We start from the raw sequence: 56,305 nt of genomic DNA on the forward strand, positions 1-56,305 counted from the left end.
CGCAGCCAGGGGCATCGACGTCGACGACATCACCCACGTGATCAACCACACCATCCCGGATGACGACAAGACCTACCTGCACCGCGCCGGCCGCACAGGCCGAGCGGGCAAGACCGGCATCGCGGTGACCTTCGTGGACTGGGACGACCTGCACAAGTGGGCCCTCATCAACCGCGCGCTCGAGTTCGGGCAGCCGGAGCCGACCGAGACGTACTCCTCGTCTCCGCACCTCTTCACCGACCTCGACATCCCCGAGGGCACCCGCGGGCGCCTGCGGGCGAGCACCCGTTCGGCCGAGGCCGGCACGGGCTCGGGATCCGGATCAGGTTCGGGCGACCGCGGTGGCGACCGCGGCGGCCGTGGCGGTTCGCGCGGCCCCCGCTCGGGCGAGCGCAGCGGATCGGGCGACCGCACCGGCGGCGGCGAGCGCAGCGAGCGCACCGGCGGCGGCGAGCGCAGCGAACGCTCCGGCGGCGAGCGCGGCGGCCGTGGGGGTTCGCGCTCCGGCGGGCGCTCCGGCGCCCCCTCCACCTCGGGCGACTCGGGTTCCGCGTCGACCGCAGGCTCGAGCGCACCCACCACCGCGGGCGACGGCGGCGCCTCGCGCAGCCGCAACCGCAACCGCATCACGAGCGGCTCCCTCGCCGGCGGCACCTCCGACGCCCCCGCGTCGACGAGTGCCTCCACCGAGTCGACCTCCACGGGCGCAGGCTCCGAGCACCACGACGGCAACAGCGCCCCGCGCCGCCGCAGCCGCTCGCGCAACCGCGCTCCGCGCCCCGAGTAGCGAGCGCTGCGCCCGGTAAGTACAGAAATGAAGAGGACCGACCCCGTATAGGGCGTCGGTCCTCTTCATTTCAGTACTTACTCGTCACACCTGACCCCAGACCGGCTCAGCCCCGGTCGCCCGAGCGATCAGCGCGTCGAGCACGGCCGGCGCCGTCGTGTTCTCCCCCAGGCGGTTGGGCTTGCCCTCGCCGTGGTAGTCGCTCGACCCGGTGAGCGCGAGGCCGTAGTGGGCGGCGAGCGTCAGCAGGTGCTCGCGGCCCTCGGGGGTGTTCTCGCGGTGGTCGACCTCGAGGCCGAACAGCCCGGCGTCGACGTAGTCGCCGAGGCGATCCTCGAGGGCGAGGTCGGCACGGCTCACGGTGGCGGGGTGAGCGATCACGGGCACGCCCCCCGCTGCGGTGACGAGCTGGATGCCGAGCAGCGGATCGGGTGCGTAGTGCGGCTGGTAGTACCCCGCGCGCCAGTGCAGGATGCCCGCGAAGGCGGCGCTGCGATTGGGGGCGAAGCCCCGCGCCACGAGGGCGTCGGCGATGTGCGGGCGCCCCACGGTGGCACCGGGGGTGGTTTGCGCCACCACGTCCTCCCAGGCCAGGTCGTAGTCGTGGCCGATGCGCTGCACCATCTCCTCGGCGCGCAGCAGCCGAGCCTCGCGGATGCGCGACGTCTCGGCCACGAGGCGCGCATTCGTCGGGTCGAAGAGGTACGCGAGCAGGTGAACGCTCGACCAGCCCACCCGGGTGCTGAGCTCCATGCCGGGGATGAGCGTGATGCCGTTCTCCCGCGCGGCGTGCGAGGCCTCGCTCCAGCCGGCTGTGGAGTCGTGGTCGGTGATTGCGACGGTGCCGAGGCCCGCCTCGCGGGCGGCGCGCACGAGCTGGGCGGGCGACTCGGTGCCATCCGACACCCGGCTGTGCGTGTGCAGGTCGACCGGCCCCCTGAACTGGCGATCGGAAGACATCCCTCCATTTTAGCCAGTCCCGAGGTGGACAATGGATGCATGGACGATGCCACCACCGCGGCCGAGACCGCCACGAGCGAGACCACGACCGAGACCGAAACCGCAGCCCCCACCACCGCACCGGCCGCCGCCACGGCCGCCCCCGAGCCGCGCGCCACCGCCAACCGCTCCACGACCCCCTCCTCCGACCGCTTCCGCGACTACATCGCGAGTGGCTGGGCCGAGCGCGACGAGCCGTTCCCCCCTGCCCGCGAGCAGGCCCCCTTCGCCGCGAAGCGCCGGGCGAAGCTCTCCGCCACCTTCCCCGGCAAGCGCCTCGTGGTGCCCGCCGGCGCCCCGAAGCAGCGCTCCAACGACACCGACTACCCGTTCCGCGCACACTCCGCCTTCTCCTACCTCACCGGCTGGGGCTCCGATTCCGAGCCGGGCGCCTTCCTCGTCTTCGAGCCGAACCAAGGCGACACCCCCGCCCACACCGTCACCCTCTACTTCCGCGAGCGCGCAGGCCGCGACAGCGACGAGTTCTACGCCAACTCCGAGATCGGCGAGTTCTGGATCGGTCCCCGCCCCTCCCTCGCCCAGGTCGCGAGCGACCTCGAGCTCCCCACGCGCGGCATCGCCGACTTCGACTCGGTGGTCTTCGACCGGACCACCCTCGTGGTGCGCGAGGCCGGAGGCGACCTGCCCGCGGGCGCAGGCGAGGAGGCCGACGCCGACTTCCAACGTGTGCTCTCCGAACTGCGCCTCGTGAAGGACGACTACGAGATCGAGCAGATGCGCCTGGCCGTCGCCGCCACCGCACGCGGCTTCGACGATGTGATCGCCGACCTCCCCCGGAGCTCAGGCCACGAGCGCGGCGAGCGCCTCGTCGAGGGCGTGTTCACCACGCGTGCCCGCCTCGACGGCAACACGGTCGGCTACGACACCATCGCCGCCTCGGGCCCGCACGCGTGCATCCTGCACTGGACCCGCAACGACGGCCCCGTCGTGCCAGGCGACCTCATCCTCATCGACGCCGGGGTGGAGCTCGACAGCTACTACACCGCCGACATCACGCGCACCCTCCCCGTCAACGGCACCTTCACGCCCGTGCAGCGGCAGGTGTACGAGGCCGTGCGCGAGGCGGCGGACGCGGCGTTCGCCATCGTGCGGCCCGGCATCCGGTTCCGCGAGATCCACCAGACCGCCATGGCCGTCATCGCGCGCCGCACGGCCGAGTGGGGCCTGCTGCCGGTGACCGCCGAGGAGGCCATCGAGCCCGACAACCAGCAGCACCGCCGCTACATGGTGCACGGCACAAGCCACCACCTCGGCATCGACGTGCACGACTGCGCGAAGGCACGGCGCGAGCTGTACCTCGACGGCGTGCTCGAGGCCGGCATGGTGTTCACGATCGAGCCGGGCCTCTACTTCCAGCCCGACGACCTCACGGTGCCCGCCGAGTTCCGCGGCATCGGCGTGCGCATCGAGGACGACATCCTCGTGACGGCCGACGGAGCCGAGAACCTCTCCCTCGGTATCCCCCGGACTGCCGACGACGTCGAGCAGTGGATGAGGGATCAGGCCACGAACGCCTAGGGCGCGGGCGGTGCGTCGAGCGCGGCACGGGCGCGGGAGGCGTGCTCCGGGCTCACGATCACCGAGTACGACGACGCCACCACCTGCATCACCGAGGTGAAGTCGCGTCGGCGACGGCTGAGGCTGTAGACCACGATGTTGAAGAACATCCCGAAGCCCGCACCGATGAGGGCGGCGGCCCCCACGAACGGCAGGGTCGCGCTCTCGGGATCGAGCAGCACGAACAGCAGGCCGAGGAAGATACCCACCCAGAGGCCGGAGAGCGCTCCGCTGAGGGCGGCCCGCGGGTAGCTGCGCGCCCCCGTGACGTTCTCCACGCTCTTGAGGTCGCTGCCCACGATCGAGACCTCGCGCACCGGGAACTCCGCCCGCGCGAGCCGGTCCACGGCGGCCTGGGCGTCGCTGTACGCCTCGAACGTGGCCACCACCTCACCGCGGGGGATGGCGGGGAACAGGGCTCGGCCCCGGCGCGGCTGCGGAGGCGTCTCGGTCACCCGTCCATCCTCCCACGCGGCCCCTGCCGCACCCTGGCATCCTCCCGGGCGCAATCAGCGGGACGGTCTAGGTTAGTAGTCGTGAGTGCCACCAGAGTCTTCGTCGCCCGGCTCGCGGGGTGCACCGTCTTCGACCCCGCCGGCGACCGGCTGGGCAAGGTGCGCGACGTGCTCGTGGTCTACCGCAAGAGCGACCCGCCGCGCGTGGTCGGCCTCATCGTCGAGATCCCCGGCCGTCGTCGTGTGTTCGTCTCGATCGGCCGGGTCACGAGCATCTCGAGCGGCCAGATCATCACGACCGGCCTCATCAACGTGCGCCGCTTCGAGCAGCGCGGCGGCGAGGTGCGTGTGATCGCCGAGATGCTCGGCCGCACCGTGCTGTTCCGCGACGCCTCCGGCCAGGCCATCGTGGAGGACGTCTCGATCGAGGAGCACGGCCCCGGCGAGTGGGCGGTCGCCCAGCTCTTCGTGCGCCGCCCGAAGACGAGCCCCTCCCCCTTCGCCAAGGGCGCGACGGTGTTCGCCACCTGGGACGACGTGGTGGAGAAGACCTCGGTGGGCCAGGCCCAGTCGGCCGAGCAGCTCATCGCCACCTACAGCGACCTCAAGCCCGCCGACCTCGCCAACACCCTCCTCGACCTCCCGCAGGCGCGCATGCTCGAGGTGGCCGAGGAGCTGCCCGACGACCGTCTCGCCGACGTGCTCGAGGAGATGCCCGAGAGCGAGCAGGTCGAGATCCTCTCCCAGCTCGACGACGACCGGGCCGCCGACGTGCTCGACCAGATGCAGCCCGACGACGCGGCCGACCTCATCGCCCAGCTCTCCGACGAGCGCGGTGAGCACCTGCTCGAGCTCATGCAGCCCGAAGAGGCCGACGACGTGCGCATGCTCCTCGCGTACGCCCCCGACACGGCGGGTGGACTCATGACCACCGAGCCCATCATCGTCTCCGCCGACGCCACGGTGGCCGAGGGTCTCGCCCTCATCCGCCGCCACGAGCTGGCCCCGGCGCTCGGTGCCGCCATCTGCGTCACCCTTCCTCCCTACGAGCCGCCCACCGGCCGCTTCCTCGGCATGGTGCACTTCCAGCGCATGCTGCGGTATCCCCCGCACGAGCGCCTCGGCACCCTCCTCGACCAGGGTCTCGAGCCCGTGACGGCCGACACGAGCGCGGCGGTGGTCTCGCGCATCCTCGCGAGCTACAACCTCGTCTCGGTGCCCGTCGTCGACGGCAACCACCGACTCGTCGGGGTGGTGACCATCGACGACGTCCTCGACTTCCTGCTGCCGGATGACTGGCGGAGCATAGACAACGACGACGAGCCTCCCCCGGCGGAGGGCCAGAAACCCCCCACCGCTGTGTCCACCGACACGGCATCCATAGCCATCGCACGCCCGAGCATCCGCGAGAGGAGGTCACGTCGTGGCACGACTCGGTAACCGGCCGGATTCAGGCCTCGCCGCGCCCAAGGGGCGCCGCACCCCCATCATCTCCCGCAGGCCCGTGCAAGGCCGCGACCGCTTCGGTCGCTTCACGGAGTCGATCGCGCGCGCCATGGGCACGCCGTGGTTCCTGTTCGGGCTGACGCTCTTCTGCGTCATCTGGATCCTCTTCAACACATACGGCCCCACCGGGCTGCGGTTCGACTCGGCGGCCATCGGCTTCACGGCGCTCACGCTCATCCTGTCGCTCCAGGCCTCCTACGCCGCCCCGCTCATCCTGCTCGCGCAGAACCGTCAGGACGACCGCGACCGGGTGCAGTTCGAGCAGGACAGGCAGCGCGCCGAGCGCAACCTCGCCGACACCGAGTACCTCGCTCGCGAGGTCGTGGCGCTGCGGCTCTCGCTGCAGGACATGGCGAGCAAGGAGTTCATCCGCTCCGAGCTGCGGTCGCTGCTCGAGGAGCTCGACCGCGACGCGAAGACCCCCGAGACGAAGGAATGACCGACCCGGTGCCGTCGAGCCCGATGCGGCCGGATGCGGGACTCGCGGATGCGGGGCTCGCGGAGGCGGTGCGGCTCGCACTCGCCCGCGTGATCGACCCCGAGATCCGCAAGCCCATCACCGAGCTCGACATGGTGGGCGACGTCTCCGTCTCCGAGAGCGGATCGGCCTCCGTGGGCCTGAAGCTCACGATCGTGGGCTGCCCCGCGGCCGCCACCATCGAGCGCGACGTGCGCGAGGCGGCGGCCACCGTGCCCGGCGTCTCGGGGGTCTCGGTCGACGTCTCGGTGATGACCAAGGAGGAGCGCTCGGCCCTCACCGAGCGGCTGCGCGGCCCAGGAGGTCGGCGCGTCATGCCGTTCGGGCCCGGTTCGCTCACACGCGTCTACGCGGTCACGAGCGGCAAGGGCGGCGTGGGCAAGTCCACGCTCACCGCCAACCTCGCCGTCTCGCTCGCTGCCCGCGGGCTCGCGGTGGGGCTCGTCGACGCCGACGTCTACGGCTTCTCGATCCCGGGCATCCTGGGTCTCGTCGACGCCGAGGGTGTCGCCGCACGGCCCACGAGGGTCGACGACATGATCCTGCCGCCCGTCGCCTACGGGGTGAAGGTCATCTCCATCGGCATGTTCATCGATCCCGAGCAGGCCTCGGCCACCGGTGGCGCCGTGGCGTGGCGCGGGCCCATGCTGCACCGCACCATCACGCAGTTCCTCACCGACGTGTACTTCGGCGACCTCGACGTGCTGCTGCTCGACCTGCCGCCCGGCACCGGCGACATCGCGATCTCGATCGGGCAGCTGCTGCCCAACGCCGACGTCATCGTGCTCACCACGCCCCAGGCCGCCGCCGCCGACGTGGCCGAGCGCTCGGGGCTCGTGGCCATGCAGACCGGGCAGAAGGTCTACGGCGTGATCGAGAACATGGCGGGCTTCGTGGCTCCGGATGGCTCGGTGCTCGACATCTTCGGTGCGGGAGGCGGTGGCGAGGTCGCCGCGCGGCTCTCCGCCCGGCAGGGAACCGATGTGCCGCTGCTGGCCTCGGTGCCCATCAGCATGGCCCTCAGGAGCGGTGGAGACACGGGGGCGCCCGTGGTGCTCGCCGATCCGAGCGACCCCGCGAGCCTCGCCATCGCCGCCGTGGCAGAGCGCATGGCGCGTCGCGGGCGCGACCTGGCCGGCCGCAAGCTGGGGCTCGCACCGGCATGAGCGCCCGCCTGCCCCGGGCTGCCGCCGCAGCGTTCGGGGTCGGGCTGTGCCTCGCCCTCGCCGTCGCGGGGTTGAGCGGATGTGCGGCCGCCCCGCCGTCCGCTTCCCCGTCTCCCTCCTCGCCGCCTCGTCCCACCGCCGACGCCGCCGTGGTGATCGACGGGATCGGGCTCGCCGTGCTGCAGAACCGCCCCGACTACGCCACACGCACGCTGCAGCTCGCCGTCACCAACGAGGGTGCCGCTCCCGTCACGGTGGTCTCGGCGCGCTTCGAGTCGACGCAGTTCGCCTCGACCTCCGACTGGTCGAAGCACACCGAGGTGCCCGCCGGTCTCATCCGTCAGCTGCCCGTGCCCCTCGGGGAGGCCGTGTGCCCGGCACCGGACGGGGCGCTCGCCCGGCTCACGGTCACGGTGGCCGAGGCCGACGGCACCGAGCGCACCGTCACGGCAGCGCCGGCCGATCCCTTCGGGGTGCTCGAGCGCATCGCGGGCGAGGACTGCTTCGAGGAGTCCGTCGCCGACACCACGACCCTGCGGCTCGACGACCGGCTCGAGATCACGGGCACCGGGCGGGAGGCGGTGGCGCGGCTGACGCTGCACGTCGAGCCGGTCGACGACGGTGCAGGCGGCGCCGGCGGTGCGGGGGAACCGTCTCGTTCCTCGGTCACCCTCGTGGCGGCACGGCCCACCATCCTCCTCGATCCCGCCGAGGGCGACGACTGGCCGCTCGATGTCACAGTCGCCGCGGGAGACCAGCCCGTCGCCGTCGAGATCGACGTCGTGCCCGCCCGCTGCGATCCGCACGCCATCGCCGAGGACAAGCGCGGCACGGTGCTGCCGATCGAGGTCACGCGTTCAGAAGGTGACACGGGCACCGGCACCGGGACCGGCACAGTGCACGTCGTGCCGAGCGACACCCTGCGGGTCGCGCTCTACGACTTCATCGCGTCGAGCTGCGGTTTCGCCGTGGAGGATGCGGGCTAGGTGGCCTCGGAGTCGTACGCGGTCGCTGCGTCTGCGTCCGTGTCCGCGCCCGTCTCCGCATCCCCATCCGTCACCGCATCCGTCACCGAGCCCTTGTCGAGACTCACGGCTCCAGCACCCGCCCCGGCAACGGCACCAGCACTGGCCGCAGCCGCCGGCCCACCGGCCGAGGTCGGCTTCGGCTTGGTCACGGGCCTGCTCACGGGCCGCACCGAGGGCGACGTCGAACCCCCCGCACCGCCGGGTTCATCGTCGAGCAGGGCCTCGCGGATGATCCGCCGCGGGTCGTACTGCCGGGGGTCGAGCTTCTTCCAGTCGACGTCGTCGAACTCGGGCCCCATCTCGTCCCGCATCCGCTCCTTGGCGCCGTTGGCCATGTCGCGGAGGGTGCGCACGAGCTGCGCGAGCTTGGCGGCGTAGCCGGGGAGGCGCTCGGGGCCGAGCACGAACACCGCGATCACTCCGATCAGCAGGAGCTTCTCGAAGGTCAACCCGAACATCCCTGAATCATACCGCCGCCGACCCCGCCCCAGCCCGCCGTACCTGTGAGCCCGCGAGCCTCCGCAGTGCGGCCCCACCCGGTGCCTAAGCTGGGCGAGGAGGCCCCCTTGTCACGCAAAGAATCCAGCTGGAAGTACGCCGACGACATCGTCGTCGAGTCGCCCGTCATCACCGCCGCACGCGCCCACGCCATCGAGCTGGGTGTGGAGTCGGTGGCCCCCGCGATCGGCAGTCAGCTCGCCGTCATCGCGGCGGCGACGGATGCGCGCTCGATCGTCGAGATCGGCACCGGCCTCGGCGTGTCGGCTCTCTGGATGCTCACGGGCGCCCCCGAGGCCACCATCACCTCGATCGACACGGAGGTGGAGCACCAGCAGGTCGCGCGCGCCGCTCTCATCGAGGCGAAGGTGCCGGCCAACCGCATCCGTCTCATCACCGGCAAGGCCGCCGACGTGCTGCCTCGACTCAACGACAGCTCCTACGACCTCGTGCTCGTCGACGCCGATCCCGCCTCCGTGATCGAGTACGTCGAGCACGCCCTGCGCATGGTTCGCCGCGGCGGCACCGTGCTCGTGCCGCACGCGCTGTGGAAGGACAAGGTCGCCGACCCGGCGCAGCGCGGCGAGATCGTGGGCGACTTCCGCACCCTCGCGGCCGCCTTCTCGGCCTCCGAGGCCGTGCTCGTGGCGCTCTCCCCCGCGGGCGACGGCCTGCTGCAGGTCACGAAGATCGCGGAGTAGCCGCAACACGAACGACCCCGGTGCCGAAGCACCGGGGTCGTCACGAGCAGCTCGCTCAGGCGGGTTTCACCACACCGGCGAGAGCATCGTGAAGCTCCTTCGCCTCCGCGTCGTTGACGGAGACGACCAGGCGTCCTCCGCCTTCCAGCGGTACACGCACGATGATGAGGCGTCCTTCTTTCACTGCCTCCATCGGTCCGTCGCCGGTCCTCGGTTTCATGGCGGCCATTCGGCTCCCCTTTCGTGGTAGTCACTCCTATTATCCCCGATCGCGGCGGAGGGATGGAACCACCGCCACGTCACGGGGGCGTCCAGTCGGCTCCGTCGACACCCCAGCCGATCGCCATCCACCCCACCTGGCCGGCCACGCACACGAGCACGATGGCCACGCGGTAGACGATGGACTTCGGTAGGGCGAGTGCTCCGAGCGCGGGAAACATCGGCATCAGCAGCCGGAACACGCTCGACTGCGGGAAGAACACCGCGAGCAGGTAGAGCGCGTAGCTCGCGAGCCAGAGCCGCAGATCGACTCCGAGGCGCTTGACCGGCCTGATGAAGAGGAACGCGGCGAACCCCACGATGAGGCCGACGACCACGATCGCGCCGAGCGGCTCCCCGAGCCACCAGTTGCCGCTCTGGAACCAGGGGGTGAACGGCACGAGCTCGACGTACCCGATGTAGGGGGCGCGCCAGGCCAGCTCGGTGTCGGTGTATGCGGTCAGCGATCCTGTGACCGCCCAGGCGATCAGGAGCCAGGCGAGCCCCATGACCCCGCTGAACACCGCGAGCACACTCGTGGTCACGCGCTCCGCCACGGGGAACGGATCGCGGTCGCGGGTCACGAAGCGGTGCACCACGTGCAGCGCCAGGAAGAGTGCGAACGCGAGTCCTGTGGGGCGGGTGAGCGCCATGACGGCCACGATGGGGAACACCCACGCGTAGCGCCTCGTGACCACCAGGTACAGGGCGGTCACGAGCAGCAGCAGCTGCATCGACTCGGCGTAGGCGAACTGCAGCAGCGGTGAGAGCGGTGCCACGGTGAAGAGCACCACGGAGAAGAGCGCGGCGCTCCTGTCCTTCAGCACGTGCTGCATGAGCTTGTAGAACATCAGGGCGGCGCCGGCCGAGCAGGCCACCGAGACCACCACGGCCGCGAGCTCCCAGCTGGCGCCCGTGACCACGCGGATGCCCTGCACCACGAAGGGGTACACGGGCATGAAGGCCCACGCGCTCTCGCCGATGTGGCCGTCGGCGGTCACCGGGAGGGTCGACGGGTAGCCGCTGAACGAGATGATCTTGTACCAGTTGCCGTCCCAGATTGCGGCGTAGGCGAGGTAGGGCGGGTTGGCGCCCGTCCACGGGTTCTGGCCCTGCGCCTGGGCGAAGAGCAGCACGATGGTGGTCGTCACGGCGCGCGAGAGCACGAAGACGGCGAGCACGGTGGCCCACCACGGGGCCCGTGCCACGCGCGACAGGATGCCTCGGCTCTGCTGCGTCGAGGCATCCCCCGTCCGCGTCACCGTGGAGGCATCCGCCGCCGCGCGCGCCGGGTTGCCTGACCTCCCCGCCACCGGCTCAGACCGCGCCGGTGAGCCAGGCGCGCAGGCCGGCCTCGCAGTCGACGATCTGGCTCACCCGCACGCGCTCGTCGTCGGCGTGGGCCTTGAGCGGATCGCCGGGGCCGTAGTTGACCGCGGGAACGCCCATGGCCGAGAAGCGGGCCACATCCGTCCAACCGTACTTGGGCTTCGCCTCGCCGCCCACGGCCGCGAGGAAGCGCTGCGCGAGGGGGGCGTCGAGGCCGGGGCGGGCGCCCTCGGCGAGGTCGACGATACGGATGTCGTAGCCGGGGAAGGTCTCGTGGATGTGCGCGATCGCCTCGTCGCCCGAGCGGCTGGGGGCGAAGCGGTAGTTCACGTGCACCATCGCCTCGTCGGGGATGATGTTGCCGGCGATCCCGCCGCTGATGCCCACGGCGTTCAGCCCCTCGCGGTAGACGAGCCCCTCGACCTCCACCTGGCGCGGCTCGTAGGCGGCCAGTGTGGCGAGGATGGGGGCCGTCTTGTGGATGGCGTTGTCGCCCACCCAGCTGCGGGCGGAGTGCGAGCGCAGCCCGAAGGTGCGGATCTCGGCGCGCAGGTTGCCGTTGCAGCCGCCCTCGACCTGCGAGTTCGACGGCTCGCCCAGAATGGCGAAGTCGCCCGCGAAGAGGTCGGGGCGGTTGGCTGCCAGGCGGGTGAGGCCGTTGAGCTCGTTGGAGACCTCCTCGTGGTCGTACCACATCCACGTGATGTCGACCACGGGATCGGTGAGCTCGGCGGCGAGCTTGAGCTGCACGGCAACCCCGGCCTTCATGTCCACCGTGCCGCGGCCCCAGAGGTACTCCTCGCCATCGATGGTCTCGTAGCGGGTGGGCAGGTTGGCGTTCAGCGGCACCGTGTCGATGTGGCCGGCGATCACCACGCGCTCGGCGCGACAGAGGTTCGTGCGGGCCACGATCGTGTCTCCGTCGCGGATGATCTCGAGGTGCCCGGCATCCGCCAGCGAGGCCACGATCGCGTCGGCGAGCAGGCCCTCGTCGCCCGAGACGGACTCGACATCGCAGATCTGCTGGGTGAGCACCGTCGACGATTCGGTGAGATCGAGGACGGGGTGGGCGGGATCGAATCGGGCCATTGCACAAGTCTAGGGTTCCCGGCCCAATACGCTGGATGCATGCTTGAAGACGCCACCGCTGCTCCCGCCCCCTCGCCGAGCCCCACCCACGCCTGGGGCCACGGGCTCGCCACGCTCGCCGCCGACGGCACGGTGCTCGACACCTGGTTCCCCTCCCCCTCGCTAGGAGAGGCGCCTGCGGGGGCCGATCGCTCCGTGCCGGCGTCGCTCACGGCGCACGCGCTCCCGGATGCGCGCCGCGAGGTCTCGGTGTCGGTCACCACGGTCGCCATCGAGCTGGCGGCCCCGCCCGCCTCGACTCCGGATGCCTACCTCCGGCTGCACCTGCTCTCGCACCTCCTCGTGGCCCCCAACACCATCAACCTCGACGGCATCTTCGGCCACCTGCCGATCGTGGCCTGGACGAACGCCGGACCCGTGCATCCCGAGACCTTCGACCGGCTGCGGCCGTCGCTGCAGCGCGCCGGCATCCAGGCGTACTCGATCGACAAGTTCCCCCGGCTGCTCGACTACGTGACGCCCGTGGGGGTGCGGATCGGCGACGCGTCGCGCGTGCGGCTCGGAGCTCACCTGGCGCCGGGCACCACGGTGATGCACGAGGGCTTCGTCAACTTCAACGCGGGCACGCTCGGCGCCTCGATGGTTGAGGGGCGCGTCTCGCAGGGCGTCGTGGTGGGCGATGGGTCGGACGTGGGAGGTGGCGCGTCGATCATGGGCACGCTCTCGGGTGGCGGCACGCAGCGCGTCTCGATCGGCCAGCGCGCGCTGCTCGGAGCCAACGCGGGCATCGGCATCTCGATCGGGGACGACTCGGTCGTGGAGGCCGGTCTCTACGTCACGGCCGGCACGAAGGTCGTGCTCATCGACGACTCGGGGGCGGATGCGGAGAACCGCGTGGTGAAGGCCGTCGCGCTCTCCGGCGTGCCGAGCCTCCTCTTCCGCCGCAACTCCCTCACGGGTGCCGTGGAAGCGGTCTCCCGCACCGGCGCCGGAGTCACCCTCAACCCCACCCTCCACACCTGACCCGCGGGGTGCCCCGCCCGCGCTGAGCAGCAAGTACTCATAACACCCGGCCCGGCGCGGGCCCCAGGATCGAACCTCTACCCCCGATCCGAAAGCACCCCGTGACTCACACCCCTCCCCTCCCCTCCCGCCGCGGCGGTCGCCTCGCGGTCACCGCCCTGGTCTCCTCCCTCGCGCTGGGCGCCGCCCTCCTCCCGGCAGCAGCCGCCTCCGCCGACACCGTGGCCCCCACGCCGCCGAAGCCCGCGTGCGCACAGTCGATCGCGGTCGTCGGCTTCCCTGTGACGCCGACTCCCCTGGTCCCCAAGTCGACTCCGGCCCCTGTGCTCGATGTCGAGGTCACCGGAACGCTGCCCGCGGGACTCTCCCTCGTGGCGACTCCGGCGTACGCCTACATCGTGGGCTCTCCCACCCGCACCGAGACCGTCTCCTACACGGTCACCGCCGAGATCACCCTCGGCGGCGTCACGACCACGTCGAGCATCGACTGCACCATGGCGGTCGAGAAAGCACCCACCACCACCCGCATCGGCGGAACGGATCGCTACGACCAGAGCGTACTGGTCTCCAAGGCCACGTACACCTCGGCCAAGACCGTCTACCTCGCCAGCGGCGAGAAGTTCACCGACGCGCTGAGCGCCTCCTCCGTCGCCGCCCACCACGAAGCGCCCCTCCTGCTGTCCCCGCAGGCCGGCGTCACCCCCGGCGTGCTCGCCGAGATCGAACGACTCGCGGCCACCAACGTCGTCATCGTCGGCGGCCCCGCCACACTCGCCCCCGCCGTGGCCGACCAGGTCGCTGCGCTGAAGTCCGCCCCCAAGGTGTCCCGCATCGGCGGCGCCGACAGGTTCGAGGTCTCCCGCAACCTCATTGCCAGCCCCGACTTCGGCATCCCCAAGGCGGACGACCTCTACATCGCCACCGGAGCCACCTTCCCCGACGCCCTCGGCGCTTCCCCTGCCGCGGCCCTCGTCGACGCCCCCGTGCTCCTCGTCAACGGCTCGGCGACCGCGCTCACCGCCACGGAGAAGGCCACTCTCGCGACCCTCGGCACGAAGCACGCCGTCGTCGTCGGAGGCCCCGCGTCCATCAGCCCCTCCCTCTTCGCCAGCATCGCCAAGAACGCCGACACCAGCGAGCGCATCGACGGCATCGACCGCTACCAGGTCAACAGTGCCCTCAACGCCGACTCCTTCACCTCCGCCGACAGCCTCTACCTCGCCAGCGCGACCGTCTTCCCCGACGCGTTGAGCGGTGGCGCGGCCGCCGGACAGGGCGACAGTCCGCTCTACATCACCCAGGCGAACTGCGTGTCACCCGAGGCCGGACAGGCCATCGGTCGACTCGCGCCGGAGACCGTCTTCGTCCTGGGAGGCACGGCCACTCTCGGCACCGCCCTCGACACGCTGACCCCCTGTTCAGCTGACGTCGCGGGTCCCGTGGTCAACGGCTACACCGCGCGAGAGGTCTACCAGGCCTGCGCCATCGCGACCCCCGCCTCCACCTTCGAAGGAATCGATCCGACCCCCCTCGCCGCACCCTTCTCGGCCGACAAGGTGATCGCCGGTGTCGACGTCTACACGAAAGACAGCGTCCCGGCAGCCGACCACGCCTCGGTCGCGACGGTCCACGTGACCTGGCCCCTGAACACGACCCCACCCACCACGGTCACGTCGATCTGCGTAGCCTCCGGCTACACAGCCGACCCGACCGTCACCTTCCTCCGCACGGTCTCGTAGCTGAGCCCGGGTCGACCTGACTCAACGACGGAACGCCACCCTCCTGCCGCCGCGGCGGTGAGGGTGGCGTTCCCTCGTTCCGCGTCGCCATGATTCTTGTTCCCGGGCGGGCCACTCTGAGCTCTGGTCGGTTGCTGAGCAGCAAGTACTCATAACACCCGGCCCGGCGCGGGCCCCATGATCCAACCTCTACTCCCGATCCGAAAGCACCCCGTGACTCACACCCCTTCCCTCCCCTTCCGCCGCGGCCGCCGCCTCACGGTGACCGCGCTCGTTTCCTCCCTCACCCTCGGCGCCGCCCTCCTTCCAGCAGCAGCTGCCTCCGCCGAGGCCCCCACCCCGCCGACACCCGCCTGCCCTCAGGCCACCGCCGTCGTCGGCTTCCCCATTCCGGGCGACCCGATCCTTCCGGAGCCGACACCCAACCTCGGCGTGACCATCACGGGCGCGCTGCCCGCGGGCCTCTCTTTGCACGCCGATGCGACTCGCGCCTACCTCTACGGCACGCCTACCCGAGCCGAGACCGCGACATTCACCATCTCGGCCGTTCTCGGTGTCGACGGATCGCCCGTGACGGTCAGCACCGACTGCACCATGAAGGTCAAGCCGAAGCCGAAGGTCACGAGGATCGCCGGCGCCGACAGGTATGACCAGAGCGCCAAGGTGTCGCGCGCCACTTATGACTCCGCCGGCACCGTCTATATCGCGAGCGGTGAGAAGTTCGCCGACGCGCTGAGTGGGTCGTCCGTTGCCGCCCACCACGACGCGCCCCTGCTCCTCACCCCGGCGGCGGCCGTCACCACCGGTGTCCTCGACGAGATCGCCCGCCTGGCACCCAAGAACGTCGTGGTCGTCGGCGGGCCCGCCTCCGTCTCCGACGCGGTGCTGGGTCAGCTGGCGGCCCTTACGGGCAAGCCCACAGTCACCCGCATCACGGGAGCGGATCGCTTCGAGGTCTCGCGCAACCTCATCGGCGACACCGACTTCGGAATCGCGAAGTCGGATGCCGTCTACATCGCCGCGGGCGCCACGTTCCCCGACGCCTTGGGGGCGTCGCCCGTCGCTGCCAAGATCGACGCGCCCGTCCTGCTCGTCAACGGCGGCGCATCCACCCTCTCGACCGCTGAGACGGCCACCCTCACCGCCCTGGGAGCCACGAAGGCCACCGTGGTGGGCGGCCCCGCATCGGTGAGCCCGGCGCTCGTCACGGCACTGGCCACGAAGTACACGACCACCCGCGTCGACGGTGAGGACCGCTTCAAAGTGAACGGCGAACTCAACCGCACGGCGTTCACGTCGGCCGATCGCCTCTACGTCGCCAGCGGCACCGTCTTCTCCGATGCTCTCAGCGGAGGCGCAGCTGCCGGGATGCAGGAGAGCCCGCTCTACATCAGCCCGAAGGAGTGCTTCGCCTACGAGGCCTACTACGCGGTCGGCCGCCTCGCTCCCGACGAGATCATCATCCTCGGCGGCACAGCCACGCTCGACCCGGCAGTGGAGAACATGACCCGCTGCCCGGGCGACCGCTAGAGCCCCCCTTCACGACGGAACGCCACCTCTCGCCGCTGGGCGGTGGGGTGGCGTTCCGGCGTGCGGGGTACCGCGGGTCGCGGCTTCAGGTGCGGGTCGCGGCAAGCGCGGCGCGGCTTCGGGCGCGGGTCGCGGCTAGCGCGGCGCGGCTTCAGCCGCCGGGCGCGGCTAGCGCGGGGGGAGGTCTCGGGCCGGGGAGCCTAGGTAGAGCTGCTGGGGGCGGCCGATCTTGGTCTGGGGGTCGGAGGACATCTCGCGCCAGTGCGCGATCCAGCCGGGGAGGCGGCCGATGGCGAAGAGCACCGTGAACATGCGGGTGGGGAAGCCCATCGCCTTGTAGATGACCCCCGTGTAGAAGTCGACGTTCGGGTAGAGGCGGCGCGAGATGAAGTACTCGTCCGAGAGGGCGACCTCCTCGAGCTCCTTCGCGATGTCGAGCAGCGGATCCTGCACCCCGAGAGCGGCGAGCACCTCGTCGGCGCTCTCCTTCACGAGCTTGGCGCGCGGGTCGTAGTTCTTGTAGACGCGGTGGCCGAAGCCCATGAGACGGATGCCCGCCTCCTTGTTCTTCACGCGCTCCACGAACTTCGCCACACCCTCGCCCGAGTCGCGGATCTGCGCGAGCATCGTGAGCACGGCCTCGTTCGCCCCGCCGTGCAGCGGCCCGAACAGAGCGTTGATGCCGGCCGAGACCGACGCGAACATGTTGGCCTCTGTCGAGCCGACGAGCCGCACCGTGGAGGTCGACGCGTTCTGCTCGTGGTCCTCGTGCAGGATCAGCAGTCGCTCGAGCGCCTTCGACAGCACGGGGTTGATCTCGTACGGCTCGGCGAGGTTGCCGAAGTTGAGCCGCAGGAAGTTGTCGACGAACGACAGCGAGTTGTCGGGGTACAGGAACGCCTGCCCGAGGCTCTTCTTGTGCGCGTACGCGGCCATGACGGGCAGCTTCGCGAGCAGCCGGATGGTCGAGATCTCGACGTCCTCCGGCGAGTGCGGGTTGAGCGAGTCCTGATAGTACGTGGAGAGCGCCGAGACGCCGGAGGAGAGCACCGACATGGGGTGCGCGTTGTGCGGCAACGCGTCGAAGAAGCGCTTGAGGTCTTCGTGCAGCAGGGTGTGACGGCGGATGCGCTCGTCGAAGTCGCTCAGCTCGGAGGCCGTGGGCAGCTCGCCATAGATGAGCAGCCACGCGGTCTCGAGGTACGACAGCGAGGTGGCGACCTGCTCGATCGGATACCCGCGGTAGCGCAGGATCCCCTGGTCGCCATCGATGTAGGTGATGGCCGACTTGGTGGCCGCCGTGTTGACGAATCCGTAGTCGAGCGTGGTGAAGCCGGTCTGCTTGGTGAGCGACGAGAGGTCGATCGACGACGCTCCATCGACCGAGGCCAGGATCGGGAACTCCGCCGTTCCGCCGGGGTAGCTGAGAGTAGCTTTCGGGCTTTCGGGCTGAACCGTTCCGTCTGTCACAACGCCTCCTCGAGTGGTCTTGTAAGACAGCCTAATGTCCGGTGGGAGACGTTGACGCCAGCCGGGAGGCGGCGGAGGCGATGCGCTCGTCGCTCGCCGTGAGCGAGAAGCGCACGTGCGAAGGGAACTCCGAACCATAGAAAGACCCTGGTCCGGCGAGGATCCCGAGGGCGGCGAGCGAGGCGATGGACGACCACGCGTCGCGCCCCTCGGTGGCCCACAGGTAGAGCCCCGCCTCACTGTGGTCGATGCGATATCCGGCACCGGTCAACGCCGGCAGCAGCACCGAGCGCCGAGCGCGGTACAGCTCCTTCTGCGCCTCCACATGGGAGGAGTCGCCGAGAGCGGCCAGCATGGCCGCCTGCACGGGCGCCGGTGGGATCATGCCCGCGTGCTTGCGCACCGTGACGAGCCGCGCGATGAGCGCAGCATCCCCCGCCGCGAACGCCGCCCGATAGCCGGCGAGGTTCGACTGCTTGCTGAGCGAGTACGCGGCGAGCACCCCGGTGAGGTCACCCCCGGTGACCCGCGGATCGAGCAGCGAGGGCACGGGCGTGGTGGCCCATTCGCCGTCCCAGCCGAGTTCGGCGTAGCACTCGTCGCCCACGATCACGGCCCCGAGCGAGCGAGCACGCGCGACGGCCTCCTGCAGCTCGGCCACGGAGAGCACCCGCCCATCCGGGTTGCCGGGGCTGTTGAGCCACACCAACCGCGTCGCCGAGGGCCACGAGGCGGGCGTGTCGGAGGCGAACGACGTGGCACCGGCGAGCTGAGCACCCATCGCATAGGTCGGATACGCGGCCCGCGGATGCACCACCACATCGCCAAAACCGAGCCCGAGCATGAACGGCAACCACGCTACGAATTCCTTCGAGCCGATGGTCGGCAGCACATTCGCCTCGGTGAGCCCGGTCACCCCTCGCCGCCTCGCGTACCACTCCACGATGGCCTCCCGGAGCGGCACAGACCCTGCCGTCAGCGGGTACGCGTGCGCATCCGTGGCCGCGGCGAGCGCGGCCCGCACGAGTGGCGGGGTCGGATCGACGGGCGACCCGATCGACAGGTCGACGATGCCGTCAGGATGCGCGCGGGCCGTCTCGGCGAACGGCACCATCTGATCCCACGGGTAGTCGGGCAGTGCGCCGAGGGCCACGGTTCAGGCCGGTCGCTCAGTGCTCGCCCTGCGGGGGCAGGACGGCGATCACGGGGTGGTCGTGCTTGATGACGCCGATCTTGGCCGCTCCACCGGGAGAGCCGACCTCGTCGAAGAACTCGACGTTGGCCTTGTAGTAGTCGGCCCACTCTTCGGGCAGGTCGTCTTCGTAGTAGATGGCCTCGACGGGGCAGACGGGCTCGCAGGCTCCGCAGTCCACGCACTCGTCGGGGTGGATGTAGAGCGAACGTTCGCCTTCGTAGATGCAGTCGACAGGACACTCGTCGATGCACGCGCGGTCTTTGACGTCCACGCACGGGAGGGCGATGACATAGGTCACAGTGGTTCGGTTCCCTTCGATAACCCAGAGGGCAAGTCTACTTCTTCTGCGGGGCCGGCTTCGGCCACGCGAGCACCACGACGGCCACGAGCGTGACCCCCAGCACCCACACCATTCCGACGGGTGTGGCGGCGATGAGGGTGGAGCCTCCCGTGCTCGGCAGGCTGAAGAGCGAGACGATCCCCACCAGCGCCACGGAGGCGAACACGGCGGCCAGCCGCGAGGGCACCACGAGGCGGAGCCCCACGAGCAGCATGGCCGTGGCTGCGAGCGCCAGCACGAGGCCGATCGGCACGTCGAAGAGCCCGAACAGGCTGAACGAGATCTGGTGCACGACGGTGCCGAGGATGCCGAACAGCAGACCGAGCAGGACCGCGACGATGTACCCGAGGATCCGCGTGCTGCGGGTCGAACCGACCTCGGCGGGCTGCGGATACGGGGAGGTCTCGGCGAGCATCCGTTCAGGATACGGCGCTCCGATGGACAAAAGCCTGTGCGAGTCGTACTCTCGAGAATTGGTAAGGCAACCCTTACTGACTTCGTGTGAATGGACCAGGGTGCTCGCCAACTATCTGATCGGTCTGCGTGAAGGCCTCGAGGCCGCGCTCGTGGTGGGCATTTTCATCGCCTACGTGCAGAAGCTCGAGCGCCGAGATGTGCTGCGCCGCATCTGGCTCGGGGTCGGTCTCGCGGTGCTCGTGGCGCTCACGCTCGGCGCCGTGCTCACCTTCGGCGCCTACGGGCTCTCGTTCGAGGCGCAGGAGGCCATCGGCGGCGGCCTCTCCATCATCGCCACCGTCTTCGTGACCTGGATGGTGTTCTGGATGCTGCGCACGAGCCAGAACCTCAAGGGCTCGCTGCAAGGCGAGGTCGACAGGGCGCTCGTGGGCGCCGGCTGGGGGCTCGTGCTCGTGGCCTTCCTCGCCGTGGGCCGCGAGGGCATCGAGACCGCGCTCTTCATCTGGGCGGCCGTGCAGGCCACCGGTGAGACGACCCTCCCCATCCTCGGTGCGGCCCTCGGCATCGCCACCGCGGTGGTGCTCGGCTACCTCATCAGCAAGGGTCTGCTGCGCATCGACCTCGCCAAGTTCTTCGCCTGGTCGGGCGGCTTCCTCATCGTGGTGGCCGCCGGCGTGCTCTCGTACGGGGTGCACGACCTGCAGGAGGCCGGCATCCTCCCGGGGCTGGGCAGCCTCGCGTTCGACGTGAGCGCCGCGGTGCCGCCCGACAGCTGGTACGGCACGCTCCTCAAGGGCACCGTCAACTTCTCCCCCGCCACCACGTGGCTCGAGCTGGCCGTCTGGCTCGCCTACGTCATCCCCACCATGATCCTCTTCCTCCGGGCGGTGCGTCGAGGCTCGAAGCCCCGCGCGACACCCGGCACCCCCGCACCTCTCACCCGCAGCACCCCTGCACACCACTAGGAGCACCATGAACACCAGACCCCTTCTCGTCTCGGCGGGAGCAGCCATCACGCTGCTCGCTCTCGCCGGCTGCGTGCCGAACAGCCCGGCGGGCTCCGACACCGGCGCCATCACCGTCGACTCCACGAGCGACGACTGCGTGGTGAGCTCCACCACCGCCACGAGCGGCACCCTCACCTTCAGCGTCACGAACTCCGGCGACCAGGTGACCGAGTTCTACCTGCTCGCGGATGACGGACTCCGCATCGTGGGCGAGGTCGAGAACGTGGGCCCCGGCATCTCGCGCGACCTCGTGGTGCAGGCCCAGCCCGGCGACTACTACACCGTGTGCAAGCCCGGCATGGTGGGCGACGGCGTGGGCAAGGCTGGCTTCTCGGTCACGGGCGACAAGGTGCAGCTCGCGGGCGACCTGCAGAGCCAGGTGGATGCGGCGGCCGTCAACTACGTGGCCTACGTCAAGGACCAGGTGGGCCAGCTCGTCGTGGGCACGCAGACCTTCGTCGACGCCTACGAATCCGACACGCCTTCCCCCGACGGCAAGACGGCGGCCGAGCTCTACGCCATCACGCGCGCCAACTACGAGCGGATCGAGCCGGTCGCTGAGTCGTTCGGCGACCTTGACCCCGCCATCGACTTCCGCGAGGCCGACGTGGCCCCCGAAGACGAGTGGACCGGCTGGCACCGCATCGAGAAGGACCTCTTCCCGCCGACCGCCGAGGAGAACGGCGGCACCGAGTACGTGCCTCTCACCGCCGAGGAGCGCACCTACTACGCCGACAAGCTCGTAGCCGACACCCAGCTGCTGTACGACGCCGTCAACGACCCCGACTACACGGTCACGATCGACGCGATCTCGAACGGCGCCATCGGCCTGCTCGAAGAGGTGGCCTCCGGCAAGATCACGGGCGAGGAGGAGATCTGGTCGCACACCGACCTGTGGGACTTCCAGGCCAACCTCGAGGGCGCCCGCGTGGCCTACGAGGGAGTGCGCGACATCGTGGAGACGAAGGATCCCGAGCTCGTGGCCACCCTCGACGAGCGCTTCGCCTCGCTCGAGGCGACGCTCTCGGAGTACGGCAGCCTCGAGGAGGGCTTCGTCTACTACGACGAGCTCTCGACCGACCAGGTCAAGCAGCTCGCCGATGGCGTGAGCGCCCTCAGCGAGCCTCTCAGCCGTCTCACGGCCACCCTGGTCGGCTAGCCACCCCTCGAGATCTACGCTGGGAACCATGTCTGAACACGATCCGGCCGAGGCGAAGCCGGGCATCTCCCGCAGGGGGCTGCTCGGCCTCGCCGGAGCCGGCGTGCTCGGCGCCGGAGCAGGGATCGCCGGGGGCGTGGCCGTCGACCGCTTCGTGCTCCCGGCCTCCACCTCCGCCCAGGAGAACGCGGCCGTCTACCCGTTCTTCGGGGAGCACCAGTCGGGCATCATCACGCCGGCGCAGGACAGGCTGCACTTCGCGAGCTTCGACGTGGCCGACATCACGCGCGACGAGCTCGTGGGCCTGCTGCAGGATTGGAGCGCCGCCGCCGCTCTCATGACGGCGGGCGACCCCGTGGGGGTCTACGGCGCCGTCAGCGGCCCGTACGACGCGCCTCCCGACGACACGGGCGAGGCGCTCGGTCTGCCGGCCTCCGGTCTCACCATCACGTTCGGCTTCGGCCCCACCCTCTTCACCTCGGCCGACGGCGCCGACCGCTTCGGCATCGCCTCCCGTCGGCCCGCGGCCCTCGCCGATCTGCCGCACTTCCCGGCCGATGCGCTCCAGGATGCCCTCACGGGGGGCGATCTCTGCATCCAGGCGTGCAGCGACGACCCGCAGGTGGCGGTGCACGCCATCCGCAACCTCTCCCGCATCGCCTTCGGGCGCGCGGCGCTCCGCTGGTCGCAGCTGGGCTTCGGCCGCACGAGCTCGACCACGACCGCGCAGCAGACCCCGCGCAACCTCTTCGGCTTCAAAGACGGCACGGCCAACATCAAGGCCGAGGAGACCGCGGTCGTGGACGACCAGGTCTGGGCCTCGGCGGCCGACGGCAGCGGAGGCGCCGAGTGGATGGCCGGCGGCTCGTACCTCGTGGCGCGCAAGATCCGCATGACTATCGAGACCTGGGATCGCGCCTCCCTGCGCGAGCAGGAGGCCATCGTCGGCCGCACCAAGGGCGAGGGGGCCCCGTACTCCGGCGGCACCGAGTTCACCGAGCCCGACTTCGCCGCCACCGGCCGGGGGGACGAACCCCTCATCGCCGCGGATTCGCACGTGCGGCTCGCGCATCCCGATCAGAACTCGGGCGCCAAGCTGCTGCGCCGCGGCTACAACTTCGTCGACGGCAACGACGAGCTCGGGCGCCTCAACGCCGGTCTGTTCTTCCTGTGCTACCAGCGCGATCCGCGCACCCAGTTCGTGCCGATCCAGATGAACCTCGCCAAGAACGACGCCATGAACGAGTACCTCCGTCACGTGGGATCGGGTGTCTTCGCGGTGCCGCCCGGAGCCTCCCAGGGTGGCTTCGTGGGCGAGACGCTCTTCGCGTGAGCGAAGGACCCTTCTCCGCGCGCTTCCGGCTGATCACGATCGGTGCGGTCGTGCTCGTCTTCGTGGCGGCCTTCGAGAACCTCGCGGTCACCACCGTGATGCCCACCATCAGCGCCGAGCTCGACGGCGCGGAGCTCTACGCCGTGGCGTTCGCCGCTCCCCTCGCGGCCTCGGTGCTCGGCATGGTGGGGGCCGGCCTGTGGAGCGACCGCACCGGGCCGAGTGTGCCGCTCGTGCTCTCGGTCGTGCTCTTCGCCACCGGGCTGCTCATCGCGGGCACCGCCGTCTCGATGGAGCTCGTGGTGGTCGGCAGACTCGTGCAGGGGCTGGGCAGCGGGGCCACCACGGTGGCGCTCTACGTGATCGTGGCGAGAGTGTTCCCGCCCGGGCTGCAGCCGCGCATCTTCGGGCTGTTCGCCGCGGCCTGGGTGGTGCCGTCGCTCGTGGGCCCGTTCCTGGCCGGCGTGGTGGGCGAGACGATCGGCTGGCGCTGGGTGTTCCTCGGTGTGGTCGCTATCATCCTGCCCGCGGCCGCACTGCTCCGCCCTGCACTGAAGCTGCTGCGGTCGAGCTCGGCGCCTGCCGACGCCACGACGGACCGCGCGCCGATCGCCTGGTGGCGGATCGTCTGGGCTCTCGTGCTCTCCGCCTCGGTGCTCGCGCTCAGCGTCTCCACCGAGCTCAAGGGCGGCTTCGTCTACCTGCTCGCGGCGGCGGCGCTCGTGGTGGCGCTCATCGCGCTGCGCACCCTGCTGCCCACAGGAGCCCTCCGAGCCGCCAAGGGCCTCTCGAGCGTGGTCTCGACCCGGCTGCTCCTGGCCGCCGGGTTCTTCGCCGCCGAGGTCTACCTGCCCTACCTCTTCACCGACGGCTACGGTCTGGGTGCGGCGGCGGCCGGGCTCGCCCTCTCGGCGAGCGGCATCACCTGGGGCGCGGTGTCGCTCACCCAGGGTCGCTTCGCCGATCGCATCCGGCCGGGCACGAGCCTGCGCATCGGCAGCACCCTCGTGGTGCTCGCCATCGCCGTGGTGCTGCTCACGGCGGCACTGCACCTCCCGGTGGGCATCGCCGTGGCGGGGTGGGCGATCTCCGGGGCCGGGATGGGGCTCTGCTACCCGCGCCTCTCGGTGCTCACGCTCGCGAACTCGACTCCGGCGAACCAGGGCTTCAACAGCTCGGCCCTCAACATCGCCGACGCCTCGGGGCCCGCCATGGCGCTCGCCATCTCGGGCATCCTGTTCCAGGGCGTCTCCGCGAGCGCGGGGGCTGCAGGAGCCGACGGATCCGCGCCGCTCGGCTTCGTGGCGGTGTTCGCCCTCGCACTCGCCCTCGCGGTCGGTGCGTTCCTCGTGGCGCCGCGCGCTACTGCGACGCGGCCGTGACGATGTAGGTCGCGGTCTTCTGGCCCGATCCGTCGTCGGCCACGGCGAGCAGCACGCTGTAGGTGCCGTTGCTGTACATGCCGCTGCCTGCGCCTTCGGTGAAGCCCGAGAAGCTCGACTCGAAGCCGGCGGCCACGAGCTCGTCGTTGATGGAGGTGAAGGAGGCCTCGAGATCGGGGACCTCGATCACCACGGTCCACCCGCCGCCCTCGGCCAGGGAGCCCGCGCCGAGGCCACCGACGACCTCGCCGTCGTAGAGCGGGATCTCGCTGGGGAACCCGTCGGGCACCCCGCCGTCGCTGTTGAGGTCGACCTCACCCCCTCCCGCCTGCTCGACGGCACCCTCCACGATGGATTCGACGGGGTTGCCGATGCAGCCGGTGAGGGCCGGGGCAGCGAGAACGCCCAGGGCGATGGCGATGATCACGGAAGCTGTCTTGCTCTTCATACGTCGATCATTCCAGAACCCCGGGCGTCCGGGCTACTGCGAGCAGGTGGAACCTACTGGTTGGCGCGCTTGAGGTTGGCCGTGCGGCGGGCACGCGCGTTGGCGTCGAGCTCCACCTTGCGGATGCGCACGATCTCGGGGGTGACCTCCACGCACTCGTCCTCACGGGCGAACTCGAGGCACTCCTCGAGCGAGAGCTGGCGCGAGGGGGTCATCGACTCGAACGTGTCGGAGGTGGACTGACGCATGTTGGTCAGCTTCTTCTCCTTGGTGATGTTCACGTCCATGTCGTCGGCGCGCGAGTTCTCGCCGATGACCATGCCCTCGTAGACCTCCTCGGTGGGGTTCACGAAGAAGGTCATGCGCTCCTGCAGAGCGATGATGGCGAACGGGGTGACGACACCGGAGCGGTCGGCCACGATCGATCCGTTGTTGCGCGTGACGATGGCGCCGGCCCACTCGCCGTAACCGTGCGAGATCGCGTTGGCGATGCCGGTGCCGCGGGTGATGGTGAGGAACTCGGTGCGGAAGCCGATGAGGCCGCGCGACGGCACGATGAACTCCATGCGCACCCAGCCGGTGCCGTGGTTCGACATGCCCTCCATGCGGCCCTTGCGGGCGGCGAGCAGCTGCGTGATGGCGCCGAGGTACTCCTCGGGGGCGTCGATCGTGAGGTGCTCGTAGGGCTCGTGCGTCTTGCCGTCGACCTGCTTGGTGACCACCTGGGGCTTGCCCACGGTGAGCTCGAAGCCCTCGCGGCGCATGTTCTCGACGAGGATGGCGAGCGCGAGCTCTCCACGGCCCTGCACCTCCCAGGCATCGGGCTTGCCGACGTCGAGCACGCGGAGCGAGACGTTGCCGATGAGCTCGCGGTCGAGGCGGTCCTTCACCATGCGCGCGGTGAGCTTGTGGCCCTTGACCTTGCCCACGAGGGGCGAGGTGTTGGTTCCGATCGTCATCGAGATGGCGGGGTCGTCGACCGTGATGGCGGGCAGCGGCCGCACGTCGTCGGCGTCGGCGATGGTCTCGCCGATGGTGATCTCGTCGATGCCGGCGATGGCCACGATGTCGCCGGGGCCGGCGCTCTCGGTGGGCACGCGGGTGAGGGCGACGGTCTTGAGCAGCTCGCTGATGCGCTGCTGGTGAACGGTGCCGTCGTGCTTGACCCAGGCGACCTGCTGGCCCTTCTTGATGGTGCCGTTGAAGACACGCAGCAGGGCGAGACGGCCGAGGAACGGCGACGAGTCGAGGTTGGTGACGTGGGCCTGGAGGGGCGCCTCGTCGTCGTAGACCGGAGCGGGGACGTGCTCGAGGATGGCGCCGAAGAGCGGCTCGAGGTCGTCGTTGTCGGGCAGCGTGCCGTTCTCGGGCTTGTTGAGCGACGCGGCGCCGTTGCGGCCGGAGGCGTAGACGACGGGCACATCGAGGATGGCGTCGAGGTCGAGGTCGGGCACGTCTTCGGCCAGGTCGGAGGCGAGGCCGAGCAGCAGGTCCTGCGACTCCGTGACGACCTCGTCGATGCGCGCATCGGGGCGGTCGGTCTTGTTGACCAGGAGGATCACGGGGAGCTTGGCCTCGAGGGCCTTACGGAGCACGAAGCGGGTCTGGGGCAGGGGGCCCTCCGACGCGTCGACGAGCAGCACGACGCCGTCGACCATGGAGAGGCCGCGCTCGACCTCGCCGCCGAAGTCGGCGTGGCCGGGGGTGTCGATCACGTTGATGGTGATCGGCTTGTCGCCGGCGTGCTTGCCGGTGTACGAGATCGCCGTGTTCTTGGCGAGGATCGTGATGCCCTTCTCACGTTCCAGGTCGTTGGAGTCCATCATGCGGTCGTCGGCGTCGAAGTGCGCGTCGAACGAGTTGGTCTGCGTGAGCATGGCATCGACCAGAGTGGTCTTGCCGTGGTCGACGTGGGCGACGATCGCGACATTGCGCAGGTCGTCGCGGGTGGCTTGTGCCATGGGAAGTCCTTCTTGTCTCTTCGCGTCGGAGCGCGAACATCACCGGGGTCGGCGGAGGTGGGGGGTGGGCCGAGAAACCGGCCGGAGCCTTCATTCTACCTGGTCGACCCCTCCCCGTGCTCCCGCCGCCGCCGCGTCGGACCGCCCGGGCCGCCGTCAGTCGGGATCGGTGGCCCGGAGGATGCCTCGCCGCAGCTCCCGCCTGGCCTTCTGCTCCGCGGGATCGGGCACCGGGATGGCGGCGATGAGACGCTGCGTGTACGGATCCTTCGGATCGCGCAGGATCTCGTCGCGACTGCCCGTCTCCACGATGTGGCCGTGGTTCATGACGGCGATCCTGTCGGCCATCTGGTCGACCACGGCGAGGTCGTGGCTGATGAAGAGGCACGCGAAGTCGAGGTCGCGCTGCAGGCCGGAGAGCAGTTCGAGCACCGTGGCCTGCACCGAGACATCGAGCGCCGAGGTGGGCTCGTCGGCCACGAGCAGCTTCGGGCTCAGCGAGAGGGCGCGGGCGATGCCCACGCGCTGCTTCTGCCCGCCGGAGAGCTCGTGCGGAAAGCGGTTGCGGTAGGCGCGCGGCAGCCGAACGCTGTCGAGCAGCTCCTCGACCCGGCGGTCGAGCTCCTTGCCCGAGGCCTCCTTGGCGAGCAGCAGCGGCTCGCCGATGCTCTCGCCGATCGGCAGCCGGGGATTGAGCGACGACGACGGATCCTGGAACACGATGCCGACCTTGTTGCGGAGCTGCCGCACCACCGAACGCGAGTGCTGCGAGAGGTCGACACCGCACACCACGAGCCGACCGCCCGCGATGGGCTGCAGGCCGATGGCCGCGCGCCCGATCGTGGACTTGCCCGATCCGGACTCCCCCACGAGGCCGAGCACCTCGCCCGCACCGATCGAGAGGCTCACCTCGTCGACCGCGCGGAACTTGCCCACCTTGCCGCGGGCGCCGTACTCCACCACCACACGGTCGAGCTCGAGGATGGTGGCGGTCGAGGGGGTCGCCCCCTCGTGAGCGGAAGCGGCGGTCACGGGCGCCTCAGGGCGATCCGTCACGATCACCTCGGCGAGGGTCTCGTCGAGGTCGATCGTCTCGTCGCCGGCGCCGCCCTTGCCGAGGTGCGGCACGGCGTCGAGCAGCGCCTGCGTGTACGGATCCTGCGGGGAGGCGAAGATCTCGGCCACGGGCCCCTGCTCCACCACGCGGCCGCTCTGCATCACCACGACCCAGTCGGCGAGGTCGGCCACCACTCCCATGTCGTGCGTGATGAGCAGCACGGCGCTCTTGAGCCGGTCTTTCAGGTCGCGCAGGAGCTCGAGGATCTCCGCCTGCACGGTCACGTCGAGGGCCGTCGTGGGCTCGTCGGCCACGAGGAGCACCGGATCGAGCACGAGTGCCTGGGCGATCATGGCGCGCTGGCGCTGGCCGCCGGAGAGCTGGTGCGGGTAGGAGTCGAAGGCCTTCTCGGGGTCGGGCATCTCGACGAGCTTGAGCATCTCGAGCGCGCGCACCTTCGCCTCGGTGGGAGTGACCTGGCGGTGGATGCGGATGGCCTCGATGATCTGGAAGCCCACCGTGTAGACGGGGTTGAGCGCCGTCATCGGCTCCTGGAAGATGGCGGCGACCTCCTGGCCGCGCAGAGCCCGGAGCTCCTGCGGCTTGAGGCCCACGACAGAGCGGCCCGCCACCTTGATCTCGCCGCGCACACGCGCGCTCTTCGGCAGCAGGTCGAGGATGGCCATCGACGAGACGCTCTTGCCGCTGCCGGACTCGCCGACCACCGCCACGATCTCGCCGGGGCCGATCGTGTACGAGACCTTGCTGGCCGCGGGCACCCAGACGCCGTCGACGCCGAAGTCGACCGAGAGACCGTCGATCTGCAGCACCGGGGTGGTGTTCGCGGGGTAGGTGTGGAGTGCGCCGCTCACGGGAGGAGGGTCCTTTCGTCGCGGAGGCTTCGGAGCCGGGTCTCGTGCGGGACTGCGAGAATCGTCTCGTGCCCCACGTTCCCGAACCGACCGTCGTCTTCCGTTCCCGGTTCAACGGAGTGCTCTCCGTCGTGTTCTGGGTGGTCTGCGCGGGTGCGCTGACCGCCTCGGTGGCGGCGGGCGCGTACGGCCCGACCGCTGCCATCTCGATCGCCGTCGTGTATCTCGCGGCGGTCGTCTACTTCGTGCTGTGGCGCCCGCGACTGAGTCTCGACGACAGCGCCATCACCGTGCACAACGTGCTGCAGACCGTGACCGTGCCGTGGGAGGCGCTCATCCTGGTCGACACCAAGTTCGCGCTCACCCTCGTGACCCCTGACCGGCGCGTCTCCGTGTGGTGCGCACCGGCTCCCGGCGCCACGGGAGCCCTGAGGGCCTCGCGCGAGCAGGGCACCAGGGCGCGCAGCTGGACGCAGGCGAGCGAGGTGCGCCCCGGCGACCTCGACGGCACCGACTCCGGCCGAGCGGCGGCCATCGTGCGCGAGCGCTGGGACGCGCTCCGCGAGAGCGGTTCGATCCCGCTCGGCACCGCGCACGAAGCCCGCGTGGGCGTGCGCTGGTCGATCGCGGCGATCGCCGTGCTCGTGCTGGGCGCCGCCGCCACGGTGGCGGGCTTCGTGCTGCTCTGACCCGAGCGTGACTGAGCCGGTCATCACGGCGTCGACGACTTCGGGGCTTCGAGGTTCGCGTTCGGCTGCGAGGCCTCGACGAACTCCCGCATCTTGCGGCGCTTGAAGCGCTTCTGACGCGGGTCGAACGCATCCCGCAGCCCGTCGCCCACGAAGTTCACGAGCAGGGCGAGCGACACGATGAAGAGGGCAGGCCACCAGTAGAGCCACGGGCGGGTGGAGAACGCAGACTGGTTGTCGCTGATGAGCAGGCCGAGCGACGACTCCGGGCTCCGGATGCCGTAGCCGAGGTAGCTCAGGCCCGTCTCGAGCAGGATGGCGCTGGCCGCGAGCAGGGTGGCGCTCACGATCACGACGCCCACGGCGTTCGGCAGGATGTGCTTGAAGATGATCCGCAGGTCGCTCGCCCCTGCCACCCGGGCGGCCTCCACGAACTCGCGCTCGCGCAGCGAGAGGAACTCGGCGCGCACGAGCCGTGCGATCGCCATCCACGACACGAGCGCGAGCAGGATCGAGAGGAACCACACGCCGAGCCCTCCGCTGCCGGCCGTCTGGCCCACGACGGCGCCGATCACGATGGCGGGGATCACGATGAAGACATCGGTGATGCGCATGAGCACCGCATCCACCCAGCCGCGGTAGTAGCCCGCGATGGCACCCACCACGGTGCCGACGACCGTGCCGAGACCGCCGATGACGACCATCACCACGAGCGAGTTCTGGATGCCGCGCATGGTGAGCGCGAAGTAGTCCACGCCGATGCGGTTCTGGCCGAACGGGTGGTCGCCGAGCGACGGCGGCCAGAGCGAGAGCGTGGGGCCACCCGCCTGCGGGTTGAGGTCGCGGAAGTTGTACTTCCACCACCCCGGGATGGGGCCGATGCCGGTGGCGGAGAAGGCGAACACCACGATGATGAGCAGCAGCACGAGCGAGACCACCGAGATCCGGTTCTGCAGGAACCGCTCGAAGATGAGGCGCCCCTGCGACTTGCCCGCCACGGCGTCGACCCGCTCGCGGCCCGATCCGCTCGCGCCCGGCTCGACTTCCAGCATTCCCTGGCTCATGCGATGTCCCTGTTCTGATCGAACGGCTCGTGTGCCCGCATCATCGCACTCTCACTCGGGGATCGAGCGCGGCGTAGGCGAGGTCGGCGAGGAAGTTGAACGCGATCGCGACGATGGCGATCACGATGAAGTAGCCCATGATCGGGTTGAGGTCGGTGCGACCGAGGGCCGTGGCGAAGAGGTTGCCCATGCCGCTGATGGCGAAGACGCGCTCGGTGATGACCGCGCCGCCGAGCAGCGCACCCACGTCGGTGGCCACGATGGTGGCGATCGGGATGAGCATGTTGCGGAACGCGTGACGCATCACGACCGTGCGCTCCGGCAGGCCCTTGGCCCTGGCGGTGCGGATGTAGTCCTGATTGAGCACCTCGAGCAGACCGGCGCGGGAGTACCGCGTGTACTGGGCGAACGAGATGAGCAGCAGCGCGATCGTGGGCAGCAGCAGGTGCGTGAACGAGTCGATGCCCATCACCCACACGTCGCCCTTGAGACCGGGGGTGCCCGACCCGACCGTGGCGATGGGGCGGCCGTTGATCCTGGAGCTGTCGATGTAGCTCGGCCACGACTGCATGAAGCGGTCGAGGAACACGAAGAGCATGCCGACGCCGCCCGTGATGGCCCCCGCCCGGATGGCCTGGCCGCGATCGGCACCGCCGAGCACCGCACCGATCACGAGGCCGATGACCACGGCGCCCACGGCGATGAACACGAGGGTGAAGACCGACGAGATGTCGAAGAGGCCCTGGAGGGCGAAGTAGCCCACGTAGACGAGGGCCGCCGTGATGCCCGCGGTGAGCAGGGCCCGCCGGTTCGACAGCCCCGACACGAGGATCGTGACGATGAGCACCGTGGCGGCGAGCACCACGAGGAGGCCGATGGGGCCGAGCCCCGGTGTGAGGAACCAGCCGCTGAGCGAGATGTAGGCGAGCACTCCCCCGGTGGCGGCGGCGGAGACCGCGAAGACGATCACGCGACGACGCGCGTCACCGCCCACGAGCACCATCCAGATCAACCCCGCGACGAGGGCGATCACCACGATGAGCCAGGCGGGCACGGAGGCGCCGTCCTGCAGGAAGTCGTTGAAGCCCAGCGCGATGAACTCCTTGAGGAGCACGGCGATGAGGAACGACGGCAGGGAGAAGAGGAAGAAGCTGAGGAACGTGGTTCCGATGTCGAAGCCGCTGTACTGGCGGAGCGCGGTCACGATGCCGACGACGACGCCGAGCAGGATGGCCACGACCGTCGCCACGGTGACGAGCTGCAGCGTGGAGACCATCGCCGTGGGCAGGATGGTGGCCACGGGCGCGTTGTCGAGCGTGAGGCCGAGGTCGCAGGCGTTGGCGAAGGGGATGAGGCACTTGGCCGCCCCGCCCAACCAGAGGAACCAGCGCAACGGCGCCGGCACGTCGAGATCGAGGGCCGCCGTGCGGGCCGCGATGAGCTGCGCTTCGTTGGCGGCGTTGCCGCCGCGGAGATCCTTGAGCGGATCTCCTGACCCCGCCGCGAGCACGTACATGATGAACGACGCGGCGATGAGAATCAGTATGGAGACGCCGATGCGTCTCGCGATGTAAGCGGCCATGGAACCGGAATCCTCATACAGCACCCTGGATGGGGTGCAATCGAGCCGTCCTCCAGGATGCGGACGACGGCGAGTGGACGAAGACGATTGTCGCACCCCGGGCGAGCGTGTGGGGAACGGGCCTCAGCCCGTTCCCCACACGAGGTGGTGCGACTATCCGGTTACTCTACGAGCGTCCAGTCCTGGGCGTTCCAGACGATGCCCGTCTGGTTGCCGAAGAACTGCAGGCCGTCGATGGTGCCGTTCGACGCGAACAGGCCGGGAGCCTGGAACAGCGGAAGACCGTAGAAGTCCTTCGCGGTCTCGGCGTCGATCTGCACCTTGAGCTGGCCGAGGGCGTCCTCGTCGAGCTCGGTCTGCGCCTCGTCGACCATGCCGTCGACGGTGGTGTTGGAGTAGTTGTTGTAGTTTCCGCCACCGCCGGTCTTGAAGATCTGAGCGAGGGCCGCGTTACCGGCACCTGGCGAGATCCAGCCGAAGATGGAGGCGTCGTAGTCGCCACCGGGGAGGAGCGACGACCAGTCGGGCGAGCCCGCGTCGACCACGTTGAAGCCGGCCTCGGCCGCCGACGACTGGATGGCCTGGAAGGAGTCGACCCGGTTGGGGTTGTCGGTGTTGTAGAGGATGCGGACCGTGGGGGTCGCACCCGCCAGGAGCGCCTTGGCACCCTCGATGTCGGGCGTGTCGTACGCGTCGTAGCCGCTCGCGGCGACGGCGTCGGTGTACTCGGGCTCGGCGGGGATGAAGATCTGCGAGTTGAGCACCTCGGCGTCGGGGTTCACCGGGGTGACGATCGACGAGAGGATCTGGTCGCGCGGGATGGTCTTGAGGAACGCCTCACGCACGGTCGGGTCCTGGAAGACGCCGGAGGCGAAGTTCAGGTCGAGGTGGTCGTAGGAGAGCTGGTTGCCCTCGAGGGTCTCGAGGTTGGCGTTCTGCAGCGCGGTGAGCGTGTCGGCGGAGGCCTGCGGGAAGATCGCGTTGACCTCGCCGTTCTGCAGAGCCGTGACCTGGGCGTTCGAGTCGCCGATGAAGCGCAGCACGAGCTCGTCGTACGCAGGCTCGTCGGAGCCCGTGTACTCGGGGTTCTTGCCGAACGAGATCGACTGCTGAGGCGTGTAGGCCGTCACGATGAACGGACCGCTGGCGACGAGGAGCGACTCGTCCTCGGGGAACGACGTGAAGTCGTAGCCGGTGTTCCAGAAGTCGGCAGCGGCCTTGATGGTCTCGTTGGGGGCCACGGGTGCCGCCGGGTCGCCGGCGGGGGTGTCTTCGAGGGTCTGCATGAACTCCTCGAGCGAGACGCCTGCCTTCTCGGCGAGCACGTGGGCGGGCTTGTCGAGCAGGTTGCCGAGCTCCCAGTCCACGAAGGGCTCCGCGTAGGTCAGCGTGAGGCTGAGCTTGTCGTCGGAGACCTCGGGGAACGACGTGGTGTCGAGACCGGCGGTGCTGCCGGCGAGCGTGAAGTACTGCGTGCCGCCGGTGACCTCTCCGGTCGCCTCGTCGATCGTGGCGTCGTCGTAGTAGCCGGAGCCGATGGCCCAGCCCACGAGCAGGTCGTCGGTCGTGATGGGCTCGCCGTCGGACCACTTGAGGTTGTCGTTGAGCGTGTACTCGACGGTCAGCGGGTCGTCCGAGACCTTCTCGTACGTGCCGATGTTGTCGTTGTGCACGACGTTGAACTCTTCATCGAGCGTGAAGAAGCCACCGAGGCTGGCGCCGGCGGAGGTGCCGGAGGTTCCGGTGAGGTACTGGATCATGCCGTTCGTGTCGAGGTTGCCCTGTGGGGTGCTCGAGTTGAACGAGGTCGCCTCGTTGGTGGTGGCGACGGTGATCGTGCCGCTGCTCTCGGTCGTGGTGTCGTCGGTCGTGGTGGTGCACGCGGTCAGCGCGAGCGCCGACACCCCCACCACGGCGACAGCCACTCCCAGCCGCGATCGTCTCTTCATGTTTGTCAACTGCGTTCCTTCCGGATGCTTCCAGAGGCTGCCTGCGCAACCTAAGGAAGTACCCTAAGCGGGGGGTCAGACCCCCACCAAACCTCACCACGAAAAGTTACACGGTCGAAACTATTTCCTGAGGATTCTTGTGCTTCTCCCACAGAGCGTGTGGAAAAGTGGCGTCAGACGCAAGAAAGTGACAAGCAATGACACGTGCTGAGGAATGGATGCGGCTGCGGCGCACGCGGCTCCGGACGGAGATCGCGATCGTGCTCGGGGTCTCGCTCGGGGCCTCCGCGATCTACTCGGTGGTCAGCATCATCGCGCGCCTCACCTCGGAGACGGCGCTCGCCGATCAGACCGCGACCATCAACGGCAGCCTCAGCGACCGGGAGTGGCTCGACGGCACCTACCAGGTGCTCGCCATCGTCTTCGCGCTCGTGCCCGTGGCGCTCGTGTTCTACCTGCTCGCCATCTCGGGCGGCAACCCGTTCCGACGGCTCGGCTTCGACCTGCGCGATCCCTGGCGCGACCTCGGTCGCGGCCTCCTGCTCGTGCTCGTGATCGGCGTGCCCGGCATTGCTCTCTACTTCGCGGGGAGGGCGGCGGGGATCACGGTCGACGTGGTGCCTGCCCCGCTCGACACCTACTGGTGGACGACGCCCGTGCTCATCCTCTCGGCGCTCCGCGCGGCCCTGCAGGAGGAGCTCATCGTGGTGGGCTACCTGTTCGCGCGACTGCGCCAGCTGGGCTGGCAGAAGTGGCGCATCATCCTCTCGGCGGCGGTGCTGCGCGGCAGCTACCACCTCTACCAGGGCATCGGACCGTTCGTCGGCAACGTCGTGATGGGGGTGGTATTCGGCTGGTGCTACTGGCGCTGGGGGCGCACCATGCCGCTCGTCGTGGCGCACTGGATCATCGACATCGCCTCGTTCGTGGGCTACGCCTGGGCGGTGGCCAACCTGCCCACGCTGTTCGGCTAGCCCGAGCGCACTCGGGAGGGCTCAGGCGCGTTCGCGGCGGTTCGAGATGACGAACGCGGCGATGCCGCCCGCCACGAGCACGCCGCCGCCGATGAAGCCGCCGATCATGAGCCAGTTGGGCGTGCTCGAGGTCGTCGTCTGCGGCTGCTGGGCCGAGGGATCGGGCGTGAAGAGCGGTTCCTCCGTGGGCGGGGCCGTGGCGGATGCCGTGACCTCCACGGTCATCACGGCCGTCGCCGTGCCCTCGAACGAGGTCGAGAGCGTGCACAGGATGTTCGACGTGCCGATCGGGAACATCTCGCCCGACCCCACCGGTGTCGCCACGATCTGGCAGCCGTCGAGAGTCAGGCCGGTCGGCAGGTTGGGTGTGATCGGCACGGGGGCCATGCCGGAGGCGTCGGCCTCGAGCTCGAGCAGACCGGGCAGGATGCTCGAGTTGGTGAAGTCGGCGCCCACGATCCTCGTGCCCGTGAAGTCGGCGCCCGTGAGGTTCGCCCCGTTGAAGTTCGCGCCCTGCACGTCGCCGTCCACGAACGAGGAGTTCTGCAGGTCGGCGTTGCGGAAGTCGCCCTCACCGAAGCGGGTGCCGCTGAGATCCATCCCCGCGCACTGGGCGCCACCGGGTCCCGCGTCGGCCATGCGGGAGACGGTGCAGCCGCCCTCGTCGTACACGGGCTCCGCCGAGGCGGGGGCGGCGACCACGCCGACAGAGACCACCGTGAGCGCCGCTCCCGCCAGCAGTGCGGACAGGCGGGCGGCACGGGGTGTCGTCATGTGTCGAACTCTACCAAAGCCCGATGGGCCCGCTCCGCCGTCGCCCGCCCGCCGCCCGCCCGGCGCCGCATCCGCTACTCGAACGCCTCCGGCGGTGGGCACGCGCACACCAGATTGCGGTCGCCGTAGGCCTGATCGATGCGGCGCACGGGCGGCCAGTACTTGCCGCGCACGAGCGACGGCAGCGGATAGACCGCCGTCTCGCGGCTGTAGGCGTGCTGCCAGTCGCCCTGCACCACCGACTGCGCCGTGTGCGGTGCGTGACGCAGCGGGTTGTCGTCGGCCGGCCACTCCCCCGCCGCCACGCGGTCGATCTCACCCTTGATGGCGATCATCGCGTCGATGAAGCGGTCGATCTCGGCGAGGTCCTCGCTCTCGGTGGGCTCGACCATGAGTGTGCCCGCCACGGGGAAGCTCATGGTGGGCGCGTGGAAGCCGTAGTCCACGAGCCGCTTCGCCACGTCGTCGACGCTCACCCCCGAGGCCTGCGTGATGCCGCGCAGGTCGAGGATGCACTCGTGGGCCACGAGCCCGTTCTCGCCCGTGTAGAGCACCGGGAAGTGCGGGGCGAGTCGCGCGGCCACGTAGTTGGCGGCGAGCACCGCCGCTGCGGTGGCCTCGGCGAGCCCCTCGAGCCCCATCATGCGCACGTACGCCCAGCTGATGGGCAGGATGCTCGGGCTGCCGTAGGGGGCGGCCGAGATCTGCGGGCCGGCGTGCACCACGCGCTCCCCGTCGACGAGCAGGTGCTCGGCCTCCTGTGCGAACGGGTGCGAGGGCAGGAAGGGCGCGAGGTGGGCCTTAGCGGCGACCGGACCGACACCCGGCCCTCCCCCGCCGTGCGGGATGCAGAAGGTCTTGTGCAGGTTGAGATGCGAGACGTCGCCGCCGAAGTCGCCGAACCGCGCGAAGCCGAGCAGCGCGTTGAGGTTGGCGCCGTCGACGTAGACCTGGCCGCCCGCCTCGTGCACGAGGCGGCAGATCTCGGTGACCTCGTGCTCGTAGACGCCGTGGGTGGAGGGGTACGTGATCATGAGGGCCGCGAGGTCGTCGGCGCGCGCCGCGATCTTGGCCCGCAGGTCGTCGAGGTCCACGTTGCCGAGCTCGTCGCACGCCACCACGACCACGGTCATGCCCGCGAGCACGGCCGAGGCCGCGTTCGTGCCGTGCGCGCTCGAGGGGATGAGGCACACCGTGCGCGCCGCGTCTCCGCGCGACCGGTGGTAGCCGCGGATGGCGAGGAGGCCCGCGAGCTCGCCCTGGCTGCCCGCGTTCGGCTGCAGCGACACCGAGTCGTAGCCCGTGACCTCCGCGAGCCAGCGCTCGAGCTGACGCACGAGCTCGAGGTAGCCGCCCACGTCCTCCTTGGGAGCGAAGGGGTGGATGCCGGCGAACTCGCGCCAGGTGACGGCCTCCATCTCGCTCGCCGCGTTGAGCTTCATGGTGCACGAGCCGAGCGGGATCATGCCGCGGTCGAGCGCGTAGTCGCTGTCGGCGAGGCGCTTGAGGTAGCGCATCATGCTCGTCTCCGAGCGGTGCGTGTTGAACACCGGATGCGCGAGGTAACCGCTCGTCCGGGCCAGGCCGGGGAGGATGGCGGGCTGCTCGGCGTCGTCGTCCTGGTCAGCGCCGCCGGTCGCGGCGTCGAACACCACCGCGAGGTCGAGCAGGTCGCGATCCGTGGTGGTCTCGTCGACCGCGATGCGCACGGTGTCGTCGTCCACGACGCCGAGGAGGATGCCGTGCTCGTGCGCATGCTCCGCGAGCCGCCTGGCCCGCTGAGGCACCCGCACGAGCAGGGTGTCGAAGTAGTCGGCGTGCACGATCTCGAGGCCGGCCGCCGCCAGCCGGGTGGCGAGCGCGCGGGCCGATCCCGAGACCCGCTCGGCGATGCGGCGGAGACCCTCCGGCCCGTGGTAGACCGCGTACATGCCGGCCATCACGGCCAGCAGCACCTGAGCGGTGCAGATGTTCGAGGTGGCCTTCTCGCGCCGGATGTGCTGCTCGCGCGCCTGCAGGCTGAGCCGGTAGGCGGGGTGACCCGCCGCATCCACGCTCACACCCACGAGCCGCCCGGGGAGCTGCCGCTCGAGCCCCGCCCGCACGGCCATGTAGCCGGCGTGGGGGCCGCCGAAGCCCATGGGCACACCGAAGCGCTGGCTCGTGCCCACCGCCACGTCGGCTCCGAGCTCGCCGGGAGGGGTCACGAGGGTGAGGGCGAGCAGATCCGCGCCGACCACCGCGATGCCGCGCGCGGCGTGCACCGCCTCGATGACCTCCGTGGGGTTCCACAGCCGGCCTGAGGCGCCCGGGTACTGGAGGTAGACGCCGAACGCGTCCACGTCGTCGCCGGCGAGCGGATGCGACGGGTGGTCGACCGAGTCGAGCACCGTCACGACGACCTCGATGCCCACCGCCTCTGCGCGATCCCGGAGCAGCGAGATGGTCTGCGGGAACGCATCCGCATCCACGAGGAAGCGGGAGGACGCCGACTTCGAGGCGCGCCTGGCGAGCAGCATGCCCTCCACCGCGGCCGTCGCCTCGTCGAGCATGGAGGCGTTGGCCGTGGCGAGCCCTGTGAGGTCGGCCACCATGGTCTGGAAGTTGAGCAGAGCCTCGAGCCGCCCCTGCGAGATCTCGGGCTGGTAGGGCGTGTAGGCGGTGTACCAGCTGGGGTTCTCGAGCACGTTGCGCGTGATGACAGCGGGAGTGATGGTGTCGTAGTAGCCGAGGCCGAGGTAGGAGCGGGAGACGCGGTTCTGCTCGGCGAGCGCCCGCAGCTCGGCCACGGCCTCGCGTTCGCTGGCCGCGGGCGGCACGAGCGAATCGGCCAGGGAGCGGTCGAACTGGATGGCCGTGGGCACGGCGGCGCTCATGAGCTCGGCGGTGCTGCCGTAGCCCACGGTGCTCAGCATGTGCTGCTGGGCGGCGGTGTCCGTTCCGATGTGCCTGGCGGCGAAGAGATCGGGATCCGTCATCGTCACGCCCCCGTGAGGGCTGTGTAGGCCTCGAGGTCGAGCAGCTCGGGCAGCTCGGTGAACTCGATCCTGAGCAGCCAGCCCTCGCCGAGCGGATCGCTGTTCACGAGCTCGGGCGAGTCCACGACCGCCGCGTTGATCTCCACGACGGTGCCATCGACAGGTGCGAAGAGCTCCCCCACCGACTTCGTGGACTCGATCTCGCCCACCACGGTGCCGCCGGAGATCTCGGTGCCCGCCTCGGGCAGGTCGAGGTAGACGATGTCGCCGAGCTGGGCGGCCGCGTAGGCGGTGATGCCCACGGTGGCGATCGACCCCTCCACGAGCACCCACTCGTGCTCGGCGGTGTAGCGCAGTTCGCTCTGTTCGGTCATGGTCAGTCCTTCTTCCGGCGGTGGAACGGGAGGGTCGTGGTGCGGTAGGCGAGGCGCTTGCCGCGGATGTCGACGCTGAGGGTGGTGTCGGGGCCCGCGAACGCGGGTTCAACGTAGGCGAGGGCGATCGGCCGCCCGAGGGTGGGCGAGAGCGATCCGCTCGTGACGACGCCGATCTGCTCGGTGGAGTCGTCGGTGGCGTAGATGGGATAGTCGGCGCGGGCGGCACGCCGGCCCTCGGCGAGCAGCCCCACGAGCACGGGTGCGCCCTCCGCCGGACCTCGCTCGATCGCCTCCCGCCCCACGAAGGCGGGCTTCGAGAGCGCCGGCACCCGACCGAGACCGGCCTGCACGGGGAGGGTCTCGAGGCTGAGCTCGTGCCCGTAGAGCGGCATGCCCGCTTCGAGCCGCAGGGTGTCACGGCTCGCGAGGCCCGCCGGCACGAGGCCGAGCGGCTCGCCCGCGCGGGCGACGGCGCGCCAGAGCGCCTCTGCGCGACCGGGGGCGAGGTACAGCTCGAAGCCGTCCTCACCCGTGTAGCCGGTGCGGGCGAGCAGCACGGGGGTGCCCTCGAACGAGGCGGGGATGGCCCGGTAGTAGCGCAGGGCGTCGATGCCCGACACGTCGAGGCCGGGCGTGCGCTCGAGGATCTCGCGGGAGACGGGGCCCTGCACGGCGATGAGCGCCGTGTCGTCGCTCTCGTCGACGACCGTGAACGGTGCCGCGCCGCGCATCATGGCCCGCCGCTCCTCGAGGGCGGCGGCCACGGGTTCGCGGTTGGAGGCGTTGGCCACCACGACGAACTCCTCGTCGGCCGTGCGGTACACCACCACGTCGTCGACGATGCCGCCCCCCTCTGTGAGCAGCAGCGAGTACTTGGCCTGCCCGACCTCGATCGCCGAGAGCGCCCCGGCGAGGGCGTGGTCGAGGAAGGCGGCGGCGCCCTCGCCCGAGATCCGGAACTCGGCCATGTGCGAGAGGTCGAAGAGGCCGGCCGCGGAGCGCACGGCGTGGTGCTCGGCGAGATCGCTCGAGTAGCGCACCGGCATCTGCCAGCCGGCGAAGTCGGTGAAGGAGGCACCCGCCGCCACGTGCACGGCGTGCAGGGGCGAGAAGCGGGAGTCGGGAGCTGGGGGCATGAGTTCTCCGGATCGTCGTCGCGAGCCGGGGCCCACGAGCGTGGCGAGCGCAGATGCGCCCTGAGAACTCCCCCTCTGTCATCGTGCCTGAGAGTTTCACGACGGCCTGAGCCGTCGCTTTCACCGTGGGCGAGCCGCCGTCGAAGCCGCGGACTGCTTTCCAGAGTGGCCAGTCCGACGCGGTACGAGGACCTGAGAGATTATCGGGGAGGATTGCTCCTTCGGTGCCGACCCCTCGAGCAGAGGATGCGCCGGCTCTCCCGCGTCGGCCTAGTGGCCAGCGGTATTCAGTTGAGGGGTGCTACGGGGTCGAGCATAGCGCCGGTCAGCGCTTGTCGTCGTCCCCGCCGCGCATCCGGCGCAGCACGAGGATCACCACGGCACCGAGAACACCGAGGCCCGCGATGAGGATGAGCACGATGGCCCACCACGGGAGCGCGGTCGCAGAGACGTCGGCTGCGGAGGGTGCGACATCTGCGTCGCCGTCCGCAGGAGCGGCCCCGGCGGTGGCCACGGGCGTCGGGGCGTCGGCAGCGGCTGTCGACTCCTCTGCCGGGGTGGGTGTCGCTGTCTCGGTCGACGCCGTGCCGTTGGGGGCGCCCGCCCAGGGGTCACCGCACTCGGGCGGATCCGTGAGCCCCTGGTGCGCGCCGTCCAGGGAGGCGGGCGAGTAGTCGAACTCGTACTGGCCGGAGGTTGAGTGGCCGTCGGAGGAGACGACCTGCCAGGTCACCACGTAGCCGCCCGCGTCGCCGAGGGCCACCGGGGCCGCCACGCTCGAGCCGTCGAGCGTGAGGCATCCGCTCTCGAAGTGCAGGCCGTCGCCGTCGGTCACCTGCACCGCGAAACCGTCGGTGGTGCCGCCGATGGCCAGGAGCGAGTCGGAGAAATCGAGCGAGATCGCACCGGGATCCGCGGTGATCGACTCCTCGGCGGCCGGCGACGACGACTCGAGCGCGTCGTGCGCCGACGCCGAGACGCTCGGCACCAGTGCAAGACCGACCGCCCCGACGACCGAGAGGACGACGGCGGGGCGGATGGTCCGGGTGGATCGGATGGTGCGGGTGCTATTCACCTCAGCAGGATAACCGGGGAGGCCGAGCTCAGGCCCGACGCGTGCGGTACTGGTTGATCAGCGGGCAGTCGAACGGATCCGGAGCCGAGAGGCCCACCTTGTTCATGTACGCGATGACCTGCTTGTGCGCCTCGAAGAACCCGGTCTCCGTGTAGGGGATCTTGTGGGTCGCGCAGTACTCGCGGACGATCGAGCGCACCTTGACGAGGCTCGGGCGGGGCATGTTCGGGAACAGGTGGTGCTCGGTCTGCAGGTCGAGGCCGCCCATGAAGATGGTCATGCCCCAGTTGCCCTTGATGTTGCGCGAGGAGAGCACCTGCTTCGAGAGGAAGTCGATGCGCGACCCTTCCGGGAAGATCGTCATGCCCACGTGGTTGGGGGCGAAGGATGCGCCCATGTAGAGACCGAAGACGGCCAGCTGCACGCCGATGAAGGCGAAGGCCATGCCGAGCGGCAGGAAGGCGAAGATGACGGCGACGTACGCCACGAGACGCACACCGATCATCCACAGCTCGAAGCGACGGCCTTCGACCGGCTTCGGGTCGACGAGGGTCTTGAGCGAGAGGAAGTGCAAGTTGATGCCCTCGAGGAGGAGCATCGGGTAGAGCAGCCAGCCCTGCTTGCGGGTGAGCAGTGCCCAGGCACCCTTGCGGGTGGCGGCGTCCTCCGGCGTGAACGAGACGAAGTCGATCGCGATGTCGGGGTCCTTGCCCACCATGTTGGGGTTGCCGTGGTGGCGGGTGTGCTTCGACATCCACCACGAGTAGCTCATGCCCACGAAGGCCGTGGCGAGCACGCGCCCGGCACGGTCGTTGGCCTTGTTCGACTCGAAGACCTGACGGTGCGAGGCCTCGTGGGCGAGGAAGGCGAACTGGGTGAAGATGAGGCCGAGGGCGGCTGCGATGAGCAGCTGGTACCAGGTGTCGCCGAGCAGCACGAAACCGGCGGCGGCGCCGGCCAGTGCGAGCACGAGGGCACCGAACATCGTGTAGTAGAACCCGCGGCGCTTGCGCAGCAGGCCCATGTCACGAACGGTGGAGAGGAGTTCGGAGTACGCGGCGGTGGGGTGTGCCGCTCCCGCCTTGCGCGGGGTGGTCTTGCGCGGGGTGGCGGCGCGGGAGGTCGTGGTGTTCGAGAGGCTCAAAGGCTGGCTCACATGGTTCGGGTCGGCTTCCCAGCCGTGGGGGGTGAGCGTGTGCCCTGTTCGGATGCTTCAAACCTATTAGGCAAACCTGCAAATCGGCCACACATACTCGGGGGGTCCACAGCCTCGCGACACACGCGCGTTAAATGGCGAAGAGCCCGTGCCGCTTGCGCGGGTCACGGGCTCTTCGAGAAGGTCTGGGACCTAGCCGAGGGGGGTGATGTTCTCAGCCTGCAGGCCCTTGCGGCCCTGGGTCACGTCGAACTCGACGCGCTGGTTCTCTTCGAGGTTCTTGTAGCCGGAGCCGGTGATGCCCGAGTGGTGGGCGAACACGTCTTCGCCGCCGTCATCGGGGGAGATGAAGCCGAAGCCCTTTTCGGAGTTGAACCATTTCACGGTGCCTTGAGGCATTGTTTTCTCTTTTCGAGGTAAGCGGCCCCGCTTGTCGGGGCCTACCGTCGCGGTGCACTTTGTTCCGCTCCTCAGAAAAACAAGTCTTACCCGAGATCGCTAGATCCCAAGCGCCGTTTTCACGGCACAGACCCTATTCAAGATTCATGGGTAACACAACAACAGTCTCAACCTTAGCCGTGCTGAGGCCATCCGGCTACATTCCCGCGCCAAAGTGCAAGAACTCTTTGCGCCGGAGCCTTTAGAATTCAGCGTGCCCTTCATGACTCCGCTCAGCATCCCGAGCCCCGATCCGGCCTTCCAGTCGTTCTCGATCGGCCCGCTCACGATCCATTTCTACGCCCTGTTCATCCTCGCGGGGATCATCGTGGCGATGCTCATGGTGAACCACAGACTCACCAAGCGCGGCGGTGAGTCGGGTGTGGTCATCGACATCGTGCTGTTCGCGGTGCCGCTCGGCATCGTGGGGGCGAGGCTCTACCACGTGTTCACGCACATGGGCGATTACTTCTACCCCGGCGCGAACCTGCTCAACGTGTTCGCCATCTGGGACGGCGGCAACGCGCTCTACGGCTCGCTCATCGGTGGTGCCATCGGTGCCTGGATCGGCTGCCGCTTCGCCGGCATCCGCCTGTGGTCGTTCGCCGACACGCTCGCGCCCGCCATGCTCGCCGCCCAGGCGATCGGCCGGCTCGGCAACTACGTGAACAACGAGCTCTTCGGCCTTCCCACGGATCTGCCCTGGGGCCTCGAGATCGACTCGAGCAACGCGGCCTTCCCCGCCGGTCTCGCCGAGGGCACGCTGTTCCACCCACTGTTCCTCTACGAGATCATCTGGAACGTCGTCGGCATCGCGCTGCTCCTGCTCATCGAGCGACGCTTCGCTCTGCGCTGGGGCAAGCTGTTCGCCCTCTACCTCGTCTGGTACGGCCTCGGCCGGTCGTGGCTCGAGGCCATCCGCATCGACCCGACCACCGACACGTTCCTCGGCATCCCCGCCAACGTGTGGGCGTCGTTCGTCGCGATCGCGCTCGGCATCGTGCTGTTCGTGGTGCAGTCGCGCCGCCACCCCGGTCTCGAGCCCTCGGTGTACGCACCGGGGCGCGGGCCGCGCGAGGAGAAGCCGAAGAAGGTGGCCGTCGCCATCGCGCCCGCTGCCCCGGCCGCCGACGCCGACTCGGCAGCCGAGGGCACGGATGCCGACATCGACACGACCGGCGGATCCACCGAGGGCGCGGAGATCGAGATGGTCGATCCCAGCGGCGAGCGGTGGACCGAGGAAGAGCTGTCAGGCAAGAAGTAGGGCTGCAGAGCTGAAGGTCCGGGTGTCCGCGGTGCGGCGCCCGGACTTTCTGCGTGTGGGCCCGGGTCAGGAGGCGGCGGGCACGGCCTTGCCCGCCGCGGCGCGCACCTCGTGCGGCAGATCCTCGAGGCGGCGGCGGTCGCGGATGGCGACGTAGCCGATGCACGCCACCCAGACCAGCCACGGGAACGTCGCGAGCATCGCCGTGGCGGCGCCTCCCGCGGCGAAGAAGGAGTCGGGGCTCGTGCCGCCGAACATCGTGGGCACGCTCAGGAGGTTGAGGGCGGCCACGCCGTAGGCCATCCAGCCGGTCCAGCGCGGGAGCGCCTCCGAGGCCAGGATGAGGTACCCGGAGGCGGCCGCCACGAGGGCGTTCAGGGTGCAGCCGATCGAGCCGAACAGGAGCGTGTGACCCACCGTGAGGGATCGGAGCGACGACGCATCCGGAGTCAGGCCCATGGTGTCGAGCGCGGTGCCGCCCTCCATGCCGTCGCCCACGAGGGTGATGGCGATGAAGAGCAGTCCGGATCCGAAGGCGATGTCGGCGACCCACTGCAGGTCGGGGCGGGTGTGCGTCACGAGCTGGCGGAAGCCGCTCAGGAACACGATGAGCGCTCCCATGAGGAACGTGTCGATGAGGATCGTGAAAAGCGTCTGGTTGGCCGTGCGCGTCATGAAGGCGGCGAGGGCCTCGCTGTCGTCGAGGGAGGGGCGGGCGCCCACGAGCAGCGCCTGCACGAGGAACTCGCACACCATGAGCAGGGCCACTGTCGCTGCGGCGATGCCGGTCCAGAGCCGCACGTCGGGGTTGAGCTTGCCGTTCTTCACGACGGTGATCATGTGGTGGTGACGGTGTTCGTGCTGCATCGCGCTTCCCCCGGAGTGCTCCTCTGACCTGTCCGACGACAGTACCGCGGGGTCGACCGGATTACGCTCCCTCGGCATCAGAAGGTGGGGTCGCCGGGGTAGCCGTGGAAGAGGTGGTGCGGGTCGAAGCGCGTGCGGAGCTCGTGCACGCGGGCGCGATCGGCGGGCGTGAACGATGCGGGCGTGCGCTCGGGGCGGTGCCTGATGTCGGCCTCGCTGAGGAAGTGGCCTGTGGCGGTGGGCAGGAGCGCCGCGGCGACCTCGTCGAGCCAGTCCCGGTTGGCGGCGTCGTCCTCCGCGTGCTGCCAGATCGTGTAGACGATGAGCAGGGTGCGGTCGTGCATGCCGTAGGCCGCCTCCCCCGCCTGCACGAGGCCAGCCCCGGCGCCGTTGGCGGGCATGCCGGCCAGCACGTAGCTCAGCGGGGAGGGCGCTCTGGCCATGAGGGCCGCGAGGGGGGCCGTGGCGTCGTGGAGGTCGAGGTCGGTCCAGAAGGTGTCGGCGAGGTAGCGGGCCCCGGGCGGATAGGTGGCGTCGACGGCCTCGTGCAGGGCACTGAACGCGACGTCGGCGGGGCCGGAGTGCGCGAGCGCGCCCCCTGGACCTGCGTGGAGGGGTGCGAGGGCGGCCTCAGCCTCGGCGGGGGTGTCGGCTAAGACGGTGGCGGCGACGCCCGCGACGAGCGGATGCGCAGGGTCGGCGGACGCGGCCGTCACCAGGGAGAGCTCGACGTTCGTGGGAAGGTGCGCCGACGCCTCGGTGAGCCAGCGGGTGACCTCCTCGAGGCGGTCGAGCGGGTGGAGCCAGGTCTCGACGCGTATCACCGCGGGAAGGGGCCGCAGGGCCAGCTCGAACTGCGTGACCACACCGGGGAACCCGGGACCGCTCCCCCGCGCCAGCCAGAACAGGTCGGGGTTCTCGGTGGGCGAGGCGGTGCGGAGCTCGCCGTCGGCGGTCACCACGTGCATCCGCTCGATCGAGAAGCACGCGGGTCGCCAGTGCCCCCAGTTGACGCCGAGCCCGCCGCCGAGCAGGAAGCCGCCCACCCCGGGGTCGCCGCAATGGCCCACGGGAAAAGCGAGTCCCGCCTCCTCGAGCGCCGCCGAGAGCCGCGCACCGCGCACGCCAGGGCCGACGGTCGCCGTCATGCTCCGGGCGTCGAGGTCGCCGCCCGGGACGTCGCTGCCGCGGAGTTCGATGCGGTCCAGGGCGCCCAGGTCGATCAGCACGCCGCCGCCGCGCAGGGAGGCGGCCACCCAGCTGTGGCCGCCGGAGCGCACCGCGATCCGCTGCCCGCGAGAGGCCGCCGCACGCACCGCCGCGACCACCTCGGCCTCGGATCGCGGGCGCACGACCATCTCGGGCCGCTCGGCCGGCACGAGGGTGTTGAACGACCCCTCGGCGACCACACGCTCGAAGTCGGGGTCCCCGCGCTGCAGCTCGATCATGCTGCGACCCTAGCGGCGGCGAGCCGCAGCCCGCGGCCCCCGAACGGCCGCTGCGAGGCGGGTCAGCCGTCGGTGCGACGGAGCTGCGTTCCGGCGATCAGGAGCAGGGCGCCCACGCCACCCGCGAAGGCGCTCACACCGAAGGCGAGCACCGAGGTCATGAGCGAGGTGCGCAGCGAAGCCGCCGTGGCGAGCGACGCGCTCTGCCCGCGCAGGGCACGCTCCTCGTCGCTGCCCGACTCGACCTCGCGGAGGGCCGCGCTGATGTCGGCGAACGTGCGTCCGCCGGCACCCCGCTCGGCGTTGCCCTTGATCACGAGTGCCTCGACGTAGGCGGTCGCGGGGCCCTGCACCGTCTTGCCGGCGAAGGCGGGCGCGTTGCCCGGAACCTCGATCTTCTCGTCGCGGAGCTGCTTCGAGATGACGAACCAGGCCCCCGATCCGACCGTGAGGAACAGCGAGCCCGCGGCCACGGCGAGGCCGCCCACTCGTCGGAGGGAGTCTGTGGAAGAGGTCGTCATCCATCCGAGCCTACGCGGCGGCGATGGGTTCCTCCTGTCCAGGGGAGGACCAGAGCTGGTGAACCGTGCAGAGAGGCCTCACGGGGCGGCCCAGAGCTCCTCGGCCTCGAGGACCAGATCGATCATCTGACGCAGAAGACCCCCCATCGATGTCGACCTCAGCAGGGTGTACCGGTCGTACTCGCCGAGCGGGGCGATCGCCGCCAGTTGCCACACGGCGGCGACGGGGTCGTCCGACAGCTCGACAGCGGCATCCGACTCCCCCTCCGCGACGCGGGCGATCACACGGCGGACAACCGCTTCGGCCTGGGCCCGCAGCGGTGCGAGCTCCTCGGACCACTCCAGATCCGGTAGAAACGAGAGCTCGGCCCTGGGATACGGATCCTCGTCGACCCAGCGCTCGACCGTGAACCGCCTGGTCCCCACTCCGATGATGATGAGGTCGTCGGCACCCACGGTGGCGCTCACAAGACGCGCCATCGTCCCGACCGAGGCGCGCTGGTCGCCACCCCCGGCCTCGGGTCCGCGCTCGATGAGGACAACGCCGAACTCGAACCCAGGTTCGTCCTCGTCGAGAAGCCGCCCGAGCATCGTGAGATACCGCGGCTCGAACACCCGGAGCGGGATCGGCACAGAGGGGAACAGAACCGATCCGAGCGGGAACATCGGTGAAGCGGGCATACCTCAGTGAAGCACCGCCGACGTAAGGTGAACAGGTGCCCCGACCGCGACCCGTGACCCCAGGACCAGGACAGGAGTCCGTCTGGGACTACCCGAGGCCGCCGCGCATCGAGCGCGTCACCGCGCCGATCACGATCCGTCTGGGCGGGCAGCTCATCGTCGAGACCCGAGACGCCTTCCGGGTCCTCGAGACCAGCCATCCGCCGGTCTACTATCTCCCGATGGCGGACTTCGCGACCGGCTCGCTGGTCGATGCCGACGGCTCGTCGTTCTGCGAGTTCAAGGGCAGAGCACGCTATCTCGACGTCCGTGGCGGAGACGAGGTGCGCTCAGCGTGCGCGTGGAACTACCCGCAGCCGGCGCCGGGGTTCGAGCCGCTCCGAAACCGCGTCGCCGTCTACGCACAGCAGATGGACGAGTGCACGGTCGACGGCGAGATCGTCACGCCGCAGCCAGGAAGCTTCTACGGCGGCTGGATCACCGCGTCTGTCGTCGGCCCCTTCAAGGGCATCTCCGGGTCACAGGGCTGGTGACCGCCCCGGCGTCCCCTAGTTGTTGAAGCGGAACTCGACTACGTCGCCGTCTTGCATGACGTAGTCCTTGCCCTCGATGCGGGCCTTGCCCTTGGCGCGGGCCTCGGCGATCGATCCGGTCTCCACGAGGTCGTCGAACGAGATGATCTCGGCCTTGATGAAGCCCTTCTGGAAGTCGGTGTGGATGACACCGGCCGCCTGCGGGGCGGTCCAGCCCTTGCCGATGGTCCAGGCGCGCGACTCCTTGGGGCCCGCCGTGAGGTAGGTCTGCAGGCCGAGCGTGTCGAAGCCGATGCGGGCGAGCTGGTCGAGGCCGCTCTCCTCCTGGCCGGTCGAGGCGAGCATCTCGGCGGCGTCCTCGGCGTCGAGGTCGATGAGCTCGGACTCGAGCTTGGCGTCGAGGAAGATCGCCTGCGCCGGCGCCACGAGGGCCGCCAGGGCGTCTTTGCGAGCGGGGTCGTTGAGGATCTCCTCGTCGACGTTGAACACGTAGATGAAGGGCTTCGACGTGAGCAGACCGAGCTCGCGGATGGGCTCGAGGTCGATCGACGAGCTCGAGAGCGGCTTGCCGGTGTCGAGGTACTCGCGCGCCGCCTGGGCGGTCGACAGCACGATCGGCTCGAGCTTCTTGCCCTTGACCTCCTTCTCGAAGCGGGCTTCCGCCTTCTCGAGGGTCTGCAGGTCGGCGAGCACGAGCTCGGTGTTGATGGTCTCCATGTCGCTCGCGGCGTCGACCTTGCCGTCGACGTGCACGACATCCGAGTCGATGAAGCCGCGGATGACCTGCGCGATCGCATCCGCCTCACGGATGTTCGCGAGGAACTTGTTGCCGAGCCCCTCGCCCTCGCTCGCCCCGCGCACGATGCCGGCGATGTCGACGAACGACACCGGGGCAGGCAGGATGCGCTCACTGCCGAAGATCTCGGCGAGCTTGTCGAGACGCTTGTCGGGCAGGTTGACCACACCCACGTTCGGCTCGATGGTGGCGAACGGGTAGTTCGCCGCCAGCACCTGGTTCTTCGTGAGGGCGTTGAACAGAGTGGACTTGCCGACATTGGGCAGTCCGACGATCGCGATAGTTAGAGCCACGGTCGTCCATCCTACTTTCCGGAGGGACGACCGGGCTCACACTCAGTTCTGGGGGAAGCCCAGGTTGATGCCGCCGTGCGACGGGTCGAGCCAGCGCGACGTGATGGCCTTCTCCTGCGTGAAGAACCGGAAGCCCGCGAGTCCGTAGGCCTTGGTGTCACCGAAGATGGAGTCCTTGACGCCACCGAACGAGTGGTACGCAACCGGCACGGGGATGGGCACGTTGATGCCGATCATGCCGACCTCGACCTCGTTCTGGAAGCGGCGGGCCGCTCCCCCGTCGTTGGTGAAGATGGCCGTTCCGTTGCCGTAGGCGCCGTTGTTGATGAGGTCGACGCCCTCCTCGTAGGAGTGCACGCGCACGACCGAGAGCACCGGGCCGAAGATCTCGTCGAGGTAGACCTTCGAGGAGGTGGGCACATTGTCGATGAGGGTGGGGCCGAGCCAGAAGCCATCGGCTGCACCGTCGACCTCGCCGTTGTTCACGATGTCGCGGCCGTCGACCACCACGGTCGCGCCGTCGTCGTTCGCGAGGTCGATGTAGGAGGCGACCTTGTCGCGGTGCACACCGGTGATGAGCGGGCCCATGTCGCACGAGCGGCGACCGTCACCCGTCTTCAGCGTGGCCATGCGCTCCTGGATCTTCGCGACCAGCTCGTCGGCGATCGTGTCGACCGCTACGAGCACCGAGATGGCCATGCAGCGCTCGCCCGCCGAGCCGAAGCCCGCGTTGATGGCGGCGTCGGCGGCCAGGTCGAGGTCGGCGTCCGGGAGCACGAGCATGTGGTTCTTGGCACCGCCCAGAGCCTGCACGCGCTTGCCGTTCCTGGCCGCGGTCTCGTAGATGTAGTGGGCGATGGGAGTGGATCCGACGAACGAGATGCTCTTCACGTCCTTGTGCTCGAGCAGGCCGTCGACGGCCTCCTTGTCGCCGTGCAGCACGTTGAAGACGCCGTCGGGGAGGCCTGCCTCCTTGAACAGCCCGGCGAGCCAGTTGGCGGCGCTCGGATCCTTCTCACTGGGCTTCAGCACCACGGTGTTGCCGGCCGCGATGGCGATCGGGAAGAACCACATCGGCACCATCGCCGGGAAGTTGAAGGGGCTGATGATGCCCACCACGCCGAGGGGCTGCTTGGTGGAGTAGACGTCGACGCCGGTCGAGACGTTCTCGGAGTACTCGCCCTTCAGCAGGTGCGGGAAGCCCGTGGCGAGCTCGACGACCTCGAGGCCGCGGGTGATCTCGCCGAGCGCGTCGCTCAGCACCTTGCCGTGCTCGGCAGTGAGGATCTCGGCGAGCTCGCCCTTGCGAGCGTTGAGCAGCTCGCGGAACGCGAAGATGACCTGCTGGCGCTTGGTGATGGAGGTGTCGCGCCAGGCGGGGAACGCGGCCTTGGCGGAGGCGACGGCGGCGTCGATCTCGGCCTTGTTGGCGAGCGCCACGCTCTTCGTCTGCTCGCCGAGGGCGGGATCGAAGACGGGGGCCGTGCGGCCGCTCGTGGAGACGAGCTCCTGGCCGCCGACGAAGTGGTTCACTACGGGAAGTGCGTCTGACATGGTTCCTGCTTCTCTTCGAACGGGGATTCCTGGGCCAAGCCTAGATCCTCCGCCGTGGCAGCGACCCGGTGTCGGTGGTCGATGCGAGACTGACCGCATGGACGCACTGCTCCCCCTCCTTCTCGGTCTGCTCGTCGGTCTCGCCCTCGGCGTGCTGGGCGGGCTCCTGGTCGCCCGTCTGCGCGGTGCCGGTGGTGCCGGTGCCGCCGACTCCCTGGCCTCCCGGGCACTGCTCGAGAGCTCGCTGGGCGAGCGCACCGCCGCACTCACCGAGACCCGGTCGCGCGTGGAGCAGCTCGTCGAGGAGCGCGCGGGGCTGCAGAGCCGTGTCGCCGGCATCGAGGCCACCGCCCTGGGCCTGCGCGAGCAGGTGGAGTCGGGGGCGCTCACGCATCGCGAGCAGCTCGAGGCGCTCACCGCCGCGCACCGCGAGCAGTCGACGCTCGCGCGCGAGCAGTTCGAGGCGCAGCTCGCCTTCGCCAAGGAGCAGGGGCGCGAGCGCCTCGAGCAGCAGGATGCGCAGTACCGCGCCCAGATCGGCACGCTCGAGGAGCGGCTGAGCGATTTCCAGCGGCGCCTCAAGGACGTTCAGGATGCGGAGAAGACCCGCGCGGGCGAAGACAGCAAGGTGCTCGTTGCCCTGAGCCCCGTGCAGGAGAGCCTCAAGGCCGTGCAGGCGAAGGTGGTGGAGCTCGAGGCGCAGCGCCAGCTGCAGTACGGCGAGCTCAGCCAGCAGCTCAAGTCGGCCACCGAGTCGGAGGAGCGCCTGCGCTCCACGGCCGAGTCGCTCGCCTCGGCGCTGCGCTCCAACAGCACCCGCGGGGTGTGGGGCGAGACGCAGCTGCGGAGCGTGGTGGAGGCGGCCGGGCTCATCGAGCGCGTCGACTTCGACGTGCAGACCTCGATCATGAGCGATTCCGGTGCCGGCCGGCCCGACATGGTGGTGCACCTGCCCGGTGGCAAGAACATCGCGGTCGACGCGAAGGTGCCGTTCGACGCGTACCTCGAGGCCTCCGCCATCCAGGCCTCGGCCACGGGTGTGGAGGGCGAGCACCGTACGCAGCTCATGAAGAAGCACGTCAAGGCGCTGCGCGAGCACATCACCGCTCTGGGCAGCAAGGGCTACTGGACGGGCCTCGAGGGTTCGCCCGAGCTCGTGATCGCGTTCATCCCGAGCGAGTCGCTCGTGTCGAGCGCGCTCGAGGCCGATCCGTCGATCATGGAGTTCGCGTTCGGCAAGCGCGTGGCGCTCGCCTCGCCGGTCACGCTGTGGTCGGTGCTGAAGACTGTGGCGTTCTCGTGGCAGCAGGACGTGCTGACGCAGGAGGCCCGCCAGCTGTTCGACCTGAGCCAGCAGCTCTACACGCGCCTGGGCAAGACGGCCTCGCACATCGACAAGCTCGGGCGCACGATCGACCGCTCGGTGAAGGACTACAACGCCTTCGTGGGCTCGTTCGAACGCCAGGTGTTCCCCACGGCGCGCAAGCTGGGGGCGCTCTCGAGCGAGAGCCTGTTCCCGGAGCTCTCGCCCATCGAGGAGGCCCCGCGCGAGCTCTCGGGGCACGAGCTCCTCGCGGAGCTCGAGTCGGCGGCCGCCTCGACGCCCGCCGTGACGGCGGCGACGCCGGCCGCGACCGCGCCTGACCAGACCGACGACGCCGACGGAGACGACGACGAGCGCGCCGCCGAGGTCGAGCGCGCCGTCGCGGAGTTCGATGCGCTAGGTGACCCGGCGGCAGCGCGCGACGCGGCGTTCCTCGAGCACGAGTCGGAGGCCGCCGCGCAGGTCATCGACATCGAGCTCGACTTCGGCACCGGTACCCACCCGCGCTGAGAAGCTGGGGAGTTGGGCTAGAGCCACTTCTCCACGAGGTGGTCGGCCTCGATGCGGCGGATGGTGCCCGAGTGCGAGCGCAGCACGATCGACTCGGTGCGGATGATGGGCCCGAGGCGCTTGACGCCCGCAACGAGACCGCCGTCGGTCACGCCCGTGGCCACGAAGAAGGTGTTGTCGCTCGAGACCAGGTCGTTGGCCTCGTAGAGCTTGTCCATGTCGAGCCCGGCGTCGATGCCCTTCTGGCGCTCCTCGTCGCTCTTCGGCGCGAGCCTCGTCTGGATGAGACCGCCGAGCGCCTTGATGGCGCACGCCGTGGCCACGCCCTCGGGGCTCCCGCCGATGCCCACGCACATGTCGATGCGCGTGCCGTAGCGCGCGGCGTTGATGCCGCCGGCCACATCTCCGTCGAGCATCAGACGTGTGCCGGCACCCGTGGCGCGGATGTCCTCGATGAGCTGCTGGTGCCGCGGCCGGTCGAGCACGGCCACCCGGATGTCGCCGACCTCCTTGCCCTTCGCCTTCGCGAGGGCGCGGATGTTCTCGCCGATCGGCCGGTCGATGTCGATGATTCCGATGCCATCGGCATCCGTCACGATCTTGTCCATGTAGAACACCGACGAGGCGTCGAGCATGGTGCCACGGTCGGAGACCGCGAGCATCGAGATGGCGTTCTGCCGGCCGGCGGCGGTGAGCGAGGTGCCGTCGATGGGGTCGACCGCGATGTCGCACGCGGGCCCGCGGCCGGTGCCGACGTGCTCGCCGTTGAAGAGCATGGGCGCTTCGTCCTTCTCCCCCTCGCCGATGACGATGAGGCCGTCGAACTCCACGGTGTTGAGGAACTTGCGCATCGCATCGACCGCGGCGCCGTCGGCGGCGTTCTTGTCGCCCTTGCCGATGAACGGCTGAGCGCGGATGGCGGCGGCCTCGGTGGCACGCACCAGTTCCATGGCCAGGTTGCGGTCGGGATGCTCGTAGAGGTGAGCGCTGTCGGCGGTCATGGCGGATCCTTCCGTGGACGCCCGACCGGGCTGTGCTGACCGGCGGGCCTCTTCAAGCCTATCGGCACCCGCCGTCGATAGACTCGGGTCGAACGGCACCGGCCGGCGCGCCCTAGCGTGCCCACCAAAGGAGATGACATGCCCATTGCAACCCCCGACCAGTACGCAGAGATGCTCGACAAGGCCAAGAACGGCGGCTTCGCCTACCCCGCCGTCAACGTCTCGTCGTCGCAGACGCTGAACGCCGTGCTGCAGGGTCTGTCGGAGGCCGGCTCCGACGGCATCATCCAGGTCACCACCGGCGGTGCCGACTACTTCGCCGGCCACACCGTCAAGGCCCGCGCCACCGGCGCCCTCGCCTTCGCGGCCTTCGCCCACGAGGTGGCCAAGAACTACCCGATCACCGTGGCCCTGCACACCGACCACTGCCCCGAGCCGGCCCTCGCCGACTTCGTGTACCCGCTCATCGAGGCCTCCGAGGCCGAGGTCAGGGCCGGCCGCAACCCCATCTTCCAGTCGCACATGTGGGACGGCTCGGCCATCCCCCTCGGCGACAACCTCCGCATCGCCGAAGACGTGCTCAAGCGCACCAAGGCCATCAACGCCATCCTCGAGGTCGAGATCGGCGTGGTCGGCGGCGAGGAGGACGGCGTGAGCCACGACATCAACGAGCACCTCTACACCACGCTCGACGACGCGATCCAGACCGTCGAGGCCCTCGGCTTCGGCGAGAACGGCCGCTACATGGCCGCCCTCACCTTCGGCAACGTGCACGGCGTCTACAAGCCGGGCAACGTGAAGCTCAAGCCCGAGCTGCTCAAGGAGATCCAGGACGGGATCGCCGCGAAGTACGGCACCGGCCCCAAGCCCCTCGACCTCGTCTTCCACGGCGGATCGGGATCGACCGACGCCGAGATCGCCGAGGCCGTCTCGAACGGCGTGATCAAGATGAACATCGACACCGACACCCAGTACGCCTTCACGCGCTCGATCGCCGACACGGTGTTCAAGAACTACGACGGGATCCTCAAGGTGGACGGCGAGGTCGGCAACAAGAAGATCTACGACCCCCGCGCCTGGGGCAAGATCGCCGAGACCGCCATGGCCGCCCGCGTGGTGGAGGCCACCCAGCAGCTCGGTTCCGCCGGCCACTCCGGCAAGTAGGGCAGGGCTGCGCGTGACCGACGACCGACCCAAGCCCAAGTACGGCGAACTCGCCCCCGAGGGATGGCAGTGGAAGCCGCCGGCCGATGCCGCACCCGCCGAGCCGACGGCGGGTGCGGAGGGCTCCTCCCCCGCACCCGCTGCGCAGCCCTCACCGCCCGAGCCCGATCGGCGCGCGATGAGCACACCCATCCCGCCGCCGACCGCTCCCTCGGCCGTGGGCCCCGACGGCCGCCCCGTCAACCGGGCCGACCGCATCGCCACGATCGTGCTGCTCGTGCTCGGACTGTTCTGGACGGCGAACACCATCGCGTCACTGGTGTCGCTGCCCGACGTCATGCAGCAGGTCATGGACATCTGGGGCATCGACGCCGCCTACGCGGGAACGGCGACGGCCAACTCCGCCGGCGTGGCGGGGGCGGCGCTGACGTTCCTCGTGTTCGCGTTGACCGCGGTCTACTCGATCCGACGCGTGCGCTCGAACAAGCTCGCGTTCTTCATCCCGATCATCGGGGCCGTGGTGGCGACCCTGATCTTCTTCACGGTCGTCATGATCGCTGTCATGGCCGACCCCGTCATCCTCGACACGCTGTCGACGACGGCGCCCTAGTGGCGGTGCCGGCCCCCGGTGGCGCGGGGGTCGGTCTTGCCTGAGGTGTCGCGACGCAGCTCCTTCGGCAGCGAGAACACGAGGTCCTCCTCCGCCGTCTGCACGGTCTCGATGTCGCCGTAGCCGGCGCCCGCGAGGTCGTCGAGCAGATCCTGCACGAGCACCTCGGGCACGGAGGCGCCTGAGGTGACGCCGACGGTCTGGACGCCGTCGAGCCACTCCTGCTTCACCTCGTGCGCGTAGTCCACGCGGTAGGCGGCCTTGGCGCCGTACTCGAGCGCGACCTCCACGAGGCGCACCGAGTTGGAGGAGTTGGCCGAGCCGACCACGATCACGAGATCCGCATCCTTGGCCACCTTCTTGATGGCGACCTGGCGGTTCTGGGTGGCGTAGCAGATGTCGTCGGAGGGCGGATCCTGAAGGTTCGGGAACTTCTCGCGGAGACGGCGCACGGTCTCCATGGTCTCGTCGACCGAGAGGGTCGTCTGCGAGAGCCAGACCACGCGATCCGGATCCTTGACCTCGATGTCGGCGACCGCATCCGGGCTGCCCACGAGAGTGATGTGCTCGGGGGCCTCACCTGCGGTGCCCTCGACCTCCTCATGGCCCTCGTGGCCGATGAGCAGGATCTCGAAGTCGTCGCGGGCGAAGCGCACGGCCTCGCGGTGCACCTTGGTGACGAGCGGGCAGGTGGCGTCGATGGCCTGGAGGCCGCGATCGGCGGCACCCTGCACGACGGCGG

At 69.8% G+C, this 56,305-nt stretch carries 51 protein-coding genes, 1 pseudogene and 2 riboswitches (2 of these 54 running past the window's edge); of the genes and pseudogenes, 21 read left to right on the forward strand and 31 right to left on the reverse strand.

Translation table 11 applies throughout. From position 1 onward, the window contains the following. Positions 1–787, forward strand: the 3' end of a protein-coding gene (locus ACEXQC_RS04925; RefSeq protein ID WP_374819101.1) for a DEAD/DEAH box helicase. It extends 902 nt beyond the left edge of the window; the window shows 787 of its 1,689 coding nt (coding positions 903–1,689); its start codon lies beyond the left edge, outside the window; it ends in the stop codon at positions 785–787. An 84-nt stretch (positions 788–871) separates the two neighbouring features. Here the strand turns inward: ACEXQC_RS04925 and ACEXQC_RS04930 are convergent, their stop codons facing one another. Continuing rightward, positions 872–1,747: a PHP domain-containing protein gene (locus ACEXQC_RS04930; RefSeq protein ID WP_374819103.1), complete on the reverse strand. Its 876-nt coding sequence runs from the start codon at positions 1,745–1,747 to the stop codon at positions 872–874. Positions 1,748–1,786: 39 nt separating this feature from the next. Here ACEXQC_RS04930 and ACEXQC_RS04935 point away from each other — a divergent pair, with 39 nt between their 5' ends. Next, positions 1,787–3,325 (forward strand): aminopeptidase P family protein, encoded by a 1,539-nt coding sequence (locus ACEXQC_RS04935; RefSeq protein ID WP_374819105.1) that lies wholly within the window; start codon positions 1,787–1,789, stop codon positions 3,323–3,325. Here ACEXQC_RS04935 and ACEXQC_RS04940 read toward each other — a convergent pair. After that, on the reverse strand, positions 3,322–3,819 hold the full coding sequence (locus tag ACEXQC_RS04940) for a YflT domain-containing protein (RefSeq protein ID WP_374819107.1): 498 nt from the start codon (positions 3,817–3,819) through the stop codon (positions 3,322–3,324). The two genes, ACEXQC_RS04935 and ACEXQC_RS04940, sit on opposite strands and share 4 nt — an antisense overlap. A gap of 81 nt (positions 3,820–3,900) precedes the next feature. Between ACEXQC_RS04940 and ACEXQC_RS04945 the strand changes: the two genes are divergently transcribed. The 4 genes from ACEXQC_RS04945 to ACEXQC_RS04960 are packed head-to-tail and all read left to right on the forward strand — an operon-like array spanning position 3,901 to position 7,955. Beyond that, positions 3,901–5,259, forward strand: coding sequence for a magnesium transporter MgtE N-terminal domain-containing protein (locus tag ACEXQC_RS04945; protein ID WP_374819109.1), 1,359 nt, complete (start codon positions 3,901–3,903; stop codon positions 5,257–5,259). Further along, positions 5,243–5,764 carry a DUF1003 domain-containing protein gene (locus ACEXQC_RS04950; protein WP_374819111.1) on the forward strand — a complete coding sequence of 174 codons (522 nt, stop codon included), beginning with the start codon at positions 5,243–5,245 and terminating at the stop codon, positions 5,762–5,764. Before ACEXQC_RS04945 ends, ACEXQC_RS04950 begins: the two co-directional genes overlap by 17 nt. A gap of 23 nt (positions 5,765–5,787) precedes the next feature. Then, the gene (locus tag ACEXQC_RS04955; RefSeq protein ID WP_374820125.1) at positions 5,788–6,969 is read left to right on the forward strand and encodes a P-loop NTPase; all 1,182 of its coding nucleotides are present in this window, start codon (positions 5,788–5,790) and stop codon (positions 6,967–6,969) included. Further along, positions 6,966–7,955: a hypothetical protein gene (locus ACEXQC_RS04960; RefSeq protein WP_374819112.1), complete on the forward strand. Its 990-nt coding sequence runs from the start codon at positions 6,966–6,968 to the stop codon at positions 7,953–7,955. The genes ACEXQC_RS04955 and ACEXQC_RS04960 overlap by 4 nt, the downstream gene beginning before the upstream one ends. 245 nt (positions 7,956–8,200) lie before the next feature. Here ACEXQC_RS04960 and ACEXQC_RS04965 read toward each other — a convergent pair. Next, positions 8,201–8,455, reverse strand: a pseudogene (locus ACEXQC_RS04965) (twin-arginine translocase TatA/TatE family subunit); the annotation flags it as partial. Positions 8,456–8,563: 108 nt separating this feature from the next. Between ACEXQC_RS04965 and ACEXQC_RS04970 the strand changes: the two are divergent. Beyond that, on the forward strand, positions 8,564–9,196 hold the full coding sequence (locus ACEXQC_RS04970) for an O-methyltransferase (protein ID WP_374819114.1): 633 nt from the start codon (positions 8,564–8,566) through the stop codon (positions 9,194–9,196). Positions 9,197–9,251: 55 nt separating this feature from the next. On the opposite strand, the gene ACEXQC_RS04975 is transcribed toward ACEXQC_RS04970, so the two are convergent. The 3 genes from ACEXQC_RS04975 to dapE all read right to left on the reverse strand — a co-directional run bounded on the left by ACEXQC_RS04975 (position 9,252) and on the right by dapE (position 11,872). Next, entirely contained in the window at positions 9,252–9,425 is a 174-nt protein-coding gene (locus ACEXQC_RS04975) for a DUF3117 domain-containing protein (protein ID WP_194681669.1), read from the reverse strand. A gap of 70 nt (positions 9,426–9,495) precedes the next feature. Then, positions 9,496–10,662 (reverse strand): hypothetical protein, encoded by a 1,167-nt coding sequence (locus ACEXQC_RS04980; RefSeq protein ID WP_374819116.1) that lies wholly within the window; start codon positions 10,660–10,662, stop codon positions 9,496–9,498. Positions 10,663–10,771: 109 nt separating this feature from the next. Beyond that, positions 10,772–11,872 carry a succinyl-diaminopimelate desuccinylase gene (gene dapE / locus ACEXQC_RS04985; RefSeq protein ID WP_374819118.1) on the reverse strand — a complete coding sequence of 367 codons (1,101 nt, stop codon included), beginning with the start codon at positions 11,870–11,872 and terminating at the stop codon, positions 10,772–10,774. 39 nt (positions 11,873–11,911) lie between these two features. On the opposite strand from dapE, the gene dapD reads away from it, so the two are divergent. The 3 genes from dapD to ACEXQC_RS05000 all read left to right on the forward strand — a co-directional run bounded on the left by dapD (position 11,912) and on the right by ACEXQC_RS05000 (position 16,164). Beyond that, the gene (dapD, locus tag ACEXQC_RS04990; protein WP_374819120.1) at positions 11,912–12,895 is read left to right on the forward strand and encodes a 2,3,4,5-tetrahydropyridine-2,6-dicarboxylate N-succinyltransferase; all 984 of its coding nucleotides are present in this window, start codon (positions 11,912–11,914) and stop codon (positions 12,893–12,895) included. Between the two features lie 101 nt (positions 12,896–12,996). Next, the gene (locus ACEXQC_RS04995; RefSeq protein WP_374819121.1) at positions 12,997–14,634 is read left to right on the forward strand and encodes a cell wall-binding repeat-containing protein; all 1,638 of its coding nucleotides are present in this window, start codon (positions 12,997–12,999) and stop codon (positions 14,632–14,634) included. A gap of 213 nt (positions 14,635–14,847) precedes the next feature. Next, a complete protein-coding gene (locus ACEXQC_RS05000) occupies positions 14,848–16,164 on the forward strand; it encodes a cell wall-binding repeat-containing protein (RefSeq protein ID WP_374819123.1) in 1,317 nt (438 codons plus the stop codon). A gap of 168 nt (positions 16,165–16,332) precedes the next feature. Here the strand turns inward: ACEXQC_RS05000 and ACEXQC_RS05005 are convergent, their stop codons facing one another. Genes ACEXQC_RS05005 through ACEXQC_RS05020 form a run of 4 tightly spaced genes read right to left on the reverse strand, consistent with a single transcriptional unit; the run spans position 16,333 to position 19,584 of the window. Beyond that, positions 16,333–17,634 carry a citrate synthase gene (locus ACEXQC_RS05005; protein ID WP_374819125.1) on the reverse strand — a complete coding sequence of 434 codons (1,302 nt, stop codon included), beginning with the start codon at positions 17,632–17,634 and terminating at the stop codon, positions 16,333–16,335. 31 nt (positions 17,635–17,665) lie between these two features. Beyond that, positions 17,666–18,787, reverse strand: a complete 1,122-nt coding sequence (dapC, locus tag ACEXQC_RS05010; protein ID WP_374819127.1) for a succinyldiaminopimelate transaminase — start codon at positions 18,785–18,787, stop codon at positions 17,666–17,668. Between the two features lie 16 nt (positions 18,788–18,803). Then, positions 18,804–19,127, reverse strand: coding sequence for a ferredoxin (gene fdxA / locus ACEXQC_RS05015; RefSeq protein WP_374819129.1), 324 nt, complete (start codon positions 19,125–19,127; stop codon positions 18,804–18,806). Positions 19,128–19,164: 37 nt separating this feature from the next. Next, the gene (locus ACEXQC_RS05020) at positions 19,165–19,584 is read right to left on the reverse strand and encodes a DUF6113 family protein (RefSeq protein ID WP_374819131.1); all 420 of its coding nucleotides are present in this window, start codon (positions 19,582–19,584) and stop codon (positions 19,165–19,167) included. 100 nt (positions 19,585–19,684) lie between these two features. Between ACEXQC_RS05020 and efeU the strand changes: the two genes are divergently transcribed. From efeU to ACEXQC_RS05040, 4 genes are read left to right on the forward strand one after another with little or no spacing between them, the layout of a single operon-like run. Continuing rightward, on the forward strand, positions 19,685–20,551 hold the full coding sequence (efeU, locus tag ACEXQC_RS05025) for an iron uptake transporter permease EfeU (RefSeq protein WP_374819133.1): 867 nt from the start codon (positions 19,685–19,687) through the stop codon (positions 20,549–20,551). Between the two features lie 7 nt (positions 20,552–20,558). Further along, positions 20,559–21,752, forward strand: coding sequence for an iron uptake system protein EfeO (gene efeO / locus ACEXQC_RS05030; protein ID WP_374819135.1), 1,194 nt, complete (start codon positions 20,559–20,561; stop codon positions 21,750–21,752). 28 nt (positions 21,753–21,780) lie between these two features. Continuing rightward, the gene (efeB, locus tag ACEXQC_RS05035; protein WP_374819137.1) at positions 21,781–23,085 is read left to right on the forward strand and encodes an iron uptake transporter deferrochelatase/peroxidase subunit; all 1,305 of its coding nucleotides are present in this window, start codon (positions 21,781–21,783) and stop codon (positions 23,083–23,085) included. Further along, entirely contained in the window at positions 23,082–24,467 is a 1,386-nt protein-coding gene (locus ACEXQC_RS05040; RefSeq protein WP_374819139.1) for an MFS transporter, read from the forward strand. Before efeB ends, ACEXQC_RS05040 begins: the two co-directional genes overlap by 4 nt. Here ACEXQC_RS05040 and ACEXQC_RS05045 read toward each other — a convergent pair. From ACEXQC_RS05045 to ACEXQC_RS05055, 3 genes are all read right to left on the reverse strand, one after another. After that, positions 24,448–24,915, reverse strand: a complete 468-nt coding sequence (locus ACEXQC_RS05045; RefSeq protein ID WP_374819141.1) for a hypothetical protein — start codon at positions 24,913–24,915, stop codon at positions 24,448–24,450. The genes ACEXQC_RS05040 and ACEXQC_RS05045 overlap by 20 nt on opposite strands. A 53-nt stretch (positions 24,916–24,968) precedes the next feature. Continuing rightward, positions 24,969–26,876, reverse strand: a complete 1,908-nt coding sequence (gene typA / locus ACEXQC_RS05050; RefSeq protein ID WP_374819143.1) for a translational GTPase TypA — start codon at positions 26,874–26,876, stop codon at positions 24,969–24,971. A gap of 156 nt (positions 26,877–27,032) precedes the next feature. Next, a complete protein-coding gene (locus ACEXQC_RS05055) occupies positions 27,033–28,805 on the reverse strand; it encodes an ABC transporter ATP-binding protein (RefSeq protein ID WP_374819145.1) in 1,773 nt (590 codons plus the stop codon). A 68-nt stretch (positions 28,806–28,873) separates the two neighbouring features. Here ACEXQC_RS05055 and ACEXQC_RS05060 point away from each other — a divergent pair, with 68 nt between their 5' ends. Beyond that, a complete protein-coding gene (locus ACEXQC_RS05060) occupies positions 28,874–29,494 on the forward strand; it encodes a PH domain-containing protein (RefSeq protein ID WP_374819147.1) in 621 nt (206 codons plus the stop codon). Positions 29,495–29,517: 23 nt separating this feature from the next. Here the strand turns inward: ACEXQC_RS05060 and ACEXQC_RS05065 are convergent, their stop codons facing one another. The 3 genes from ACEXQC_RS05065 to ACEXQC_RS05075 all read right to left on the reverse strand — a co-directional run bounded on the left by ACEXQC_RS05065 (position 29,518) and on the right by ACEXQC_RS05075 (position 34,089). Next, positions 29,518–30,558 (reverse strand): ABC transporter permease, encoded by a 1,041-nt coding sequence (locus ACEXQC_RS05065; protein WP_374819149.1) that lies wholly within the window; start codon positions 30,556–30,558, stop codon positions 29,518–29,520. 40 nt (positions 30,559–30,598) lie between these two features. Then, entirely contained in the window at positions 30,599–32,140 is a 1,542-nt protein-coding gene (locus ACEXQC_RS05070; protein ID WP_374819151.1) for an ABC transporter permease, read from the reverse strand. A 161-nt stretch (positions 32,141–32,301) separates the two neighbouring features. Then, on the reverse strand, positions 32,302–34,089 hold the full coding sequence (locus ACEXQC_RS05075; protein ID WP_374819153.1) for an ABC transporter family substrate-binding protein: 1,788 nt from the start codon (positions 34,087–34,089) through the stop codon (positions 32,302–32,304). 197 nt (positions 34,090–34,286) lie between these two features. On the opposite strand from ACEXQC_RS05075, the gene ACEXQC_RS05080 reads away from it, so the two are divergent. Next, on the forward strand, positions 34,287–35,063 hold the full coding sequence (locus ACEXQC_RS05080) for a CPBP family intramembrane glutamic endopeptidase (protein WP_374819155.1): 777 nt from the start codon (positions 34,287–34,289) through the stop codon (positions 35,061–35,063). A 21-nt stretch (positions 35,064–35,084) separates the two neighbouring features. Here the strand turns inward: ACEXQC_RS05080 and ACEXQC_RS05085 are convergent, their stop codons facing one another. The 7 genes from ACEXQC_RS05085 to ACEXQC_RS05115 all read right to left on the reverse strand — a co-directional run bounded on the left by ACEXQC_RS05085 (position 35,085) and on the right by ACEXQC_RS05115 (position 42,958). Further along, a complete protein-coding gene (locus ACEXQC_RS05085) occupies positions 35,085–35,837 on the reverse strand; it encodes a pentapeptide repeat-containing protein (protein WP_374819157.1) in 753 nt (250 codons plus the stop codon). 74 nt (positions 35,838–35,911) lie between these two features. Then, the gene (gcvP, locus tag ACEXQC_RS05090; protein WP_374819159.1) at positions 35,912–38,815 is read right to left on the reverse strand and encodes an aminomethyl-transferring glycine dehydrogenase; all 2,904 of its coding nucleotides are present in this window, start codon (positions 38,813–38,815) and stop codon (positions 35,912–35,914) included. Positions 38,816–38,817: 2 nt separating this feature from the next. Continuing rightward, a complete protein-coding gene (gene gcvH, locus ACEXQC_RS05095) occupies positions 38,818–39,189 on the reverse strand; it encodes a glycine cleavage system protein GcvH (protein ID WP_374819161.1) in 372 nt (123 codons plus the stop codon). A gap of 2 nt (positions 39,190–39,191) precedes the next feature. Continuing rightward, a complete protein-coding gene (gene gcvT, locus ACEXQC_RS05100) occupies positions 39,192–40,328 on the reverse strand; it encodes a glycine cleavage system aminomethyltransferase GcvT (protein ID WP_374819163.1) in 1,137 nt (378 codons plus the stop codon). 68 nt (positions 40,329–40,396) lie between these two features. Further along, positions 40,397–40,497: riboswitch (glycine riboswitch) on the reverse strand. 1 nt (position 40,498) lies between these two features. Then, a riboswitch (glycine riboswitch) is annotated at positions 40,499–40,601 on the reverse strand. A 52-nt stretch (positions 40,602–40,653) separates the two neighbouring features. Further along, positions 40,654–41,403, reverse strand: a complete 750-nt coding sequence (locus tag ACEXQC_RS05105; RefSeq protein WP_374819164.1) for a copper resistance CopC family protein — start codon at positions 41,401–41,403, stop codon at positions 40,654–40,656. 28 nt (positions 41,404–41,431) lie between these two features. Then, on the reverse strand, positions 41,432–42,547 hold the full coding sequence (locus ACEXQC_RS05110) for a fatty acid desaturase family protein (protein WP_374819166.1): 1,116 nt from the start codon (positions 42,545–42,547) through the stop codon (positions 41,432–41,434). A 204-nt stretch (positions 42,548–42,751) separates the two neighbouring features. Continuing rightward, on the reverse strand, positions 42,752–42,958 hold the full coding sequence (locus ACEXQC_RS05115) for a cold-shock protein (RefSeq protein ID WP_259530705.1): 207 nt from the start codon (positions 42,956–42,958) through the stop codon (positions 42,752–42,754). A 262-nt stretch (positions 42,959–43,220) separates the two neighbouring features. On the opposite strand from ACEXQC_RS05115, the gene lgt reads away from it, so the two are divergent. Continuing rightward, positions 43,221–44,261, forward strand: coding sequence for a prolipoprotein diacylglyceryl transferase (gene lgt, locus ACEXQC_RS05120; RefSeq protein WP_374820127.1), 1,041 nt, complete (start codon positions 43,221–43,223; stop codon positions 44,259–44,261). 66 nt (positions 44,262–44,327) lie between these two features. Here lgt and ACEXQC_RS05125 read toward each other — a convergent pair whose 3' ends face one another. The 4 genes from ACEXQC_RS05125 to ACEXQC_RS05140 form a co-directional block, all read right to left on the reverse strand. Further along, the gene (locus ACEXQC_RS05125) at positions 44,328–45,101 is read right to left on the reverse strand and encodes a hypothetical protein (RefSeq protein WP_374819169.1); all 774 of its coding nucleotides are present in this window, start codon (positions 45,099–45,101) and stop codon (positions 44,328–44,330) included. Between the two features lie 104 nt (positions 45,102–45,205). After that, the gene (locus tag ACEXQC_RS05130; protein WP_374819171.1) at positions 45,206–46,576 is read right to left on the reverse strand and encodes an FAD-binding oxidoreductase; all 1,371 of its coding nucleotides are present in this window, start codon (positions 46,574–46,576) and stop codon (positions 45,206–45,208) included. Positions 46,577–46,638: 62 nt separating this feature from the next. Then, a complete protein-coding gene (locus tag ACEXQC_RS05135; RefSeq protein WP_374819173.1) occupies positions 46,639–47,097 on the reverse strand; it encodes an aromatic ring-opening dioxygenase LigA in 459 nt (152 codons plus the stop codon). Positions 47,098–47,175: 78 nt separating this feature from the next. Next, positions 47,176–47,778 carry an LON peptidase substrate-binding domain-containing protein gene (locus ACEXQC_RS05140; RefSeq protein ID WP_374819175.1) on the reverse strand — a complete coding sequence of 201 codons (603 nt, stop codon included), beginning with the start codon at positions 47,776–47,778 and terminating at the stop codon, positions 47,176–47,178. 35 nt (positions 47,779–47,813) lie between these two features. Here ACEXQC_RS05140 and ACEXQC_RS05145 point away from each other — a divergent pair, with 35 nt between their 5' ends. Beyond that, the gene (locus ACEXQC_RS05145; RefSeq protein WP_374819177.1) at positions 47,814–48,311 is read left to right on the forward strand and encodes a DUF427 domain-containing protein; all 498 of its coding nucleotides are present in this window, start codon (positions 47,814–47,816) and stop codon (positions 48,309–48,311) included. A gap of 15 nt (positions 48,312–48,326) precedes the next feature. Here ACEXQC_RS05145 and ychF read toward each other — a convergent pair whose 3' ends face one another. Continuing rightward, complete coding sequence (gene ychF, locus ACEXQC_RS05150) at positions 48,327–49,400, reverse strand: redox-regulated ATPase YchF (protein ID WP_374819179.1); 1,074 nt, start codon at positions 49,398–49,400, stop codon at positions 48,327–48,329. A 42-nt stretch (positions 49,401–49,442) separates the two neighbouring features. After that, entirely contained in the window at positions 49,443–50,954 is a 1,512-nt protein-coding gene (locus tag ACEXQC_RS05155) for a CoA-acylating methylmalonate-semialdehyde dehydrogenase (RefSeq protein ID WP_374819181.1), read from the reverse strand. Positions 50,955–51,051: 97 nt separating this feature from the next. Between ACEXQC_RS05155 and ACEXQC_RS05160 the strand changes: the two genes are divergently transcribed. Beyond that, positions 51,052–52,788 carry a DNA recombination protein RmuC gene (locus tag ACEXQC_RS05160; protein WP_374819183.1) on the forward strand — a complete coding sequence of 579 codons (1,737 nt, stop codon included), beginning with the start codon at positions 51,052–51,054 and terminating at the stop codon, positions 52,786–52,788. Positions 52,789–52,805: 17 nt separating this feature from the next. Here the strand turns inward: ACEXQC_RS05160 and glpX are convergent, their stop codons facing one another. Continuing rightward, positions 52,806–53,789, reverse strand: a complete 984-nt coding sequence (gene glpX / locus ACEXQC_RS05165) for a class II fructose-bisphosphatase (protein ID WP_374819185.1) — start codon at positions 53,787–53,789, stop codon at positions 52,806–52,808. 138 nt (positions 53,790–53,927) lie between these two features. On the opposite strand from glpX, the gene fbaA reads away from it, so the two are divergent. Beyond that, positions 53,928–54,953 (forward strand): class II fructose-bisphosphate aldolase, encoded by a 1,026-nt coding sequence (gene fbaA, locus ACEXQC_RS05170; RefSeq protein WP_374819187.1) that lies wholly within the window; start codon positions 53,928–53,930, stop codon positions 54,951–54,953. A gap of 13 nt (positions 54,954–54,966) precedes the next feature. Then, a complete protein-coding gene (locus ACEXQC_RS05175) occupies positions 54,967–55,563 on the forward strand; it encodes a DUF6264 family protein (RefSeq protein WP_374819189.1) in 597 nt (198 codons plus the stop codon). Here the strand turns inward: ACEXQC_RS05175 and ACEXQC_RS05180 are convergent. Then, positions 55,560–56,305, reverse strand: the 3' portion of a protein-coding gene (locus ACEXQC_RS05180; protein ID WP_374820129.1) for a 4-hydroxy-3-methylbut-2-enyl diphosphate reductase. 289 nt of this gene lie beyond the right edge of the window; only the last 746 of its 1,035 coding nucleotides appear in the window; its start codon lies beyond the right edge, outside the window; the stop codon is at positions 55,560–55,562. The two genes, ACEXQC_RS05175 and ACEXQC_RS05180, sit on opposite strands and share 4 nt — an antisense overlap.

Origin of the sequence: Herbiconiux liukaitaii (assembly GCF_041927495.1) — a bacterium.
GTDB classification, from domain to species: domain Bacteria; phylum Actinomycetota; class Actinomycetes; order Actinomycetales; family Microbacteriaceae; genus Herbiconiux; species Herbiconiux liukaitaii.

What these genes read in the sequence shown, in the direction of transcription:
- lgt (WP_374820127.1), top strand. Translation starts at nt 43,221, where the DNA reads ATGACTCCGCTCAGCATCCCGAGCCCCGATCCGGCCTTCCAGTCGTTC.
- efeO (WP_374819135.1), top strand. Translation starts at nt 20,559, where the DNA reads ATGAACACCAGACCCCTTCTCGTCTCGGCGGGAGCAGCCATCACGCTG.
- ACEXQC_RS05065 (WP_374819149.1), bottom strand. Translation starts at nt 30,558, where the DNA reads ATGAGCCAGGGAATGCTGGAAGTCGAGCCGGGCGCGAGCGGATCGGGC.
- glpX (WP_374819185.1), bottom strand. Translation starts at nt 53,789, where the DNA reads ATGACCGCCGACAGCGCTCACCTCTACGAGCATCCCGACCGCAACCTG.
- ACEXQC_RS05155 (WP_374819181.1), bottom strand. Translation starts at nt 50,954, where the DNA reads ATGTCAGACGCACTTCCCGTAGTGAACCACTTCGTCGGCGGCCAGGAG.
- ACEXQC_RS05020 (WP_374819131.1), bottom strand. Translation starts at nt 19,584, where the DNA reads ATGCTCGCCGAGACCTCCCCGTATCCGCAGCCCGCCGAGGTCGGTTCG.
- ACEXQC_RS05130 (WP_374819171.1), bottom strand. Translation starts at nt 46,576, where the DNA reads ATGATCGAGCTGCAGCGCGGGGACCCCGACTTCGAGCGTGTGGTCGCC.
- ACEXQC_RS05070 (WP_374819151.1), bottom strand. Translation starts at nt 32,140, where the DNA reads ATGGCCGCTTACATCGCGAGACGCATCGGCGTCTCCATACTGATTCTC.
- ACEXQC_RS05075 (WP_374819153.1), bottom strand. Translation starts at nt 34,089, where the DNA reads ATGAAGAGACGATCGCGGCTGGGAGTGGCTGTCGCCGTGGTGGGGGTG.
- gcvT (WP_374819163.1), bottom strand. Translation starts at nt 40,328, where the DNA reads ATGCCCCCAGCTCCCGACTCCCGCTTCTCGCCCCTGCACGCCGTGCAC.
- ACEXQC_RS05140 (WP_374819175.1), bottom strand. Translation starts at nt 47,778, where the DNA reads ATGCCCGCTTCACCGATGTTCCCGCTCGGATCGGTTCTGTTCCCCTCT.
- ACEXQC_RS04955 (WP_374820125.1), top strand. Translation starts at nt 5,788, where the DNA reads ATGCGGCCGGATGCGGGACTCGCGGATGCGGGGCTCGCGGAGGCGGTG.
- ACEXQC_RS04935 (WP_374819105.1), top strand. Translation starts at nt 1,787, where the DNA reads ATGGACGATGCCACCACCGCGGCCGAGACCGCCACGAGCGAGACCACG.
- ACEXQC_RS05080 (WP_374819155.1), top strand. Translation starts at nt 34,287, where the DNA reads ATGACACGTGCTGAGGAATGGATGCGGCTGCGGCGCACGCGGCTCCGG.
- efeB (WP_374819137.1), top strand. Translation starts at nt 21,781, where the DNA reads ATGTCTGAACACGATCCGGCCGAGGCGAAGCCGGGCATCTCCCGCAGG.
- ACEXQC_RS05085 (WP_374819157.1), bottom strand. Translation starts at nt 35,837, where the DNA reads ATGACGACACCCCGTGCCGCCCGCCTGTCCGCACTGCTGGCGGGAGCG.
- ACEXQC_RS04975 (WP_194681669.1), bottom strand. Translation starts at nt 9,425, where the DNA reads ATGGCCGCCATGAAACCGAGGACCGGCGACGGACCGATGGAGGCAGTG.
- dapE (WP_374819118.1), bottom strand. Translation starts at nt 11,872, where the DNA reads ATGGCCCGATTCGATCCCGCCCACCCCGTCCTCGATCTCACCGAATCG.
- dapD (WP_374819120.1), top strand. Translation starts at nt 11,912, where the DNA reads ATGCTTGAAGACGCCACCGCTGCTCCCGCCCCCTCGCCGAGCCCCACC.
- gcvH (WP_374819161.1), bottom strand. Translation starts at nt 39,189, where the DNA reads ATGACCGAACAGAGCGAACTGCGCTACACCGCCGAGCACGAGTGGGTG.
- ACEXQC_RS05115 (WP_259530705.1), bottom strand. Translation starts at nt 42,958, where the DNA reads ATGCCTCAAGGCACCGTGAAATGGTTCAACTCCGAAAAGGGCTTCGGC.
- ACEXQC_RS05135 (WP_374819173.1), bottom strand. Translation starts at nt 47,097, where the DNA reads ATGACGACCTCTTCCACAGACTCCCTCCGACGAGTGGGCGGCCTCGCC.
- gcvP (WP_374819159.1), bottom strand. Translation starts at nt 38,815, where the DNA reads ATGACGGATCCCGATCTCTTCGCCGCCAGGCACATCGGAACGGACACC.
- ACEXQC_RS05125 (WP_374819169.1), bottom strand. Translation starts at nt 45,101, where the DNA reads ATGATCACCGTCGTGAAGAACGGCAAGCTCAACCCCGACGTGCGGCTC.
- ACEXQC_RS05160 (WP_374819183.1), top strand. Translation starts at nt 51,052, where the DNA reads ATGGACGCACTGCTCCCCCTCCTTCTCGGTCTGCTCGTCGGTCTCGCC.
- ACEXQC_RS05045 (WP_374819141.1), bottom strand. Translation starts at nt 24,915, where the DNA reads ATGAAGAGCAAGACAGCTTCCGTGATCATCGCCATCGCCCTGGGCGTT.
- fbaA (WP_374819187.1), top strand. Translation starts at nt 53,928, where the DNA reads ATGCCCATTGCAACCCCCGACCAGTACGCAGAGATGCTCGACAAGGCC.
- ACEXQC_RS04930 (WP_374819103.1), bottom strand. Translation starts at nt 1,747, where the DNA reads ATGTCTTCCGATCGCCAGTTCAGGGGGCCGGTCGACCTGCACACGCAC.
- ACEXQC_RS04960 (WP_374819112.1), top strand. Translation starts at nt 6,966, where the DNA reads ATGAGCGCCCGCCTGCCCCGGGCTGCCGCCGCAGCGTTCGGGGTCGGG.
- typA (WP_374819143.1), bottom strand. Translation starts at nt 26,876, where the DNA reads ATGGCACAAGCCACCCGCGACGACCTGCGCAATGTCGCGATCGTCGCC.